At 55.7% G+C, this 54590-nt stretch carries 69 protein-coding genes (2 of these 69 only partly in view); 54 read left to right on the plus strand and 15 right to left on the minus strand.

Annotated elements, in window-relative coordinates:
• The 3 genes in view from D3F01_RS08565 to D3F01_RS08575 are tightly spaced (at most 28 nt apart) and all read left to right on the plus strand, a layout consistent with a single transcriptional unit that may run on beyond the window.
• On the plus strand, positions 1-496 hold the 3' portion of the coding sequence (locus D3F01_RS08565; protein ID WP_242887908.1) for a DUF1064 domain-containing protein. It extends 17 nt beyond the left edge of the window; 496 of the gene's 513 nt are visible here — the last part of the coding sequence; its start codon lies beyond the left edge, outside the window; its stop codon occupies positions 494-496.
• Positions 497-513: 17 nt separating this feature from the next.
• Positions 514-1125: a hypothetical protein gene (locus D3F01_RS08570; protein ID WP_242887911.1), complete on the plus strand. Its 612-nt coding sequence runs from the start codon at positions 514-516 to the stop codon at positions 1123-1125.
• A 28-nt stretch (positions 1126-1153) separates the two neighbouring features.
• Complete coding sequence (locus tag D3F01_RS08575; RefSeq protein ID WP_242887913.1) at positions 1154-1654, plus strand: hypothetical protein; 501 nt, start codon at positions 1154-1156, stop codon at positions 1652-1654.
• Positions 1655-1907: 253 nt separating this feature from the next.
• On the opposite strand, the gene D3F01_RS08580 is transcribed toward D3F01_RS08575, so the two are convergent.
• The 10 genes from D3F01_RS08580 to D3F01_RS08625 all read right to left on the minus strand — a co-directional run bounded on the left by D3F01_RS08580 (position 1908) and on the right by D3F01_RS08625 (position 8747).
• Positions 1908-2636 (minus strand): hypothetical protein, encoded by a 729-nt coding sequence (locus D3F01_RS08580; protein ID WP_242887915.1) that lies wholly within the window; start codon positions 2634-2636, stop codon positions 1908-1910.
• 208 nt (positions 2637-2844) lie between these two features.
• Positions 2845-3111, minus strand: coding sequence for a hypothetical protein (locus D3F01_RS08585; RefSeq protein ID WP_242887917.1), 267 nt, complete (start codon positions 3109-3111; stop codon positions 2845-2847).
• Positions 3108-3488 carry a hypothetical protein gene (locus D3F01_RS08590; RefSeq protein WP_242887919.1) on the minus strand — a complete coding sequence of 127 codons (381 nt, stop codon included), beginning with the start codon at positions 3486-3488 and terminating at the stop codon, positions 3108-3110. Before D3F01_RS08590 ends, D3F01_RS08585 begins: the two co-directional genes overlap by 4 nt.
• A gap of 120 nt (positions 3489-3608) precedes the next feature.
• Positions 3609-4088, minus strand: coding sequence for a hypothetical protein (locus D3F01_RS08595; RefSeq protein WP_242887921.1), 480 nt, complete (start codon positions 4086-4088; stop codon positions 3609-3611).
• Positions 4089-4172: 84 nt separating this feature from the next.
• On the minus strand, positions 4173-5795 hold the full coding sequence (locus D3F01_RS08600; RefSeq protein WP_242887923.1) for a DUF4942 domain-containing protein: 1623 nt from the start codon (positions 5793-5795) through the stop codon (positions 4173-4175).
• Between the two features lie 97 nt (positions 5796-5892).
• On the minus strand, positions 5893-6225 hold the full coding sequence (locus tag D3F01_RS08605) for a hypothetical protein (RefSeq protein ID WP_242887925.1): 333 nt from the start codon (positions 6223-6225) through the stop codon (positions 5893-5895).
• Between the two features lie 101 nt (positions 6226-6326).
• A complete protein-coding gene (locus tag D3F01_RS08610) occupies positions 6327-6851 on the minus strand; it encodes a hypothetical protein (protein WP_242887928.1) in 525 nt (174 codons plus the stop codon).
• A gap of 97 nt (positions 6852-6948) precedes the next feature.
• Positions 6949-8058: a hypothetical protein gene (locus tag D3F01_RS08615; protein WP_242887931.1), complete on the minus strand. Its 1110-nt coding sequence runs from the start codon at positions 8056-8058 to the stop codon at positions 6949-6951.
• Positions 8059-8174: 116 nt separating this feature from the next.
• Positions 8175-8525 carry a hypothetical protein gene (locus D3F01_RS08620; protein ID WP_242887934.1) on the minus strand — a complete coding sequence of 117 codons (351 nt, stop codon included), beginning with the start codon at positions 8523-8525 and terminating at the stop codon, positions 8175-8177.
• Between the two features lie 24 nt (positions 8526-8549).
• The gene (locus D3F01_RS08625; RefSeq protein WP_242887943.1) at positions 8550-8747 is read right to left on the minus strand and encodes a hypothetical protein; all 198 of its coding nucleotides are present in this window, start codon (positions 8745-8747) and stop codon (positions 8550-8552) included.
• Positions 8748-8941: 194 nt separating this feature from the next.
• On the opposite strand from D3F01_RS08625, the gene D3F01_RS08630 reads away from it, so the two are divergent.
• Complete coding sequence (locus D3F01_RS08630; protein ID WP_242887945.1) at positions 8942-9166, plus strand: hypothetical protein; 225 nt, start codon at positions 8942-8944, stop codon at positions 9164-9166.
• 591 nt (positions 9167-9757) lie between these two features.
• On the opposite strand, the gene D3F01_RS08635 is transcribed toward D3F01_RS08630, so the two are convergent.
• Complete coding sequence (locus D3F01_RS08635; protein WP_242887948.1) at positions 9758-9928, minus strand: hypothetical protein; 171 nt, start codon at positions 9926-9928, stop codon at positions 9758-9760.
• A 282-nt stretch (positions 9929-10210) separates the two neighbouring features.
• On the opposite strand from D3F01_RS08635, the gene terS reads away from it, so the two are divergent.
• The 38 genes from terS to D3F01_RS08825 all read left to right on the plus strand — a co-directional run bounded on the left by terS (position 10211) and on the right by D3F01_RS08825 (position 41374).
• Positions 10211-10999, plus strand: a complete 789-nt coding sequence (gene terS / locus D3F01_RS08640; RefSeq protein ID WP_242887950.1) for a phage terminase small subunit — start codon at positions 10211-10213, stop codon at positions 10997-10999.
• Positions 10953-11459, plus strand: coding sequence for a hypothetical protein (locus D3F01_RS08645; protein ID WP_242887952.1), 507 nt, complete (start codon positions 10953-10955; stop codon positions 11457-11459). The genes terS and D3F01_RS08645 overlap by 47 nt, the downstream gene beginning before the upstream one ends.
• Positions 11460-11557: 98 nt before the next feature.
• On the plus strand, positions 11558-13405 hold the full coding sequence (locus D3F01_RS08650) for a phage terminase large subunit family protein (RefSeq protein ID WP_242887954.1): 1848 nt from the start codon (positions 11558-11560) through the stop codon (positions 13403-13405).
• On the plus strand, positions 13406-13636 hold the full coding sequence (locus D3F01_RS08655; protein ID WP_120020080.1) for a DUF6148 family protein: 231 nt from the start codon (positions 13406-13408) through the stop codon (positions 13634-13636).
• Between the two features lie 12 nt (positions 13637-13648).
• Positions 13649-15271: a phage portal protein gene (locus tag D3F01_RS08660; protein ID WP_242887956.1), complete on the plus strand. Its 1623-nt coding sequence runs from the start codon at positions 13649-13651 to the stop codon at positions 15269-15271.
• Positions 15198-16430: a Clp protease ClpP gene (locus D3F01_RS08665; protein ID WP_242887970.1), complete on the plus strand. Its 1233-nt coding sequence runs from the start codon at positions 15198-15200 to the stop codon at positions 16428-16430. Before D3F01_RS08660 ends, D3F01_RS08665 begins: the two co-directional genes overlap by 74 nt.
• A gap of 3 nt (positions 16431-16433) precedes the next feature.
• Entirely contained in the window at positions 16434-16835 is a 402-nt protein-coding gene (locus D3F01_RS08670) for a head decoration protein (protein WP_120020083.1), read from the plus strand.
• 16 nt (positions 16836-16851) lie between these two features.
• The gene (locus D3F01_RS08675) at positions 16852-17934 is read left to right on the plus strand and encodes a major capsid protein (RefSeq protein ID WP_242887972.1); all 1083 of its coding nucleotides are present in this window, start codon (positions 16852-16854) and stop codon (positions 17932-17934) included.
• A gap of 19 nt (positions 17935-17953) precedes the next feature.
• Entirely contained in the window at positions 17954-18226 is a 273-nt protein-coding gene (locus D3F01_RS08680; protein ID WP_242887975.1) for a hypothetical protein, read from the plus strand.
• 12 nt (positions 18227-18238) lie between these two features.
• Positions 18239-18574, plus strand: a complete 336-nt coding sequence (locus D3F01_RS08685) for a hypothetical protein (RefSeq protein WP_207684050.1) — start codon at positions 18239-18241, stop codon at positions 18572-18574.
• Positions 18574-19257 carry a hypothetical protein gene (locus D3F01_RS08690; RefSeq protein ID WP_242887977.1) on the plus strand — a complete coding sequence of 228 codons (684 nt, stop codon included), beginning with the start codon at positions 18574-18576 and terminating at the stop codon, positions 19255-19257. Before D3F01_RS08685 ends, D3F01_RS08690 begins: the two co-directional genes overlap by 1 nt.
• Entirely contained in the window at positions 19254-19790 is a 537-nt protein-coding gene (locus tag D3F01_RS08695) for a hypothetical protein (RefSeq protein ID WP_242887979.1), read from the plus strand. Before D3F01_RS08690 ends, D3F01_RS08695 begins: the two co-directional genes overlap by 4 nt.
• Positions 19787-20071 (plus strand): hypothetical protein, encoded by a 285-nt coding sequence (locus D3F01_RS08700; protein WP_120020089.1) that lies wholly within the window; start codon positions 19787-19789, stop codon positions 20069-20071. Before D3F01_RS08695 ends, D3F01_RS08700 begins: the two co-directional genes overlap by 4 nt.
• A gap of 15 nt (positions 20072-20086) precedes the next feature.
• Complete coding sequence (locus D3F01_RS08705) at positions 20087-21538, plus strand: phage tail sheath family protein (RefSeq protein WP_156060152.1); 1452 nt, start codon at positions 20087-20089, stop codon at positions 21536-21538.
• Positions 21539-21560: 22 nt separating this feature from the next.
• A complete protein-coding gene (locus D3F01_RS08710) occupies positions 21561-22088 on the plus strand; it encodes a phage major tail tube protein (protein ID WP_242887981.1) in 528 nt (175 codons plus the stop codon).
• A gap of 77 nt (positions 22089-22165) precedes the next feature.
• The gene (locus D3F01_RS08715; RefSeq protein ID WP_242887983.1) at positions 22166-22831 is read left to right on the plus strand and encodes a phage tail assembly protein; all 666 of its coding nucleotides are present in this window, start codon (positions 22166-22168) and stop codon (positions 22829-22831) included.
• A 127-nt stretch (positions 22832-22958) separates the two neighbouring features.
• Positions 22959-27020, plus strand: a complete 4062-nt coding sequence (locus D3F01_RS08720; protein WP_242887985.1) for a phage tail tape measure protein — start codon at positions 22959-22961, stop codon at positions 27018-27020.
• Positions 27021-27032: 12 nt separating this feature from the next.
• The gene (locus D3F01_RS08725) at positions 27033-27236 is read left to right on the plus strand and encodes a tail protein X (RefSeq protein ID WP_242887987.1); all 204 of its coding nucleotides are present in this window, start codon (positions 27033-27035) and stop codon (positions 27234-27236) included.
• A gap of 12 nt (positions 27237-27248) precedes the next feature.
• A complete protein-coding gene (locus D3F01_RS08730) occupies positions 27249-28253 on the plus strand; it encodes a preprotein translocase subunit TatB (protein WP_242887989.1) in 1005 nt (334 codons plus the stop codon).
• Between the two features lie 4 nt (positions 28254-28257).
• A complete protein-coding gene (locus D3F01_RS08735; RefSeq protein WP_120020096.1) occupies positions 28258-28896 on the plus strand; it encodes a phage baseplate protein in 639 nt (212 codons plus the stop codon).
• A gap of 12 nt (positions 28897-28908) precedes the next feature.
• The gene (locus D3F01_RS08740; RefSeq protein ID WP_120020097.1) at positions 28909-29313 is read left to right on the plus strand and encodes a phage tail protein; all 405 of its coding nucleotides are present in this window, start codon (positions 28909-28911) and stop codon (positions 29311-29313) included.
• Positions 29310-29636, plus strand: coding sequence for a lysozyme (locus D3F01_RS08745; protein ID WP_156060157.1), 327 nt, complete (start codon positions 29310-29312; stop codon positions 29634-29636). The genes D3F01_RS08740 and D3F01_RS08745 overlap by 4 nt, the downstream gene beginning before the upstream one ends.
• On the plus strand, positions 29629-30810 hold the full coding sequence (locus tag D3F01_RS08750) for a baseplate J/gp47 family protein (RefSeq protein WP_197036967.1): 1182 nt from the start codon (positions 29629-29631) through the stop codon (positions 30808-30810). The genes D3F01_RS08745 and D3F01_RS08750 overlap by 8 nt, the downstream gene beginning before the upstream one ends.
• Positions 30803-31816 carry a phage tail protein I gene (locus D3F01_RS08755; RefSeq protein WP_156060159.1) on the plus strand — a complete coding sequence of 338 codons (1014 nt, stop codon included), beginning with the start codon at positions 30803-30805 and terminating at the stop codon, positions 31814-31816. Before D3F01_RS08750 ends, D3F01_RS08755 begins: the two co-directional genes overlap by 8 nt.
• Positions 31817-31870: 54 nt before the next feature.
• Positions 31871-32230, plus strand: coding sequence for a hypothetical protein (locus D3F01_RS08760; protein ID WP_120020101.1), 360 nt, complete (start codon positions 31871-31873; stop codon positions 32228-32230).
• Between the two features lie 20 nt (positions 32231-32250).
• A complete protein-coding gene (locus D3F01_RS08765; protein WP_120020102.1) occupies positions 32251-32874 on the plus strand; it encodes a hypothetical protein in 624 nt (207 codons plus the stop codon).
• The gene (locus D3F01_RS08770) at positions 32874-33290 is read left to right on the plus strand and encodes a hypothetical protein (protein ID WP_156060161.1); all 417 of its coding nucleotides are present in this window, start codon (positions 32874-32876) and stop codon (positions 33288-33290) included. Before D3F01_RS08765 ends, D3F01_RS08770 begins: the two co-directional genes overlap by 1 nt.
• A gap of 14 nt (positions 33291-33304) precedes the next feature.
• Positions 33305-34414 (plus strand): hypothetical protein, encoded by a 1110-nt coding sequence (locus tag D3F01_RS08775; RefSeq protein WP_242887992.1) that lies wholly within the window; start codon positions 33305-33307, stop codon positions 34412-34414.
• Between the two features lie 100 nt (positions 34415-34514).
• Entirely contained in the window at positions 34515-34919 is a 405-nt protein-coding gene (locus D3F01_RS08780; RefSeq protein ID WP_120020105.1) for a four helix bundle protein, read from the plus strand.
• Between the two features lie 229 nt (positions 34920-35148).
• Positions 35149-36417 (plus strand): reverse transcriptase/maturase family protein, encoded by a 1269-nt coding sequence (locus D3F01_RS08785; RefSeq protein WP_242887995.1) that lies wholly within the window; start codon positions 35149-35151, stop codon positions 36415-36417.
• Positions 36398-36568: a hypothetical protein gene (locus D3F01_RS08790; protein ID WP_165853658.1), complete on the plus strand. Its 171-nt coding sequence runs from the start codon at positions 36398-36400 to the stop codon at positions 36566-36568. The genes D3F01_RS08785 and D3F01_RS08790 overlap by 20 nt, the downstream gene beginning before the upstream one ends.
• Positions 36558-36971: a D-Ala-D-Ala carboxypeptidase family metallohydrolase gene (locus D3F01_RS08795; protein ID WP_156075096.1), complete on the plus strand. Its 414-nt coding sequence runs from the start codon at positions 36558-36560 to the stop codon at positions 36969-36971. Before D3F01_RS08790 ends, D3F01_RS08795 begins: the two co-directional genes overlap by 11 nt.
• Positions 36972-36989: 18 nt before the next feature.
• Positions 36990-37391 carry a hypothetical protein gene (locus D3F01_RS08800; protein ID WP_120020107.1) on the plus strand — a complete coding sequence of 134 codons (402 nt, stop codon included), beginning with the start codon at positions 36990-36992 and terminating at the stop codon, positions 37389-37391.
• A gap of 3 nt (positions 37392-37394) precedes the next feature.
• Positions 37395-37715: a hypothetical protein gene (locus D3F01_RS08805; RefSeq protein ID WP_242887997.1), complete on the plus strand. Its 321-nt coding sequence runs from the start codon at positions 37395-37397 to the stop codon at positions 37713-37715.
• A gap of 147 nt (positions 37716-37862) precedes the next feature.
• On the plus strand, positions 37863-38930 hold the full coding sequence (locus D3F01_RS08810) for an IS30 family transposase (protein WP_120020109.1): 1068 nt from the start codon (positions 37863-37865) through the stop codon (positions 38928-38930).
• A gap of 305 nt (positions 38931-39235) precedes the next feature.
• Positions 39236-40621 carry a phosphoglucosamine mutase gene (gene glmM, locus D3F01_RS08815; RefSeq protein ID WP_097770170.1) on the plus strand — a complete coding sequence of 462 codons (1386 nt, stop codon included), beginning with the start codon at positions 39236-39238 and terminating at the stop codon, positions 40619-40621.
• Positions 40622-40646: 25 nt separating this feature from the next.
• Complete coding sequence (locus tag D3F01_RS08820; RefSeq protein WP_181967142.1) at positions 40647-41081, plus strand: InlB B-repeat-containing protein; 435 nt, start codon at positions 40647-40649, stop codon at positions 41079-41081.
• A gap of 11 nt (positions 41082-41092) precedes the next feature.
• Positions 41093-41374, plus strand: coding sequence for a hypothetical protein (locus D3F01_RS08825; RefSeq protein WP_215697921.1), 282 nt, complete (start codon positions 41093-41095; stop codon positions 41372-41374).
• A 77-nt stretch (positions 41375-41451) separates the two neighbouring features.
• Here the strand turns inward: D3F01_RS08825 and lepA are convergent, their stop codons facing one another.
• From lepA to D3F01_RS08845, 4 genes are read right to left on the minus strand one after another with little or no spacing between them, the layout of a single operon-like run.
• The gene (gene lepA / locus D3F01_RS08830) at positions 41452-43263 is read right to left on the minus strand and encodes a translation elongation factor 4 (protein WP_242888007.1); all 1812 of its coding nucleotides are present in this window, start codon (positions 43261-43263) and stop codon (positions 41452-41454) included.
• Positions 43264-43285: 22 nt separating this feature from the next.
• Positions 43286-44491: an alanine racemase gene (alr, locus tag D3F01_RS08835; RefSeq protein ID WP_242888010.1), complete on the minus strand. Its 1206-nt coding sequence runs from the start codon at positions 44489-44491 to the stop codon at positions 43286-43288.
• Positions 44472-45272 (minus strand): tRNA 2-thiocytidine biosynthesis TtcA family protein, encoded by an 801-nt coding sequence (locus D3F01_RS08840; protein ID WP_242888013.1) that lies wholly within the window; start codon positions 45270-45272, stop codon positions 44472-44474. Before D3F01_RS08840 ends, alr begins: the two co-directional genes overlap by 20 nt.
• The gene (locus D3F01_RS08845; protein ID WP_097772909.1) at positions 45269-45838 is read right to left on the minus strand and encodes a hypothetical protein; all 570 of its coding nucleotides are present in this window, start codon (positions 45836-45838) and stop codon (positions 45269-45271) included. Before D3F01_RS08845 ends, D3F01_RS08840 begins: the two co-directional genes overlap by 4 nt.
• Positions 45839-46125: 287 nt before the next feature.
• Between D3F01_RS08845 and rplM the strand changes: the two genes are divergently transcribed.
• The 12 genes from rplM to D3F01_RS08905 all read left to right on the plus strand — a co-directional run.
• Complete coding sequence (gene rplM / locus D3F01_RS08850; RefSeq protein WP_242888016.1) at positions 46126-46554, plus strand: 50S ribosomal protein L13; 429 nt, start codon at positions 46126-46128, stop codon at positions 46552-46554.
• Between the two features lie 17 nt (positions 46555-46571).
• On the plus strand, positions 46572-46970 hold the full coding sequence (gene rpsI, locus D3F01_RS08855; RefSeq protein WP_005929995.1) for a 30S ribosomal protein S9: 399 nt from the start codon (positions 46572-46574) through the stop codon (positions 46968-46970).
• A 350-nt stretch (positions 46971-47320) separates the two neighbouring features.
• On the plus strand, positions 47321-48151 hold the full coding sequence (locus tag D3F01_RS08860) for a phage antirepressor KilAC domain-containing protein (RefSeq protein ID WP_117526358.1): 831 nt from the start codon (positions 47321-47323) through the stop codon (positions 48149-48151).
• On the plus strand, positions 48148-48315 hold the full coding sequence (locus tag D3F01_RS08865; protein ID WP_009532276.1) for a hypothetical protein: 168 nt from the start codon (positions 48148-48150) through the stop codon (positions 48313-48315). Before D3F01_RS08860 ends, D3F01_RS08865 begins: the two co-directional genes overlap by 4 nt.
• Positions 48296-48970, plus strand: coding sequence for a helix-turn-helix domain-containing protein (locus tag D3F01_RS08870; protein ID WP_117526359.1), 675 nt, complete (start codon positions 48296-48298; stop codon positions 48968-48970). Before D3F01_RS08865 ends, D3F01_RS08870 begins: the two co-directional genes overlap by 20 nt.
• Positions 48967-49812: an ATP-binding protein gene (locus tag D3F01_RS08875; RefSeq protein ID WP_117526360.1), complete on the plus strand. Its 846-nt coding sequence runs from the start codon at positions 48967-48969 to the stop codon at positions 49810-49812. Before D3F01_RS08870 ends, D3F01_RS08875 begins: the two co-directional genes overlap by 4 nt.
• Before the next feature lie 75 nt (positions 49813-49887).
• A complete protein-coding gene (locus D3F01_RS08880; RefSeq protein WP_117526361.1) occupies positions 49888-50799 on the plus strand; it encodes a ParB/RepB/Spo0J family partition protein in 912 nt (303 codons plus the stop codon).
• 13 nt (positions 50800-50812) lie between these two features.
• Positions 50813-51319, plus strand: a complete 507-nt coding sequence (locus tag D3F01_RS08885; RefSeq protein ID WP_098923465.1) for a hypothetical protein — start codon at positions 50813-50815, stop codon at positions 51317-51319.
• A 10-nt stretch (positions 51320-51329) separates the two neighbouring features.
• Entirely contained in the window at positions 51330-51965 is a 636-nt protein-coding gene (locus tag D3F01_RS08890) for a DUF3846 domain-containing protein (protein WP_117526362.1), read from the plus strand.
• 18 nt (positions 51966-51983) lie between these two features.
• Positions 51984-52466: a PcfB family protein gene (locus D3F01_RS08895; protein WP_117526363.1), complete on the plus strand. Its 483-nt coding sequence runs from the start codon at positions 51984-51986 to the stop codon at positions 52464-52466.
• The gene (locus D3F01_RS08900) at positions 52463-54220 is read left to right on the plus strand and encodes a VirD4-like conjugal transfer protein, CD1115 family (protein WP_117526364.1); all 1758 of its coding nucleotides are present in this window, start codon (positions 52463-52465) and stop codon (positions 54218-54220) included. The genes D3F01_RS08895 and D3F01_RS08900 overlap by 4 nt, the downstream gene beginning before the upstream one ends.
• A 206-nt stretch (positions 54221-54426) precedes the next feature.
• Positions 54427-54590, plus strand: partial view of a Maff2 family mobile element protein gene (locus D3F01_RS08905; protein WP_002576404.1) — the 5' portion only. Its footprint extends 52 nt past the window's final position; only the first 164 of its 216 coding nucleotides appear in the window; its start codon is at positions 54427-54429; its stop codon lies off the right edge, out of view.

Raw genomic sequence — 54590 nt, forward strand, 5'->3', positions numbered from 1 at the left:
GGACGACCTGCCGCCTAGATACCGGGCGCAGGCAGAAGCACAGATCGCGGCCAGAAGCGGGGGAAAGCGCGCCTTGCCGCAGTCTGTCCCCGCCGCAGTTGCCACCGCTGAAAAAATCGGCATGGACTTTGACAGCCGGGGCGAGTACGAATATTACATGGGGACGATTCTGCCCAAAGTGCAGACCGGGAAGATCGTGAAAGTGGAGCTGCACCGCACGTTCCTGCTCCTGCCAGAAAAAGAGTATGACGCGGTGAAACTCCCGGCGGTGCATTATACCCCGGATTTTGTGCTGACCTATGCAGACGGCACGGTTGAAGCCGTCGAAGTGAAATCGAAGTTTGTCCGGCGGCAGCAGCGCGATTACATACACCGTCGCCGGATGTTCATTGACCTTGTGGCCGAGCCGCGGGGATGGCATTTCATCGAGCATATCACCGCAGACACGGCGGCAGAGGTCAAAGCGTGGAAGAGTCTTGCAAAACAGAAAGGATAAAGAACATGGGAAAATCTATGCCGCCTGTTGAAGTGCGGAAGATGATGTACGAAAAGGCTGTCAACCGCTGCGTGGTCGCAAAGAGCGACACCATGAAGAACATGAAGCTCAACCGGGCCGCTGTGGGGCAGGTGGTGACGTACTGCGCCATCATTGCCGCGCAGAATCTTTTCGACCTTGATCGGGACGGGGTGGAACGCTGGCAGGCAGAGCTTATCCGGCGGAGTGAGGTGTACACGCTGGAAACCAACGTGTACGGCACACCGAAAGCACGGGAAAATCTGCGCAAGCGCACGGCCCCCAAGATGAAAGAGGACTTCACCCTGCCGGTCGAGAAGTGGCCGCGCAAAGAGTGGGAGAGGGTGCAGCTCTATGAACGCCGCGGCGCGGGTGATCTTGTGGCCCGGTTCTTTGTAGAGGTCATGGACGGTTTGGGCTACACCACAGAAGAAATCGCTGCCGCCCTGAAAGAGATACAGGGCAACTTCCGGCAGTTCCTTGAATGGTCGAAAGACGGCGAATATGTGGCCTACTACAAAATGGCCCAGTGCTATGAGCAGGCCACGGGTATAGAAGCGGCAATAGACGAAGAACCCGGCACGAAGCCGATCTTCGGGAAAGAAATCTGAGAGCTGACAGGCAGGAGGATAAACGCGGATGCAGAAAAAGGACACTGAACAGATTTTGCTCTACTATGGCAAGATCGAGAAGCAGCTTGATAGTGTCAACATGGAGCTGGCCGAGCTGCAAGACCGATACAGCCCGATCAAGGGCCTTGCGATGGACGGGATGCCACATGGCAGCACACCCGGCGACAGCACCGCGTCCCTTGCCGTCAAGCTGGCCGACAACGAAGAGTACCAGAACCGAGAAAATGAGCTGATTGTCCGGCGGGTCGTGCTGAAGTCGGATTTACAGGAAATCCGGCAGAAATTAGACCGCCTGAATGATGATTACAAAACGATCCTGAAAGGGCGGTACGTCTACGCTGACCGGTCGTTACAAAAAACGTGGGAAAGCATTGCAATTTCCATCGGCAAAAAGAAGATCACCGCGCAGAGGTGGAAAGACGCGGCTCTGGCCGTTCTGGGCGGGATGTTCGATGAAATTCCCATGATCGAAGAAATCCTCTCCCGCGCGTATGACGCGCGCGATTAAAAGGGCCGGTGTGCTGGGTATGCCGGGAAAGTGATAGAAAATCTACCAGAACCGGCAGAAACAGTCGCCCGGACAGCGGGCAAGGAAACAGCCCGGAAAGCTGTCTATAAAGGCAAGTTGGTAAAGCTCTATGCGCGTGTGCGATGAACCGCTTCCGCAAATCCTCCGAACCGCTCAGAAAAACAAACTTGCGAATACGCCAAAATAGAACGCCCTCGGCGGGTAACTCCGTCGAGGGCGTTAGTTTATATTATCACTCACCAAAACGCACTGTGAAGCCGTCCAGCGGGTCACAGTGATGCTTTTGAAGCATGGCGTTGATCTTCTTGTCCTGTTCGGTGCGATCCGGCGCGGTCACGGTGTAGGGGTGGCCGGGATCGTCCTCGTCATAGACGGCGGTGCAGCCGTGCGGAACAGAGAATGTGCCACGGTTATAGGGGTCAAAGTAAACGTCAAAGTCAAATTTCCGACGCAGGTACTTGTCTAGCATGAAAGAGCTTTTGTCCAGATCGGTGCAGAGCCGATACCCGGCGGGATCGTCAATCCACAAAAGCACGTTGCCGCCAACAAGAGCGCGGGCGGAATCCTCTGAAAGAGTGCCGCTGTACACCTTGCCATTGAACAGGCTGGACAGGATGCCGAACAGCTCTTTTTGTGCCGTGGCGGGAAGCTGCTCGATGCGGTCAACAGCAGTTTCAAAATCTACGCCGTCCAGCTTGTACTTGATTTTGCTGGGATCGTGGATGAAATCACCGGGCATAAGATTAAGCTCCATTGCAAGGCGGTACTGGTGCTTGCAAGGTCGGGTGTGGCTACCGCAAACACAGCCGTTCGGCACGTCCAGCGTGACAACGTAGTTGCCGTGTCTGCTGCTGAAATAGCCGGTCTGACCGTCAATGCAGGTCGGTGTCATGTCGGCTTTGAGGGCAGCAAGGTAGCTTTTGAGCAGCGGGCCGTCCGAAACGGTGGGAATGTGGTTCACCCATTCTGGAACCCTATTTTCGTCGGGGGGGGGTAACATTACGACACATATTTTCACCTCGTTATGTTCTTTTTTGCGTGTGGCCGGGGCGTTCCCGGCTGGCGCAAAATCTCCACTTCAATGATAGCGCAAAACGCGAATAAAAGCAACAAAACGAGAAAAGAAAATCCCCGGCGGGATGCCCGCAGGGGATGGAAGAAATTCGTGTTCAATTCGTTGGAATCGTGAACGTACTGACCGGGATTCGTTCGGTGACGGTGAATGTGTAAGTGCCGGGGCTGGTTTCGTGGCCGGAAACATCGACGTTCTCCGGCGCAAGGTGATGAACGGTGCAGAGCCGCATTTTTGCATCCGCTTCCAGCACCTTTAACCGTTCGGGGGAAGTCATGCTTTCCTGCTTGAAGTATTCTTTAGTCATTTCTTCCTGCATCTGGTTCAAGAGCTGGCGGACAAATTCGTTGGTTTCGCTGGTCATATTTCGTTGCCCTCTTTCGGCTCGTTCTTCTTGAAGATGATCTTCGGGACGCTGGGCGGCTCACCCTGCTGTTTCGTGTATTCGCTGATCTCGTTCGGCAGACCGACCGGAAAACCGTTTTCATCCAGCGGGCCGTCATAGCCGGAAAAATCTACCACATGAACCGTGGGCGGCTGGCGGAGCGTCTTGTAATACTGGCCGTCGCTGTAATTTACATCGGTTACATGATCCCACCACGCAATGTCGCCGTGTTCGTTCTGGGCGGCTTCCATAGCTGCGCGGGCTTGCTCTTCGGTGAATCCGTCAAAGGTCAGGCGGGAATCGTCGGCAAATTCGGCGACAACACGCCAAGGCGCGAAAAACTGGGCTTCGTTCACAAAAAGACCTCCTTTTTACGCATTTTGTAAAGCATAGTTCAATCTCTGGCACGAAAAATAGAAAATTCGTTGATGAAAGTATAACACAAAAAGCCCCGGCGGGGAACCGGGAGCGGAGATTCAGCGGGCCGGTCGCCGCTGAAAGGTAAAGCCGGGGTTACGTTCGGTCATTCGTGCAACAACCTTGTCCGCCTGATCTTTCGTGAACCGGGGCGCAAAAACTTTGTTCATGCCGCGCCTGCCGCCCCACGGGTCGCAGAGGGTGAAATGCTGATCTCCGGGGCCTTTGCAGTAGATGAAGTAGTAAATCGTGCTGGCCGCGGGCATATCGGGGTATCTGCGGGGCGCGGAACGTGCGGCGACATCGACAGAGAACGCGGACAGCATCGCACACCCGAAAAGGTGGGTGCAGCAGTTCGTTTTGCGGTCGAAAATCGCGGCCCCGTCCAGATCGCGCCCGTCTGCTGCATACTCCTTGACCAGATAGGCGATTCGTGTACGGGCTTCGGCAATGGTACGAAAACTCATATCTTCGTCGGTGAAATCGGCAGAAGCGCAGGTAATGACCTGATACCGATGGTTCGGATCGTATTCACGCATGGTTTGTATCTCCTTTTCGTTTTGTGGTAGCCTTGCGGCTGGGGCTGGGCTGCTTTACGGTGCAACCCGGCTAGAGTATCCGTTTTATGCGTTGAGCTGTAAAAGCGTGGCTTTCGTGGGGATCAGATGCCGTGCAAGGGTGTCTGTGTAACTCGCTTCGCCCTCGTAGCTGTCCACGATCTTCTGCTCTGCCTTGCTCATGTCGTGATAGGCTTTCTTGCCGTAGGACGGCGGCAACCATCCTTTCTTCTGGCTGGCGAACAGGTTGAACGACTTCAAAACGTCGTCATTCGTGAATGTGATGTGGCAAGTGCCTTTTTTGTAGAAAGTGGCGGTGAAGTAGCGGAACTGCACGTTCTGGCTTTGTCTGCTCTCCTCGGCGGCTTTGAGCGTTGCCCGGAGTTCGTCGCCGTTGTACTTCTTGCCGTTCGTGTCCAGATAGTGCAGGGTGCGCTCGATTCGTGACAGGCAGCTCTCAGCGTTCCAACCGGGTTCAAACCGCCCGGAGTAATCACCCCACGCCGAACACCGAAAGATCACTTTCTTGCCGACTTTGTACGCTTCGTTCGTACACCAGCCGTTGTAGTAGTGGACATTCTTCGAGTATTCGGAATTGTAGTGCAGATTCGTCCAGTCGTCGAACAGTTCCACGATCTCGCTTTCGATGCCCTGCACGATGTTGGCGGACATTTCTTCCCGGATCGTGAGGATGTTGTAAGGGCTGAAATCGTAGTCAACCAGTTCGGAAACGCGGTTGTGATATTCGTCCTGCATCGCTCTGGTTAAGTTGTCCCGGATTTGGGGCAGGTCAAAGAGCTTTTGCCAGTACAAGCCGCGCAAGCTGCGGATCGCTTCGTTATAGCTCTTGTTGAAGTTCAGCACTTCGGTTTCCTTGTCGTCTGCGGTAGCAGCAGAAAACAGGCTCTTGATTCCGTTGTACTCTTCGTAGATACGGCGGATGCCTTCGGCGGCGGCGTTGTACCGTTCCACCGCGGCGGCGATGGGATCAGCAGACACCAGCGCGGCAAGCTGCGGATCGGCTTTCATGTGGTCGGTCATTTCGTTGTTGAGTTCCAACCGGATTTTGCTTACTGGCTCCTTGTCGGGAATGTCAACGGAGATCAACGCCACCTCAACGCGGGCGGCGCGGCGGGCGTTCTTGAAAGCGTCCGGGATGTATTTGATCTGGGCGTTGAGTTCGTTTAGCTTTTGTACAAGCTCTTTCCGCTCGTTCGTGTAGGGGTTGCGGATGGTTTCGGCGTTGAGCAGACAGCAGATTTTGCCGCCGTCTTTCATGATCTCTAAAGCCTTGAGCAAGTGAGCAGCACCGGCGGAAAAAGGCGGGTTCATGATGATCGCCGCGTATTTCTTCGCGGGGCGGAACGTGAGAAAATCGTCATGCACCACGCGGAAACCGTCTTTCTTCAGTTTGGCGCGGAAGTCGCTGGACAGTTCCACACAGTCAAGATCAAACTCTTTCGCCTTGCTCGTGCTGTAACGGTCAAGTTCTCCCGTTTTGGGATCGTGCCGAATATCTGCAACGGCGTGAATCTGGCGGGCCAGTGCGCCGTCACCGGCAGAGGGTTCAAGAATGGGCTGCGGTAGGTGCTTCCAGCCGTATTTTGTGCTTTGCAGACTGTAAGCCATTTCCCACGCGAGATTGTCAGGAGTGGGGTAAAAATCCCGGCTATCGTTCGGGGTCGTCATGGTTCGTTCTCCTTTTCGTGTTGGATTCACCCCGGCGGGGTGGTGGGGCTGGGCTGCTTTGAGCGGTGCAACCCGGCTAGAGCGTCCGCGCTGGGAGTCAAGCGCAATTTTCGTTGTGAGCCTTGCCCGCATTGAGCGCGGCCTGTTCGGTGAGGAAGTGCGGCGCGTTCTGCATCGTGTCGGAAATGTCGGCCACGCTCTCCACCTTGTCGAGTGCATCGCGCATGGTGAAGAAGTGGCACTTCTGCCGGGTGCGGCCCTTGCTGATCGCTTCTTCGTAATCCATGATGCAGAGCGGGTTTGCGGTCGTAACGCTGATTTCGAGATTGCAAGAGGTGGGACGACCCGCACGGTCAAAAATCGTGGTGACGGTGTAGAGGGTGTAGGAAACGGGCATGGTAGTGGCGGCGTTGTTGTTGAGCTTATACATAATCGTTCTTCCTTTCATGGTTCGTTGTAGGCTTTCCCCGGCGGGCTGTCGGGGCGGTGGGATCGGGTCGCTTTGCGGTGCGGCCCGTCAAGGTATCCGTTTCACTGCTGGGCTAAAATCGTGCTCAACCATGTGGAAGAATCAGCGCAATCAACCATCTTCACAAAGTAGCGGCCCGTTACAAGCTGGAACGCATATTGTGTGGTGTAAGTGCCGCTGTACATTTCCCGGCTGCAAAACTCTTCGATGTTGTTCCGGGTGTGCCAGTTGCGCGGCGGCAGCACGTTCAGCGCGTCCTCATAGTCCTGTTTCGTGATCTCGACCATTTCCGGGGTGAGCAGCTTTTCCCGCTCAAAGTCCAGCCATTCGCCGTAGGTCATGACGGCATAAGAGTGGGCCTTTTCTTGCGAAAGGCGGCTTTCCCAATACCCCCGGTCGCTTTCGTAGTCGCCGGACTCGATGATCTGGGTGATCCGCTGGATGCTTTCGGCGGTGCTCTTCCGGGCGGCGTTCAACACCTCTTCGGCGGTGCGGGGCGTGGGCCAGCCGGACACAGTGAAAGCGTAGATATGGACGTTGGGAACATCCACAACAACAAGTTCGTTCTTCTCTTCGTTGGCGGTCATGGTATAATCTCCTTTTCGTTTTCGTGATTCACCCCGGCGGGGTGTGGGGCTGGGCTGCTTTGTGCGGTGCAACCCGGCTAGAGTGTCCGCGCTGGAATCATGCCAGCACACCGGCGGCGATGCTTGCAAAGTCGAGCTGTTGGACGCTGGGAACCATTTCGGGCTTGCTCTGCTCTTCTTCGAGTTCGTGCAAGGCCATCACAAAGGCGGCTGCTTCCCGGTCGCTGCTGATAAAGTCGTGCATCTTCTGCACCCACTGATCCACCAGCGCATGAAACGCGGGGTCATTCTTTGAACGGTTGTCAAACTCTTTCACCGCTTCCCGGTATTCGTGGCTTTCGTCGTCATCGTGAGAGCGGTACAGCCGGGAATAATGCTCACCAAACAGCTTTTCGAGCTTGTCCAGATCGACGACCGGGGCGGCGGGCTGCTTCTTTGCTTCCTCTACGGCGGTTCGTGCGGTGCGCCACTCAGCAAGGGCGGCGGCTTGTCCGGCGCGGTCGGTTTCGGGAACAGCAATAAAGCGGTTCATTGCATCCCGTGCGGCCTGTTCTGCCTTTTTGACGGAATCCGGGGCGGCTTTCGTGGTGCGGGGCTTCTTCGGGGCGGTTTTCGTGGGAAGCGGATCAACGTGAACCAGTTCGGGAAGTTCGTGGTGCTCTTCAACGACGACCGGCGCGGGGCGGGCGGCTTCGGCGGCTGCTTTTTCGGCGGCTTCCTTTGCGGCCTTGCGTTCTGCTGCAAGCCGCTTGTTGTATGCGATGATCTCCGCCGTGGACTTGAACCGGGCTTGCGGGGCGGGGCGGCTGCTTTCAACTTGTAAGCAACTGAAAAGATGGGACTTCGTAGGGTAGTAATGCGGATCGGGTGCGGCTTCCTTGCCCTCTGCCGCGGCCTTTTCGCGCTGCTCTTTGCTGGGCTTCGTGGTGTACTTCCACAAGTAGCATTCAAGCAATGCTTTTTCGCCTTTCTTGACACTCTTGCCCTCTTTCTTCCAGAAGTCGAACGTGTGCAGTTCGTCCGCTGCAAACATGATCTCAATGTCCGCGGCGGTGGCGGGCTTTTCGTTGCCGTCCTTGTCAACGATCTTGCAAGATGCAGCAACGGCGGCGATCTCTTCCGGGGTGTGGTGTGCGGTGGCGATCTGGTGCAGCGTGGCCGGGTTAAGACGTTCGGCGGCAGCGCGGATGATTTGTTTATTCGTCATGGTAAATACTTCCTTTCGTGTTTCGTTTTGTGGATCGTCCCGGCGGTGTGCCGGGGGAATGGGATCGGGTCGCTTTCAGCGGTGCGGCCCGTCAAGGTGTCCGGCGTTTCATCTTTTCACAGGTTGCGGGCGGATTCTGCCAACTGGTTAATGTGGACGGGGTGAATGCTGCTGTAAACGTGCATTCTGTCCAGATCGGCGGGGGTTGCGGCGGTGTCGATGGATTCGGCCCACACATGAGCGGCGGCGGATACTCGACCATCGGCGCGGTTGGTAGAGTTTACCAGATTCGCAACGGTGGCGGCGGTGGCGGCCTTGCCGATCTTCTCGACCATGCGGGCGACGGTGGCGGCGGGGCCATCGGTGCGGGCGTCGCTGTAAATGGCGGTCAAGGTGTCGAGGTTGTCGCGGATCGTCCGGCGGGCGGCGATCATTTCGGGGCGGGTCATGTTCTCAAAGTTCAGCATGGTTTGATCTCCTTTTCTTTCGGTTTATGCGGTGTAGTGGTTCGCGGCGGCGAAAGTGTCCAGATCATCGGGGCTGTCAATCGCGCCCATCGGTTCGCCGTTGCGATAAACAACGTAGTACGGGCCATAATCGGCGGCTTTCATGATCGACCCGTCGGGGGTCGTCCATGTTACGGCGTATTCGCCGGATTCAATCGCGGCGATCTTTTCAGAAAGTTTCATGCGGCTTGACCTCTTTTCTGTTTTGCGGTGTTTCGCTTGGTGTGATTGCATTATACGTCTACGTTTGTCTGTTGTCAATACGTCAACGTATAGTTTGGACGAATGCACAAACGTAGACGTAGAAAACTGTGAAAAATGTATACGTTGACGTTTGGGGCGGGGTGTGATATACTCAAAAAAAAGGGGGTGACAAAATGCCGACTTCCGCCGCCCAAAAGAGGGCAAATATTGCGTACAATCGACGACAGGACAGCATAACGATCCGACCGACAAAAGAGGACGGCGCAAAAATCCGCGCCGCCGCCGTCGATGCGGGGCAAAGTATACAGCGGTATATCATGGACGCTTGCGCCGCCCGCATGGAGCGCGACGGATTCCAGCCGCCCGACGTGGACGACAGCAGCACCGGCGGCGGGTGATTCCAGCCGCCCGAAAATTTGACGCAAAAAAGAGGTAAACGCGGCGCGGGCCGTGTCTACCTCTTTTTTTGTTGCCCGTTTTCCGCGGGGCGATTTTTCCGGGGCGTTTTCCGTGGGCGGGTCGATGCCGCCCGCCGCCGGGGGAGATCGTACCCCGCCGCCGCTGAACGCTGGACAGGCCCCGCCCCGCGCCTGGCCGATGATGCCGCGCCGGTAGGAGATCGCACCCCGCCCCGCACATCATAGCTATATAGGAGAGGACAGCAGCACCCCGCCCCGCACATCATACCAGCACCAGACAGCAGCACCGCCCGCCATACGCCCGCCGCCACGCCCCGCCGCCCTACATAGCTATATAGGACAGGACAGCCCCGCGCCGGGCCGATGATGCCGCCGATCTGCACCCCGCGCCGGGCCGATGATGCCCGCGCCGGTAGGAGATCGCCCGCCGCCGCGCCCTACATAGCTATATAGGAGAGGGCAGCAGCACCCCGCTCCGCTGGACAGATCGCCCCGGACAGGCCGCGCCGGGCCGATGATGCCCCGCCGCCGCGCCCCGCCGGATCGAATCGGTGACAGGCTGTCACCAGTTCAGCCCGCCCCGCGATACCTCAAAGGATGCCCGCCGCCGGTGTTTTGCCGCCCTTTTCCGTCATTTTGACGGCTTTTCAGCCTGTTTTGGCGGGATTTTTCCCGGATTTTTGGCGATTTTGACGGCTGAAAAAGTCCGATTTTTCGGTCTTTTCTTCCTTTTTCTACCATTTTCCGGGCCACCGGCAAGGTACTGGGGAGGAAGATTCTTCCACTCACGGGTCCGAAAGCCCGAAAATTTTCTAGGTATAGGGGCTTTTTTGCACTTCCCCGGAGGGGGGTCTGAAAAAGTTAGGGGGGATTTTTTCGGGAAAATTTTCAAAATGATACACCATGATACACTTTTCCGGGTATAATAGGTACAGTGAAAAGTAAGCGAAGCTCCACGGCAATATGTCGTGGGGCTTTTTCTTTTACGCGGATTCTGGAAACGAGGTGCAGGAGTGATGCGGGATGCCGAAGCGGAACGACAAGCGCGACACCGCCAAGGCTGAGTATGTCAAGCGGCGGCGGTCTGGCGAGAAGATCAATCTCAAAGACTTTGCCAACGAACAGGGCGTGACCTATGGCACGGTCCGCAACTGGAAGAGAATCGACCAGTGGGAAGATGCCATAGAGCGCAAGCGCGGCGGGCAACCCGGCAACAAGAACAGCCGGGGCAAGAAGAACGCCAAGGGCAACCCCGGCGGCGGTGCGCCGGACGGCAACACCAACGCCGAGAAAGACGGCGCGTACAGCACTATCCATCTTGACAAGCTGACAAAAGAGGAACGGGAGTGGCTGGATGCGATACCAACCGGGGCGAGTGCGAACAACGCCTATGAGTTGAAGCTGCTGCGGATTCAGCAACGGCACATCATGGAGAAGATCGCAGAGTACGAAAAGTGCAACCCGGAAGAACTGTTCACGGCCACCATCACCGATATGCGCAAACCCGGCCCGGATGCCGAGGGAAAAACGGCGGATAGTGCTGTGCAGAAGATGGCGATGGTCAACAAGGACAGTGCTTTTGTTCGAGTGACCCAGCTGCGGGAAGCCCTGAACAAGGTTTCTGGCAGAATCATTTCTCTTACAACGCAGATTCGACAGCAAGAAGAATTTGAAAAGCGGTACGCGCTGGAACTGGCTCGCCTTGACATTGCAAAAATGCGGGCGACCGGTGAAGTGGATATAGACCCGGAGGGGGACGAAGAGGATGAAGAAGAAGCTCCACACGACAAAGATAGTGGCGCAGTATCTTGACCTGTCCGAACGCCGGGTGCGACAGCTCCGGGACGAAGGTGTGCTGGAAGAAAAAGCCCCCGGCTTGTATGACTTGCGTTCCAGCGTCCGGCGGTACATCAACTATCTGCGGGGCGACGAGGGCGGCAAGGCTGATCTCAACGAGGAACGGGCAAAGTTGACAAAGGAAAAGAGAATCGCCGCTGAAACCGAGAACAAGGTGCGCAACGGGGAACTTTACCGCAAGTCGGATATTATGACCGGAATGACAACCATCGTCATGAACCTTCGTTCAAGACTGCTTGCCCTGCCGAACAAGCTGGCGGCGAACATTGCCAAGCTGGACGGAGACGAGGATAAAATCATGGACTTGCTGCAAAGCTCGCTCCACGAGATTATGGAAGAGTTTTCAAACTATCAGGTCGCGTTGGAGCGGCCAAAGGATGATGAAGATGGGCAAGACGGCAAAGAAAAAGGATAAGCCGAAAAACAAATGCAAGAGCTGTCCGTGGGGAAAGCGCATTCATCAGCGGCTTACTCTGTGTATGTTCCCGGAATGTGTCAGGGGTGAGCCGAAACATGAAAAAGAAGCGGATCGTAAAACTTGAACCGCAGACAGTGGAACTGTTTGCAGAGGTTTTAAGTAAGCTGCGCCCGCCGCCGCCGCTGACGGTCAGCCAGTGGGCGGACAAATACCGGGTGCTGTCCGCTGAATCAAGCGCAGAGCCGGGGCGATGGCATACAGAGAAAGCCCCATACCAGCGGGCTATCATGGATGCCATTGGTGATCCTCACGTCCGGTCGGTCGTCGTCATGTCAGCAGCGCAGATCGGCAAGACGGATGCTTTCATCCTCAACCCGTTGGGCTACTACATGGACTATGCGCCATGTCCGGTGATGTGTATGCAGCCGACCCTTGACATGGGACAAACGCTCTCGAAAGACCGCATTGCTCCAATGATCCGGGACACGCCCCGGCTTACCGGCCTTGTAGATACCAAGAGCCGGTACGCTGGCAACACCGTCATGAAGAAGAATTTTCCCGGCGGACACATCACCATTGTGGGTGCAAACAGCCCGTCCAGCCTTGCCAGCCGCCCAATCAAGGTGCTGCTGGCGGATGAAATCGACCGCTACCCAAAGAGTGCGGGAACAGAGGGTGATCCCCTCGATCTGGCAAAGAAACGCCAGACGACCTTTTGGGATTACAAGACCGTCATGGTCAGCACTCCCACCATCAAGGGAGACAGCAGAATCGAGGATGCCTACTTGCTTTCTACGCAAGAGGAATGGAACGTACCATGCCCGGAATGTGGAGCATACCAGCCGCTCCTCTGGGAGAACGTCAAGTTTGACCCGGACGATCTTGACAAGGGTGTGAGCTACGTCTGCCGGGAGTGCGGCTGCATCGCCAACGAATATAGGTGGAAAGAGCAGGGCATTCACGGCAAGTACGTTGCAGCCAACCCCGGCGCAGAAGCCAGAGGATTTCACCTGAACACGCTGGCTTCAACCTTTGTGGGTTGGAAAGAGGTCGTGCAGAAGTTCATAGAAGCCAAGATCGCCCTTGACCACGGCAACCCCGAACAGATGAAAGTTTGGGTAAACACCGAGCTGGGTGAAACGTGGGAAGAACGCGGAATCCAGTTGGAGGACACCGAGCTGTTCAACCGCCGCGAAATCTACGCCGCAGAAGTGCCGGACGATGTTCTGTATCTTACTGCCGGTGTTGACGTGCAGGACGACCGCTTTGAAGTTGAGGTGGTCGGCTGGGGCGAGGGTGTGGAGAGCTGGGGCATCCGCTACCAGAAAATCTACGGCGATATGCTGTCGGATCAGGTGTGGGACGACCTTGATGACTTCCTGCTCCAAACGTGGCGCAAGGCGGATGGCACGGCCTACCCACTGTTGGCTACCTGCATCGACTCCGGCGGACACCACACCGACGCGGTGTACCGGTTCGCCAAGGAACGGCTCAACCGCCGCATCTTTGCGATCAAGGGCATGGGCGGCAGCGGAGTCCCGTTCATCCGCAACCCGTCCAAGAACAACCGCGTCAAGGCGGAGCTGTTCATTCTAGGCGTTGACGCTGGCAAGACGACCATCTACCAGCGGTTGGAGGTCAAGACCCCCGGACCGAACTACTGCCATTTCCCGTCCAACCCGGAAGCGGGTTACACGGAGGAATACTTCAAGGGCTTAACGGCTGAGAAGAAAGTGGTGCGGTTTGTGAAAGGCCGCTTGAAAGAATACTGGGAAATCAAAGACAAAGAGCATAAACGAAACGAGCCGTTGGACTTGCGCAATTACGCAACCGCGGCTCTTGCCATTTCTCGCCCTGTGCTGAAAAAGACGGACGCAGACGGAACCACCGTCCAGCCGGTCAAGAAAGCGCGGGGCCGTCGTCAACTTTCGGGAGGTATCTAAATGGCAGGAATTACGCTGGAAACAGCACAACGGATGCTGGACGTTTGGGTAGCCGCCGAAGAGAGCGTATCGCACGGCCAGAGCTACCAGATCGGCAACCGGTCGCTGACCAAAGCCGACCTGACGCAGATCGGTAAACGAATCGAATACTGGTCGAACAAGGTGACGGAACTTTCCCGTCAGCGGAACGGCAGGAACCGGATGGGGCATTTTGTACCCCGTGACCTGTAAGGGAGGGCTGACATGGGAATGTTTGATAGCCTGCTCACGGCGATTGCCCCGGAGCGGGCGGTGAAACGTGCTGCCGCACAGTCGGCAATACGGGCAATCAATTCGGGCTACTCCAACTATGGAGCCAGTCTGCACAAGAAATCCATGCGGGGCTGGACATGGCACGGAGGAAGCCCGAAAGAGGACATCGAGGATAATCTTCGAGTCCTGCGGGAAAGAAGCCGCGATGCCTTTATGGGCGTTCCGCTGGCGACCGGTGCAATCAAGACGATGCGCACCAACGTGGTGTGCGGCGGCTTGACCCCGACACCCCAGATCGACAACGCCTTTCTGGGTATCTCCGATGAAGAAGCCCAGAAGATCAACGCCCAGATCGCACGGGAGTTTGGCCTGTGGGCGAACAAACCGACCTGCGATGCAGACCGGCTCGATAACTTCTATATGCTCCAACAGCTAGTGTTCACGGGTTTCCTGCTGAACGGTGACGCTGTGGCAGTGCTGCAAAACAAGAAGTCGCCCGGTGTGCCGTATGATCTGCGGCTGCGGATCATCGAAGCCGACCGGTTATGTTCGCCCGGCTTTATGGATGTGCTTTCGCCTTGCGAGATCAACGGTCGCCATGTTGAAAAGATCGTGCAAGGTGTTGAAACCGATGCAGCGGGAATGGTCGTTGCCTACTGGATTTGCGACCGTCACCCGCTGGCAAGCACGGCGGCGGCTGGCCTTGCAGCATCACACTGGACAAGGGTGGAAGCCTACGGCGCAAAGACCGGGCGGCAAAACATCCTGTGCCTGATGCAGCGTGACCGCGCCGGTCAGGTACGGGGAGTGCCGCTGCTGGCTCCGGTGCTGGAAAGTTTGAAGCAGCTGGGCCGCTTCACGGACGCAGAACTGACCGCAGCGGTCGTCAGTGCCATGTTCACGGTTTTCATCAAGAAAACGGATCAGTCTGACGAGATACCGTTTGGCGAGATGCTTCCGCCGGAGGTGCAAGTGGATGCCCCGGACAAAACCAGTGTAGAGCTGGCTCCCGGCGCGTTTATCGACCTGAATCCCGGCGAAGATGTACAGTTTGCAGACCCCAAACATCCGACCACGGGATTTGAAGCGTTCATGAACGCCATTGTGAAGCAGATGGCCGCAGCGTTGGAAATTCCGTCCGAGGTGCTTTACAAACAGTTCAGCACAAGTTACTCAGCGGCGCGGGGCGCACTGAACGAGTTCTGGCGAACAACCGGGATGCACCGTGACTGGTTTGCAGACTATTTCTGCCAGCCGGTCTACGAAGCATGGTTCCGGGAAGCTGTGTGCAAGGGCAGGATCAAAGCCCCCGGTTTTCTGGTTGACCCGGCTGTGGCCGCGGCATACATGAACTGCACATGGAACGGCCCAGCACGGACAAACCTCAACCCCAAGGACGAAGCCGCAGCCGCCCAGATGCGGGTGAACAGCGGCTTCTCTACGGCAGCACAGGAAACCGCCCAAATGACCGGCGGAAGTTACGAAGCAAATATGCGGCAACGGAAATCCGAAGCCGCACTGAAACGGGAGGTGGACGAAATTGCAGGAGCACAAGCACAACAGCAAACCGCTGTTCCTGAACGGAACGGCGGCGACCCCGGCAAAGACGAATAATAAGAAATTTTGGGAGTTCCGCAATGCAGCCGACACCGGCGGCACGGCGGAACTTCTGCTTTATGGCTACATCAGCGAAACGAGCTGGATGGGCGATGAAGTGACCCCGAAAGAGTTCGCCGCTGATCTTGCGACGATCCCGGCAACGGAGGATTTGACGGTGCGCATTTGCAGCGGCGGCGGCGACGTTTGGGCTGCACAGGCAATCGGTGCGCTGCTGGAAAACCGGATCGGCACAGTCACGGCACAGATCGAGGGCATTTGCGCCAGTGCCGCAACCATCGTGGCAAGCCATTGCAAGGTGGTCAAGGCGGCGGAAGATGCAACCTACATGATCCATCCCATCCGGGTGAACCCGAACGGGTTTGTGGACATGGCGGGCTTGCAGCAGCTTATGGATGCGCTGACCGTGATGCGTACCAACGTGCTGAACCAGTACGCCAAAAAGACCGGCCACACCGTCGAGGAAGTGGCGGCGTGGATGGATGCTACATCGTGGTGGTCTGCAAACGAAGCCAAAGAACACGGCTTTGTGGATGAAGTCACGACCGGCAACCAAACCAAGGCACAGGTCGAAAACCGCAACGGTGCGCTGTTCATCAACAGCGTTGCCGTGCCGGGTGCTTTCGACGATGCCCCTGAATTTGTACGAAACCGCGCTGTGGTGGCCCCTGCCGCAGAGGACGGTTTTGTAAATACCACCGACAACAGCAACCCGGCGGAAGAGCCGGACAACGACAACGGAGGAACCGAAATGGAGTTCAAGAACAAAGAAGAGCTTCGGGCGGGCTGTCCTGATCTGGTCAATGAGATCGTGAACGATGCCCGTGCAGAAGCACAGAAGCAGGAACGTGACCGTCTTGCCGCCATTGACGAGATCGCAGACACCATCCCGTCCGAGCTGGTGGCAGAAGCCAAGTATGGCGCAAAGGCTTGCACCGCACAGGAGCTTACCTACCGCGCCGCTCTGGATGCCAAGAAGAAAGGCCATAAGCTGCTGGACGATGTGCAGGACGACGCACAGGCCAGCGGCGCAAATGCCGTGGGCGGTGCAACCGCTGGCGGTGTGGGCGGTACTGGCGTGACCAACACCAAGCCGACCGATGCCGAGAAGCGGGCCGCTTTCAAGAACCTGCTGCACCCCAAAAAGGAGGACTGACCTATGGCAACTAAGATGCTGAGTGAAAAGCTGGGCGAGGTCGAGTACGACAACCTGATCGTGGGTCTGACCCCGCCAAAGCGCGTCGGTGCTGGCAAGATCGCAAGCACCGGCAGTAAAGAAGCGACCTATACCCGCGGTACTGTGTTCGCCAAGAGCGCAAAGGACGGCAAGCTGTACATTCTGGGCAGCACCGCAGCTTCCGGCGACACGCTGACCGCTGACTGCATCCTGACCGACGACGTGACCGTCCCGGCCACCGGCGATGCGACCACCACCGTTTATCTGGCTGGCTGTTTCAACCCGGACAAGCTGGTGGTCAAGGACGAGTACACCATGACCGAAGCGGACAAGAGCGCACTGCGCATGAACGGCATTGCAGTCCTGCCCGTGACTGAGATGTGAAAGGAGGATACATACAATGGCTGAGATTCTTCTGAATTTCTTCGACAACATCATTCTGGCAGCAGCCGTTGAAGAGGTCGTCCCGGCGGTCGGCTTCTTCAAAGATCGCTATTTCCCGACCGGTGCAGGTGACATTTTCAAGGCCGACAAGGTTATTACCGAGTACCGCGATGGCGACCGCAAACTGGCCGCGTTTGTTGCTCCCCGTGTTGGCGACATTCCCATGACCCGCAGCGGCTATGAGATCACCAGCATCAAGCCCGCCTATATCGCACCGTCCCGTCTGCTGACGCTGGACGAGCTGACCAAGCGCGGCTTTGGCGAAGCAATCTATCCCGGCATGGACGAGCAGCAGAGAGCCGCCCGCCTGCTGGTGGATGATATGGCCGACATGGATGCCCGCATTACCCGCCGCGAAGAGTGGATGGCTGCGCAGACCATGATTAACAACGGCTGCGATATGGTGGAGTACATCGACGATGTGACGCAGGGCGACACCAAGCAGGTGCGCTTCTTCACCGGCGAAAAGAGTAACCACCTGTATACCGTGGCAAAGAAGTGGAACGAGACTGGCGGCGATTACCGCAGCGATGTGCGTAATATGTGCCGTATGCTGTCCTCCCGCGGCCTGCCCGCTGCCGATCTGGTTCTCGGTACGGATGCTGCTGACTACATCCTGACCGATGAAGCAACCCAGCGGCTTCTGGACAAGAACAGTGGTATCATCACCGGCGAGATTCGCCAGCAGCTTTCCAAGTACGACGGTGTTGTGCTCATGGGCACTCTGAACTTCGGCGGCTTCATGCTCACCGTGTTCAGCGTCGATGAAACCTACTCCGACGACCACGGCCTGACGAAGAAGTATTTCCCCGCCGATGCTGCTATGGTGACTGCTCCCAACTGCGGCCACATGATGTACGGCTCCATCACCCAGATGGATTACGGTCAGGTGAACTACTCGACCTATGCTGCAAAGCGTGTTCCGAAGTTCGTCGTGGATCAGGACAAGGACACCCGCAAGCTCCGTCTGGGCTGTCGTCCTCTGGCCGCTCCCAAGAACAAGAACCCGTACATCTTCGCCGCAAACGTGGTGGGCTAAACCGGAAAGGAGCAGCTACATGAAAATCGTTCAGATCATCGCCGGTGGTTACGGCCACCGTCCCAAGGCAAACGCCCCCGCCAAGCTGATTCTGGCGGGGGAATTTGTTTGCCTTGATGATGCCGAAGCTGACCGCCTTGTGCAGCAGGGCGTGGCAGTCTATGGCGAACCGGACGAGGAAACCCGCGAGATTGTGGAACAGGCAGATGCCGACGGCAACGAGCCTGAACCGCACCCCGCCGCGGCGGACAAAACGCCCCGCAGGAAGGCCCGCAAGACCTCTGCGGAGTAAACGGGTGCGACCATGACCGACTTTCTGGAAATGGCAATGGCTGACATTGACGAGGTTTTCTTTCAAGAGTTTGTCGAAAAGCACACCATCGACGGAGAAGAGTTCGATGTTGTGCCGTATGAGGTAGACCTGAGAGAGCGCAAGTCGCACTGGGAAGCCGGAGCCAAACAAAACTTCGACCAAGGACTGTATATTTCTCAAAAGCAGTTTTTTGTTCGCGTTGCTGATTATGGCCCTGCTCCTAAAATCGGGAAACCGATGGAGTACGACAAGATCACCTACTCGGTGAAGAGCTGCCAGACAGAACATGGTCTGTATTTGGTCACGTTGGAGAGGGTGCGGCAGTAATGGCAAAAGCAATCTATGACGTGCAAGTGCCAAACATCGGTGAGGTGGAACGTGCGCTCGGCGATCTGCATGACAAGGCTCCCAGAGCCATGAAGAATGCAGTCAACCAGACCGCCACGAGAGCCAAGAACATGATGGTTCGGCAGGCACGGCTTCGGTACGCCGTCAATTCCGTCGGTCGCCGTCACCTGAATGCGTTGAAAATCCGCAACAGGGCGACGACGCAGAACCCCACGGCGGAGATTTTTATTTCCAGCCGCCGAAACGATCTGGGCGATTTTCAGTCAAACCCGGCTGTTCCTCACATGGGAACAAGCTGGGTTTTGTCGCCTGAGTTCCACACCTCCCGTGTCTTGAAGAAAAATCCGATGGCCCCGCTGACCGGCGGACAGACCGATTACGGTCAGGCGAGTAAGGGCTTTCTGGTGAAGTTCGACAGTGGACACGTTGGCATGGTGCAGAGGATTCTCGGTCGTCCGGCGACAAACCCGAAATCGACAAGATGGAGGAACAGGAACGGCATCGTAGAAAAACTCTACACCATGTCCAGCCCGTCGGCCAGTGCTATGCACAGTACGGTATGGCGGGAAGAGGTGGAGCCGGACAGCGAGATCATCTTGCAGGAGCGGTTACAGCATGAGGTGTCCAAGATTCTGCTGCAAGCCGGGAGGAAAGCAAAGTGAGAGAAAGAAACTATACGCCGGTTGACGCTGTGAAGTGTCTGCACGAAGAGCTTGAAAAACTCTTTGAGGGCAAGACGTTCAGCGGTCAGGGCGAAGATAAGCCGCTCAACATCTTCGACTTTGAATTTCCGACCGACTTCGGCAACGACGAAGATGTGGACACAGTAGCCGCCGCCGCCCCGTTTATTCTGGTCAAGGCCGCAGGTTGGAGCATCGACAAGATGGAAGAACCGGAACTGGTGGACATGAGCCTGATTATTTGTACATACCAGACACCCAGCCGCAATAAGGCGGAGGGAGCGCGGGACATGAAAGCCCCGGCGGTGCTGGATTTGTACAACATCATGCAGGATTTGGCCCAGCATTTCCGCGTCTACAACGTCTTTGGCGATTACTTCAACGTGCTGCTCCCCATTGATTGTGCGATCCAGCAGGATAACACAAGTCCGTACTACTTCGCTACCGTGCAGATGGACGTGACCTGCCCCAGCATGAGCAGCGAGAACAACCCGGAAATTGAGGTGTTAATATGAGCGAGAGAAAGCAGACCGCCGCAGAGAATACCGCAGCGGTGGAAAAGACCGGCCCTGTTGTGTACTGTGGCCCGTCCGTAAAGAACACTGTGAAGCAGTTTACCGTGTACAGCGACGGCGACGCGCTGCCGGATGCGGTGACTGACTTCCTGAACAGAATCCCGGCGGCACGGGGCCTGATGGTTCCCATCGCCGACTTCGCAAATACTCGCGCAGCTCTGGAAAACCCCAAGAGCGGCGCGGGTATTATTTTTGCCGCGGTTAAGGCGGCACTGAACTAAAGGAGGGAGTAACGCATGGCAGTTTATAAGCATGGCGTTTACGTCACTGAGCAGCCGACCGGTGTTGTTGCACCGGTACAGTCTACCGCTGGTTTGCAGGTGGTGATCGGTACTGCGCCGATCAACCGCGCCAGCGACCCCTATCACTGCACCAACACCCCGATGCTGGCAAACACCCTGAAAGGTGCGACCGCAGCGGTCGGTTATAGCAACGACTACGACAAGTACACCATCTGTCAGAGCATGGGGGCCTGTTTCAAGGTGATGGGCGTTGCGCCGGTGATCCTGATTAACGTCCTCGACCCCAACAAGCACAAGAAGGACATGGCAGAAACCACCGTGCAGGTCAACAGTGGCGTTGCAACTGTGGAGCAGAAAGACATTCTGCTGGACAAGCTGGTTGTCAAGTCCGCATCTACGACCCTGACCGCTGGCACGGACTACACCGCAGCCTTTGACGATGACGGTTATGTGACCATTGCCATCATCCCCGGCGGAAAGGCCGCGAGCGCAACCAGCCTGACCGTGAGTGGTGTGCAGATCGACCCCGATGCCGTTACCGCCGCCGACATTGTGGGCGGTGTGAATGCCAAGGGCGTAGAAACCGGCATGGAGGTAATCCGTCAGATTTACCCCGCGCTGAACATGACCCCCGGTATTCTGCTGGCTCCCGGTTGGTCGGAGAATGCTACCGTTGCCGCTGGCTTGCAGGCGAAAACCGGCAACATCAACGGCGTGTTCCGAGCTGTTTGTATCGTGGATATTGACAGCTCTGCCACAGGCGCAACCACATACACCGAGGTAAAGCAGCAGAAAGAGAAGCAGGCGGTCACTAGCCCGAACTGCTACCCTGTCTGGCTGTATGCCAAGGTGGGTGATACGCGCTATGCTGGCTCCGCTATGGCGGCGGCGCTGACTGTGGCGACCGATGCGGCCAACGGCGACATTCCTCATGTCAGCCCGTCCAACAAGACGCTGGCAATCTCTGCCGCCTGCCTGAAAGACGGTACGGAGGTGCTGCTGGATCAGGAACAGGCGAACGTCGTCAACTCGTTCGGCGTGGCAACGTGGCTGAACATGAACGGCTTCCGTCTGTGGGGCAACAATACGGCCTGCTACCCCGGCAACACCGACCCCAAGGATCGCTGGTTCAGCGTCCGCCGCTTTATGAGCTGGGACGATAACACGTTCATTCAGACCTACTTCCAGAAAGTCGATGATCCGCTGAACAAAAGGCTTATCGAAGCTCTGGTGGACAGCGAGAACGTGCGCGGCAACAGCTTTGTTTCCCGCGGCATTTGCGCCCGTCATGAGATTCAGTACATTGAGAGCGAGAACCCGACCACCTCGCTGCTGAATGGCTGCATCACGTTCCACAAGTACCTGTCCCCGTTCAACCCGGCGGAGGACATCGAAGAGCTGGTGGAGTTCGACCCCAACGCGATCTCTGACGCGCTGGGCGGCTAAACGAGAAAGGAGGATATGAGTTATGGCACTGGATACTAACCTGAACCCGGAAATTGTCAACAGTTTCAACGTCTACATTGACGGCGTGAAAGCCATCGGCACGGCCCCGGAGATCACCCTGCCGCAGATCACCTCGGAAACTATTGATGTTTCCGGTTCTGGCATCCTCGGCAAGATCAGCGCACCGAACATCGGCCAGTTTGAGAGCATCGAGCAGGAGGTTTCTTTCAACCTCGTGTATTCGAGCTTTGTCAACGTGCTGTCCCCGAAGCGTCAGGTCAATCTGACTTTCCGTGTGGCGCAGCAGGCGGTCGATAAGAGCCTTGGCTATGCCTACAAGGGCCTGCGAATCGTCGAGATCGGTCGTGTCAAAGAGTTCACTCCCGGCAAGATCAAGGCGGGCGAGGGCATGGAAGCAAAGGTCAAGCTCGAACTGACCTACCTGATGATTGAGAACGACGGCGAAGAGATTATCGCCATCGACAAACTGAACGGTATCTACCGTGTGCAGGGTGAGGATATGCTGGCGGATGTTGCCGCTCTGATCTGATCCCAAAGGAAACGAATGACCGCCCCGAAAGACCGGGGCGGTCAATTTTTTGTATCTGACAGAAAGGAAACTTCATCATGGAGAAGAACATTTCTACCGCCGCAGAGCAGACCGAAACCGCAGAGGTCAAGAAGAACCCGAAGATCATCGAGCTGGCCCGTCCCTATAAGTTCGACGACAAGGAGTATACCGAGATCGACCTGTCCGGTCTGGACGGCCTGACCATCAAGGACGCGGTGCTTATCATCAAGAAGCTGTACAACGAGGGTGAGCTGGCCGCGATGATTACCCCCGAAACTGCCACCGCATACACCGACGCTCTGGCCGCAGCAGCAACGAAGCTCCCCATTGAGTTCTTCCAGTTGCTTCCCATCGGCGCAAGCAAAAAGGTACGCCAGACCGTACAGGCATCCCTCCGCAGCGCGACGGCAGAGGACGGCGACGACAAGGACGATCATAGCCACGTCATGAAGTTCGGCAAGCCCTATACCTACAAGGGCGAAACCTACACTTCCGTTGATCTGTCCGGTGTCGCCAACATGACCGGCATGAATGTCCGTCAGGCGGAGAACCGCATGGAGGAAGAGGACATTCGCGCAGCAGAAAAGACCCTGAACTACTACTACTGCTGCCTGATCGCTTCTATGGCGACCGGCAAGGATGTTGCGTTCTTCCTCGGCCTGCCCCTGTCGGAAGCTGTGCAGCTCCGCGCAGGTGTCAACCACAAGGATTTTTTCGCTTAAAGGGCGGCTACAAAACAATCAGAAAGGCGGCGATAGCTCTCGCCACAGTCACGCACACAAGCGCAGATTTTTACCTGAACTTGCCTGTGCGTGAGCTGGTGGAGATTCACGGGGAGGTTGCGGAGGAATGGCAAAAAATCAAGAACTAGAGCTTTCCATCCTGATCGGCGGTCACGTTGACAATTCGCTTGCACAAGCGGTTAAGCTGGCGAACACGCAGATCGGGAGCGTTGCAAACGGAGCATCGAAGTTCGCGGCGAATATTGCCAAAGGCGCAGTAGCCGCCGCCGGTGGCGTAGCCGCGGGAGTGGTGAACACCACGAAAGAAGCGGTGGCGTTTGAAAGCGAAATGCTGGATGTGACAAAGTACGTTAGCGGCCTGACGGACGACAACGGAAAAGTCGTCAAGGAAAACTACGATGAAATGTCGAAAGGCATTCTTGATTTAAGCACCCAGATTCCGTACACCGCCGAAGAGCTGACCCGCCTTGCGGCTGCTGCTGGTCAGTCCGGCAAGAACATGGACGACTTGCTTGGCAAGGAGCAGTTCTTGAAAGACGTTGCCGAAATGGGAACGGCTATGGACATTTCCGCAGATCAGGCGGGCGACTGGGCCGCAAAGTGGGAAGTTGCGTTTGATACGGATCATGAGGGTGTCATGAAGCTGGCCGACCAGATCAACTATCTGGGTGCGCATTATGCGACGACCGCCGCAGAAATTGCACAGACGGTGAACGATACCGGCTCCCTTGGCATGATCGCCGGTATGGACACGGATCAAACGGCGGCACTGTCCACCGCTCTGCTGGCGATGGGCGTAAACTCAAACACAGTCGCAACGTCCATTCGCCGTATGTACACCAACTTGACGATGGGTTCCAAAGCAACAAAGGCACAGCATGAAGCCTTTGAAGAGTTGGGGTTCAGCGCGACACAGTTTGCAAAAGATATGCAAAAGGTCGATGCAAACGGAAAGTCCCTTGCACCGGAAGCATTGAAACGGCTCTTCACAGCAATAGGCCAGCAGGACGAGGATAAACAGGTTGGCTATCTGAAAACGCTGCTCGGCCAATGGGCCATTGAGAGCGGCGCAAAGCTGACCGGGAACCTCAAACTGTTCGTGGACACGCTGGACGATGTAAGCGATGCTTCTAAATACACTGGCAGTATGTACAAGGAGTTTATGCTGAAATGCGAAACCTCCGAATCCGTACTGGAAATGTTGAGCAACGCATGGCGGGCTGTCCGTATCGAGGTTGGAAACAATTTCCTGCCAATTCTGAAAGACGTTGCGGGGTTTGGGCTTGATAAGCTGAACGACTTCCGCGCAGCCCTGCCGGATATAACGGCACGGGTAAAGGAAGTAATCGAGTACCTGCTGAATAACGGCGACAAGGTAGCCGCCACAATCGGCGGCATCGGTGCGGCGTGGGCTGGTATGAGGTTCGCACCGCAGATTCTTCAAGTCGTCAGCGGGGTCACAAAGGGAGTGAGTGGAACCGCTACCGGCGGCGGGAAGATTTTCAACGGTATCCGCACCATTGCCAGCGGCATGAGCTACGGCGCACAGATGGCGGGCATCGGCCCGCAGCCGCAAAACTCGTTCCTGAAAAATATTGCGACTAAGGCGAACGGTGCGGGTGTTGGCCTGTGGGCTACACTGAAAAACTTTACCGGCCTGACAAAGAACGATGGAAAAACAAAAATCGACTTTGTTCGAGACGTTATGGGCGCATCGGAACGCGGGCAGACCATCCGGCAGAGCTTCCCTTATATCAACGGCGTTATGTCTGCCGCGTCTGACTTCGGAAAGACGAAAATCGCATCCGGCATCGGTGGCGTTACCAAGCAGATTTTCACGGGAATCATCGGCCCGAACGGTATCGACGTGGCGAAACTTGCAGGAGGACTAAAAAACTTCGGTGGAGCTACGGCTGCTGTATTTGGAGCGATGCCCGGAAATGCTGCAAAAGCTGGCGTGAATTTCCTCTCAAAGATGAACTTTGCAAACGGTACTGGTTTGGGAAGAACCATCTACCGAATGGCAAACAGCACGCAGGGATTGAGCGGAAAGGCTGCTCTTGCGCAGATGGGGTACATCTTCAACCAGACGCGCCCCGGACAAGTGCTGTCTGGCGCAACCGGATTTGTTAAAAATGCAGCTCCGGCGGTGGCAGACTTCGGCGGCAAGGCGTTCGGGCTGGGCAAGGCCGTGGCATCGCCCGTCCTGAAAGGCGGCTTCAACATCTTCGCGGGCCTTATGTCCACATTCGGCCCGGTGATCGCCGGTCTTGGTTCTGTGATCGCGGTGGTCAGCCTGCTGGGAGATCACTTCGAGGACATTCGCCAAATCATCGGACAGGTGTTTGGCGAAAAGGGCCTGACGCTCTTTGATGGATTCACCGGGAAAGTGCAGGGTATCGCAGGGAACATCCACGACACATTGGCCGGTGCGTTCTCACTGGAAAACCTGCAAAATATCCAGCAGAGTTTGAGCGGGAAAAGCATCTTCGGCATCGACGATCTGGGAACTACGTTCGGCGCGGTGATCCCGATTATCGAGTCGGTAAAGGGTTTGATCGGCCAGATCGTAGACCTCGGAGTGAACCACATTAAGCCGCTGTTGGCAGATGTGTTGAGCTTCGCGGTAAACGATTTGTTCCCGGCGGTGTCGCCGCTGATAAGCATGATTATCAGTCTGGTCGGCACGACCCTGATAAATGCGATCAAGCTGGTGGTCGATGTAATCCACGGCCTGCTGCCGGTGATCGAGCCTGTGATTCAGTCTATCGTTGGGCTGATAAAGGGCATCGTATCGGTGACGATTACGGTCGTCAACGGTATCATTCGCGCCCTGAATAGTTTCTCGTTCACGGTTCCCCAGTGGCTTGAAAATGTCCCGGTGGCGAAGAACTTCGCCGGTAAGACATTCGGCTTCAACCTGTCGGAAGTGGCAATGCCCGCTTTCGCCAACGGCGGCTTTACCCGCGGGGTGAGTATCGCCGGTGAAGCTGGCACAGAAGCCGTCATTTCTTTCAAGCCCAGTGTCCATGACAGCAACGTGGAAAACTGGGTGCGGGCTGGCCGTATGTTGGGCGTGTCCGGTGAGGATGCGACCCGCGCAGCCGGTGTGCAGAACGTCCAGTATTTTGCGAACGGCGGTTTCACCGACGGAAGCAAGGAAAAGCTGGACAAGTTGATCGACTTCTCCAACGCATACGGAGAATATGCACTCCGTTCCAACGGCATCAAGTCCACCGGTGATGTGGTGTCGATGATGTGGACGGTGGCAAACAACGCCATGTCCGGGGACGGCTCCTTGGAGCTGGTGGCGACCAGCATCGCCGCCGACGTTGCTCCCATCATCCTGAACAAGTATCTGGGAAGTGACAGCACGATAACAAAGGCCGTGACCGAAGCGGCCAAGACCTATAATGGCGGCACGGTGCTGTCGAGCTGGGAAAACGGTGTTCTGACCGACACCGGAACACCGCTCTATATGCTGTCGCAGCAGGATGCGGCACAGCTGCCCGCCACGGAAGCACCCGATGTTCCGGCTGAAACGTACCAGACCGCGAAAGAATCTGCGGAGAACAGCGCAAGTGCAACGGGCAACGAGAAGTTGGACAACCTGATCGACTTCTCCAAAGCCTATGCCGACTACGCTCTGCGCTCCAACGGCATCCGCACGGCGGGGGACGCAGCATCTATGCTGTGGACGGTCGCCAACAACTCGCTGGCCGGTGACGGCTCTCTGGCTCTGGCAGCTACCAGCATTGCCGCTGATGTTGCCCCGCTGGTACTGAACAAGTATTTTGGCGGAAACAGCACGATCACCTCTATGTTGACCGAAGCGGCCAAGACCTATAATGGCGGCACGGTGCTGTCGAGCTGGGAAAACGGTGTTCTGACCGACACCGGAACACCGCTCTATATGCTGCCGCAGAGGGACACCGAGAAAACCCTGCCGGATATGCCGTCCAGTGCCTACCGCGCCGCGGGCGGCGGTGACGGCGGAAGTTCCAGCAGCATCAAGGATTCCCAGTTTGTCTTTTCGCCGCACATCACTGTCGGCAGCGGGACAAACATGGAAGAGCTTGAACGTGAAATGCGGAAGCTGTTTGAAGAGTTCAAACAGGAAATACGTGAAGAAGAGCGTGAACAGGGCCGCGTCAAATATGCTTCGTAAGGGGGTGGCCTGATGGCGTACACGACAAAGAGCGGCGACACTTGGGACGGCATTGCGAAAACCGTCTACGGTGACGAGCTGAAAGCCGATGTGCTGATGGCCGCAAACCGGGAGTACATCGAGATTTACAGATTCGATTCCGGCGTTGAGCTAGTCACGCCGGACATTGAAGAAGAGGTGGCGGCAAACGATAACCTGCCGCCGTGGAAAAGGTAGGTGGTGATATATATGATTGCGATTCAGCCCAGAAAAACGATCCTGAAATTGGAGTACAACGACACCGATATTTCCGGGGACATTTCCGGGGATGTGGAGAGCTTCACCTATAACGACCGGGGGGCAGATTCGAGCGACAGCATTTCCATCAAGGTAAACGCGGTGGATAATAAGTGGATCAACTCGTGGTTGCCGGATAAGGAAGCTGTGCTACACCCGACACTCTGCACGAAAAACTGGATCGTGCAGGGTGACAGCACCCCGCTTGACTGCGGGACGCTGGTGGTGGACGATCTCAGCTATTCCGCTGGGCCGTGTGTGCTGACCATCGGCGCGGTGGCCCGTCCGAACGGAACGAGCTTTCACGAAAAAAAACAAGAGTGCGTCTGGAAAAAGACCTCCATCAAGCGCATCGCTCAGACCATTGCCGACCGGTACGGGCTGGGGTGCAGCATGGATGCAGAGGACGTGGACATTGCGTTGAAAGAGCAGGACGACACGGATAGTTCGTTCCTGCAAAAACTTTGCAGCACCTATGGCCTGATCCTCAAAACCTACCGGAGCAAAATCTGGATTTTTGATCGTGAGCAGTACAAGAAAAAGGATGCAGTAGCAACCTTTACCCCGGCGGACATTGTGCCTAACTCTTTGAGCTGGAACACAACGCTTTCCGGGACGTACACCGGCGGAGAGTTCACCTACTCGAACCAAAAAAAGAAAGTCAACATCAAGGTCACAATCGGTACTGCCGACAGGATGCTGAAACTGAACCAGTATGCGTCCAGCGAAGCGGACGCAAAAAGGCAGCTTCAAGCGGCCATCGACAACAAGAACCATTCGGCCACGACCATTTCTTTTTCGACGATGGGAAACCTGAGTCTGTGTTCGACCATGTGCATCAATATAAAGGGACTAGGAAAACTGAACGGGAAGTATTACATGGACACCGTGAGCCACACGCTGAACAAATCTTCCGGTCTGGTGACGAAAGTTTCTGCAAGCAGAGTGGGAGGGTAACAGCATGAGCAGCGTTATCCGAATTGGATCTGTGTCCAAGGTGAACTACGAGGACGGAACCATTGAGGTTACATACGAGGATCGCGCCGATTCGGTCACGGATGAAATCTGCATGGTTTCCAATGCCATGTACCGGATGCCGGTCGTAGGCAAGCTGGTCTGCGTCCTCCACAACTCCGACAGTCAGGAAATGGGAACGTGCATCGGCACGATCTGGAATGAGGACAACAAGCCCGTCGAGGGCAAGAAAGGCCGCTACCGGCACGACTACAACGACGAGCAGGGAAAAGCATTTGAGCAGTACGACGGCGACACCGGCGACTACACGGAAACCATCGACGGCAATGTGAAAGAAACCGTTGGGAAGAACGTGGAGTACACCGTCAAGGGTGACATGACTTTCAAGGTGGGAAGTTCCACCGTAAAGGTGTGTCAGAACGGAACGGTTGAGATCAAGGGCGTTACGCTGAACTTCAACGGAACGACGGTGAACATCAAGGGATCGACCGTGAATATCTCTGGTGGCTCCGGCGATTGCAAGATCAACGGCATTTCTCTGGTAAACCACAAGCACACTCATTCTGGTGCGGCCACGGCTGGCCCGTATGTTGTTGCTGGCGAAACCGGAACTCCGACACCGTAAGGGGGTGATCCTATGGCATGGGGAAGCATTGGATGCTATGCGGGACTGATATTTACGGTATCAAGTTGGCGCGTCTTGACACCTGACAATATCACCGGGAGTACATCAAGCAACTGGGCCACGCACAGTGTAATCGGCGGCAAAGACAAGAGCGAGTACACGGGGCCGGGTTTGAAGTCGTACCAGTTTGAAATCCAGTTGGTTTCAAAGCTGGGCGTGAACCCGCGCAAAATCTTTGACGCACTCATGAAGCACTGTGAAGCTGGAACGATTGACTACTTCATCCTGAACAACAAACCTATGTCGCAGAATCCGTTCAAGTTGACAAAGGTGACGACGGGATGGGGTGCGGTGCATCGTTTCTGGGGACTGAAAGACGGTAAGGTTACTTTGACGTTGGAGGAATACGCACCGTGAGCGACGATATGGAAACTATGACGCTTGGCGGCTTCGACGTTGAGATTGAGCCGTCTGGCAAAACCGAAGAACTGGATATTTACAACTGTCTGCTGACACTCTATGGCAGCAAAGAGGGAGAACAAGCCCTTGACCGGGAGTTTGGCTTGAACATGGAATGTTTGAGTTTGCCCGCCGAAGCTGCACAGGCGATGCTCACGGCAGAGATCATTCGCAAAACAAAGAAGTACGAGCCGCGGGCGGAAGTGCTGGAAGTGGAGTATGAAACGAGCCACAGCCAGCAAGGACGCATCCGGCCAAAGGTGGTGGTACAGATTGTCTAACATTGCCGAGTTTGCCGATATACCGGAGTACAGCGTTACCGGAAACCTTACGTTGCAGGATGTAAGCAATCTGGTGACGGAAATCTATACCCGGAACTATAAGGCCGTGAACGGTACGGCCCCGCCCCTGAACAAAGCAGACCCGATTATGCTTACCCTGAAAAGCATGACGGAGCTGTACTACATGATGATTCAGATTGCGGAGAAGCGCACCCGCTGTGCGCTGCTGAAAACAGCGACCGGCGCAGAGCTGGACAACATGGGCTTGCCGTTTGGCGTGAAGCGCACCCCGGCAACCTATGCAACGGTGACGGTTCGCTTTACGCTGTCTGCCGTTCAGAAAACCGTTGCCATGATCCCGCAAGGAACCCGCGTCAGAACTGCCGCGGGGGTTTATTTTGCCACAATGGACTATGCACAGATCGACATTGGCAAGACCTATGTGGATGTGCTGGCACAGGCCGAAGTGGTAGGCGCGGGCGGCAACGACATTCCGCCCGGTGTTGTTGATACACTGGTTGATGCCATTCCGTATGTGGCGGCGGTGGAGAACACCGACACCAGCAGCGGCGGCGCAGACGTGGAGAGCGACGACAGCCTGACCCGTAGAATCTGGCTTTCTCCCACGACCTACTCCTGCGCTGGCCCAAAGGACGCTTACGAGTTCTGGGCTATGTCGTTTCGGTCGGACGTAGAGAGCGCAATCGCTGTCAGCCCGCGGGACGTGGCCTGCACGGTGTACATTTTCTTCATGCTGACCGGCGGCAAGATGCCGAGCGAAAAGGATATGAGCGAAATGCAAACGTATCTGATGAACGAAGCCCGCCGCCCTATGACAGACCGCGTAATCTGCAAAGCACCGGAAGAGGTGGAATATTCCATCGACTTCACCTATTACATCGGCTCTGGAAATTCCAAAGGCGCAAGCATTGTTCAGGAGAGCGTGGCAAAAGCGGTGGAGGAATTTCAGGAGTGGCAGCGTTCCATTGGTCGTGACATTAACCCGATGGAGCTGATCGCCCGCCTGCGGGCCGCTGGCGTGAAGCGAGTGGAGCTGCGCCAGCCGGTCGATAAGGTGATCGAGAACGGCATGGATTCGGGAAAAGCCGTTGTGCAGATTCCGAAACTGAGCGGAACGCCGACGATCATCTACGGAGGTATCGAGGATGATTAACCTGCGGGACGCAAGGATCACGGACGGCCTGCCGCGGATTGTTGCAGAACAGCCGTGGGCGCAAGTCCTGTCCGCTGTCTACGGAGAATTGCAAGACCGGATGTTTGAATATCTCGACACCGGCATGACGTTCTCCGAAGTGGACACCTGCGACGAGGGCGTGCTGGATCAGATGGCCGTTTACCTCAAAATCGAGTGGTACGACTCCACCGCCGACGTGGAAACGAAGCGGAGAATCGTCCGAACGGCGATTGAGATTCAGCGGTACGCCGGTACGGTCAAGGCCGTCCGGGAACAGGCAAGTGCCGTGTACCCTGATTCCGAGGTAGAAGAGTGGTTCGACTACGGCGGCACTCCGGGCTTCTGGCGGCTGAACGTCAACATTACGGAAGCGGCGGCGCAGTATCACACCATCCGGGAAATGGAGGACTTGCTGGGCTACACCAAACGCCTGTCTGCTCACCTTGAACAGATCAGCTACATGGTGCGGCACAGCATCGGCGTTGGCGTGACGGTGGAGTGCATGGCTTACAAAGTGCCGGAGTGCGGTATTCCGTACTGCGGAACATACTGGAAACCCGCCCAACTGGGCTACTCGACCGGCGCAGAGCTGGACGCAGCGGCGAACACCGGAGTGTTCCTTGCGTTCCCGAAAATCACCGGCACAATCCCGGAGGTGGCGACGAAAGGTTGGAGCGCAGGACAAGAGCTGCAAACCACCCCGGCGGTGGATGGCTACTCCATCACCCCGGCGGAAACCGGTAGCGGCGTGACCGGCGACCTGCCCGTTACCAGCACAAAGGGCTACACCGCCAATATGCCGCTTTACTCTGAAACCAGAGTGGAAGCATTCACCGGAAGTCCGGGAGAAGCGGGCGATTCGACCACCGGCACAAAGCCGAGCGCGGCAACGCTGGGAACCAGCGCAGCGGCCACGGCGGGCGGTCAGGTGAAAGTCGAAGCGTTCAAGATCACGCCGCGTGTCTGCGGCAAGACCTACCTGTAACAAGCTGCAACAGCCCGCAAGGGCTTTTTCTTTTGCAGAGAAAGGAGAAAGAGGATGGCTTTTTTTACGGATAATTTTCTGAATAACCGCCGTGCTGAACTGCTGCGGGCGGTCACTCGCTTCCAGTACCAGCTCAACAAGAGCACTTGGGTTGACGGCGAGATCAACAGCAAGGAGATTGCCGGGACTGCCGTGGTGGTCTATGTCAATGCACCGAGTTCCGGTGCAAAGGACACAATCACCGGTGTGCGCGTCTACGACAACAACGGTGTGCTGGCCGGGAGCCAGAGCGTGAGCCTGTCCCGCGACAGCATCAATGCCGGTCTGCTGCGGTTTACGTTCCCGCTGATCGAGGTCGAACCCGAAGTGCTGCGGCTGGCGGAAGCAAACGCAGAACTGGAAAAGACTTTCTGAGCAAGGAGGGATAGAAGAAAATGCTGATGTTTAAGAGAACCTTTTGGCGCAACCATGTTGAGGATCAGGACGGCAAGGTTATCCAGCAGGGTACATTGCTGGAACAGGATCAGTTCAACCGTATGGAGGTTGGTATCTCTGATTCCAACATGGCGGCGAACATCATCCACATTATGCTGCTCTGGTTCGGTCGTCGTCTGGGTGTGCTGGAAACGTCCAGCAACAGCCACGACACCGACATTGCCAGCATCAAGACCCTGAACGGCCAGCAGGACACCCGGCTGGCCGCACTGGAAAAGACCACCGGCAGTCACACTACGGACATTGCCAGCATGAAGAACACCGACACGCAGCAGAACAGCCGCTTGTCTGCGCTGGAACCGGAGGTGGCGGCAGAAGTCAAAGAGGTGACGCTGAAAAACGGCAGCAAGTGGCCGTTCGGGATCAACGAGGTCAGCGTGGGACTGGCAAAGACCCGAAAGAATGCCAACTATGGCGTGGACGTGTACGTTAAGAGCTACACCGGCGGGCGGCTGGGGGACATTACCGTGTCCGGTAAGCTGACCAACGGTTTCAAGCTGAAACATGACGGCTCTGCTCAGACCGTCGTGGTCGTTGTGAGAGTAACGGGAGGTATGAACTGATGAATGTTATCGAACTGAACGAGGGCAGAAAGGTTGAGTATGAGCTGCGCGGCACGAAGCTGGACTTCGCAGACGGCACTCTGACCATGAACCTTGCCAAGTACCAGCGTGACTACCCTGTGACCAAGACCATCACCGGCGATGCCGAGGGCAATCTGCTGATCGACGGCAGCGACAGCCGCTTCTATGTCGCAGAGGTAGAAATCCCCGCAATCGAGTATGAGGACGTGGAGGTTGAGGGCGAAGCCGAAAACGCTACCATGACCGAAGCTGTGGAGGGTGAAACCGAAGCAGCAGAGGACACCACGGCGGAAGATACCGCCCACAAGACCCACATCGAGCGCAAGGCCAAGCCGCTGAACACCGACGACGTGACCCTGCGCCTGTGGTCTATCGAAGATTTTGACATTCTGTAAGGGAGGAAAAAACTATGGCAACTAACTTTGATGCTACCCGCCTTGCGGTGCAGACTGCATTCCCCACCAATGACCTGCTCTTTGACGACAAGGAAATGCCGTCCATCCATGTGTTTATCCCGAAGTTCCGCCTGTGCGATGTGCTGTCCACCCAGAGCACCGAAACTCACCCGGCGTTCATCGTGAACGGCAAGGAGATTGACGGCTTCTGGTTTGGCAAGTATCAGAGCACCTGCACCGACACTGGCCGCGCATACAGCCTGCCCGCAGAAGATCCCACCGTGTCCCATCCGCTTGACTGGTTTGTGACCCAGACCAACGCCAAGGGCGCGGGCTGGCACGAGATCAGCAATGCAGAGTGGGCGGCGGTCGCGCTGTGGTGTCACAAGCACGGCTGTGAGCCGAAAGGCAACAACAACTACGGCAAGGATAGCTCCGAAACCTACTACGAAGCAATCCCTGTCCCCGGTGTGCAGGACAACGGCAAGACCGCCCGCGTCCGTACCGGCACTGGCCCGCTGACGTGGAGCCACAACGGGCGCATGGACGGCATCTGGGACATGAACGGTAATATTTGGGAGTGGTGCATCGGTCTGCGTCTGGTCAAGGGCGAGTTGCAGATCATCCCCAACAACAACGCCGCCGACAACAGCGTGAGCAACAGTGCATCCAGCAGCGCATGGCGGGCAATCAAGGCCAGTGACGGCTCTCTGGTTGCACCGGACGGCAACGGAACGACTACCGGAACCGTAAAGCTGAACTACACCGGCGGTCACTGGGAGTGGGACACCACGATCAGCGATTCCAAGGACGAGAGCCGTGGTGCGCTGTTCAAGAACACTACCGCCGCATCCAGCGTGGGCGATGCCGCGAAGCTGATCCTTATGTCCCTTGCCCTGATGCCGGACACCGCCCTGACCGGCGATGGTATTGATACAACCTATGGCAACGATAACTTCTGGGCGAACAATGCCGCTGACGAGCGGTGTCCGTTCCGCGGCGGCGACTGGGACGATGGCGAGGGTGCAGGCGTGTTCAGCTTGAGCCTCAGCGATCCGCGCTCTAATTCGTGGGCGGACGGCGGGGGCCGTTCCGCTTTTGTAAAGCTGCCCGCTGAAGCCTGATAAGCTGACGGGCTGCGCGGTAGCGCAGACCAAAGCAAAAATAGAACATAAGGCGCGGTGGGCCAGCGGCCCGCCGCGCTGATTTTTGGAGGTGTTGACTGTGCCGAACGCAGAAGCCGAAGTACCGCCCCAGCAGGGCGACAAAAAGAAAAAGCCTGAACCGTTCCATTTGGCGGAGAAAATCGGAGAAATGGTTGACTATGGCTACCCGCTCACAATGAGCTTTCCTCGGAAAGACCGTGAGCTGGCTGATGAACTTCGCAGAAGTATGTTGGCAATTCTCCGGTACAGCGTTGAGATAGACCGGCGATATTTCAAAAAGACCACCACGCAAAATATGGACGTGGAGCTGGCCGTATTGAGAAAGTTTGTCCGGCTGGCGGCGAGTAAGGATTTACACGGGGGCAAGTACCCGCCGCCCTTGACGATGCACCAGTATGAAACGTGGGCGAAATTCAACGATGAAATAGGCAGGCTGTTGGGCGGCTACATTGCTTCGCTCTAAAGCCTGCCGTTTTCATACGGGAACGGGTTATTTACGGCGTGTCCGATCCGCGGCGGCAACTGGAACAATGGCGAGAGTGCAGGCGTGTTCAACTTGAACCTCAACAATCCGCGCTCTAATTCGTGGACGAACAACGGGGGCCGTTCCGCTTTACACCACAAGAACATTTTTGTTCGGCGGGATTCCACGCCGGATATGGGGGCTGTGATCTACGGGTCGCAGTCGGTGTGTGGGTCTAAAGGAATCCGTTTCCGTTCCGGTCAGCACGACCGGAAAAAATATGTATTGCCGCGAAAACGGAAACGCTACGCGCGGCGCGGTGGAATTGAGGGCAGAAATGCCAAACGAAATAAACACGATTCAAAATGCGTGGAATGTGATCTGCGAGTTTGAATACCTCGTAGAAGCTGACCACTCAGCCCGCAAGGACAAACGATACCGGGCGGAAGTGCTGGCGTTTACTGCAAATCTGGAACACAATCTGTTTCAGATTCAAGAGCAGATGATCGCCGTGGACTGTCCGCTCGGCCCATACCGGAAACTGTGGGTGTCCGTGCCGAAGAAGCGGTTAGTGATGGCCTTGCCATACCCTGACCGGATCGTGCAATGGTCACTGTACCAATACCTCAATCCGATTTACGACCGGCTATTTATTGAGGACTCCTATGCCTGTCGCAAAGGCAAGGGAAGCCACAAGGCCGCAGCACGGTTACAATACTGGATGCGGCAAGTAGACCGGAAACCGGGGCCGGGATGGTACTACCTGAAACTGGATATAAGCAAGTTCTTTTACCGTGTGAACCATGCGAAGCTACTGAAAATTTTGGCAAAGCGTATCAAAGACCCGGAGTTGATGAAGTTCCTCGGAAGCGTGGTAAACAGCAGAGCAGAGCCGTTCGGGTTGCCCCGCGGCAAAGCCCCGCAAGATACCCCGCCGGAGGAATGGTTGTACGATGTGGGGATGCCGATAGGCAATCTCACTTCTCAACTCTTCGCCAATATTTACATGAACGAACTTGACCAGTATTGCAAGCACGTTCTGAAAATCCACTACTACATCCGGTACATGGACGACATTGTAATCCTTGGGGAGAACAAGGAAACCTTGCACGAGTGGAAAGAGAAGATCGAAACATTCCTGCATGAAGAGTTGGAGCTTGACCTGAACAATAAAACCTGCATCCGACCGGTGCGGATGGGCGTGGAGTTTGTTGGTGTGCGCATTTGGCCCACCTACATGAAGCTGCGCAAAAGCACGGTTGGCCGGTTGAAACGGGAGGTCAAGAAAATATCAGAGCTTTACGCTTCCGGGCAGATGGATGAAGAAGCGTTCAAACGCCGTGTTGCCAGTATTAAGGGGCTGCTGGAACACACGGAGAGTGAGAGTCTACGGTGGCGGCTGAACCAGATTTATCTTGATGCTGTACGGAAGTACGGAAAGACAGACCCAGAGGAAACGCTCTGGAAAGGAAAGAACGATGGAAAGAAAGTGGCCTGATCTGTGCGAAACGCTGCTCGGTAAGCTGGAAGCGGCGGGAGTAGACACGACCGCAGAACGCGGAGAGTTTGCCGTGCTGTACGCTGAGTGCTGCGCGGGCGGCTGTGGTAAGGCATTGAGCCGGAAAGGAAAAAAAGAAAATGGCAATTAACGCATATTCGCTGGCAAAGGATGGGGGCAAGAAACTGTCTGCAAACTTTACCGTGAAAGAGTTCCGTTGTAAGGATGGGACTGATCCCATCTTTATTGATGATGCTCTTGTGAAGCTGTTGCAGAATATCCGGGATCACTTCGGAAAAGCCGTGACGATCACAAGCGCATATCGCACTGCCGCCCACAACAAGGCGGTCAAGGGCGCAACGTATAGCCAGCATTGCTACGGCATGGCGGCAGATATTCGAGTGCAGGGCGTGGCCGTAGAAACGGTTGCGGCCTACGCCGAAACTCTGCTGAAAGATACCGGCGGCATTGGACGTTATCCCGTGAAGAACGGTCGCCCTGCTGGTTGGGTACATATCGACACCCGTGCGGTAAAGAGCCGTTGGGTTGGTTAAGAGTAGGAGGAAAACAGTATGGAGAACATTCTGAAAGTTTTTCTGATGGCATTCCCTGAATGGCTGGCTGTCATCTTTATGGTGGTCGGCCTTGTGGTCACGGCACTGGCAGCGGTACGTCTGGGCTATGGCCTTGTTGTCGCAAAGACCGTGTACAAGTGGATCGTCAATGCAGAAGAAAAGTTCGGTAGCGGCGCGGGCGCAGAAAAGAAAGCTCACGTCATTGCCGTACTGCGTGGGTATACCCCCGACTGGCTGGACTGGGCGATCAATGAGCGGACGCTGGACTGGATCGTGCAGATCGTGTTCAACTTCACCAAGAAGAAGCTCGAAGATTACATGGAAAAGAAATCCGCAGAAACCACTACTGTGGCCCACTTCGGTAACGTGGGGGAGGACAACAAGAATCGCAAGGAGTAAACGATGCTGGAATTTATCGTCAAATACTGGGCGCAATGGCTTTTCGGCATCGTGGCGGCAGGTCTGACCGCTGCATACCGTAATCTCTCCAAGAAGATCAAGGCGCAGAAAGAGGAAAACAAGGCAATCAAAAACGGTCTGCTGGCAATTCTCCACGACCGGCTATATCAGGCGTGTACCCATTACATCGAGAAAGGGTACATCGACCTGCCCGGTTTGAAGAACATTGAATACCTCTATAAGAGTTATCACGCTCTGGGAGGTAACGGAACCGGAACTGAATTGTATATGAGAGCAAAGGCACTCCCCATCCGGGACGACTGAGCTAAACTACATCCCCGCTGGTGATCCTACCCGGATCGCTGGCGGGGATTTTTTTTGTTGCCCTGCGGTGGCACCGTTGACAAAACGCCAAAAGTCGGTTACATTTGAAATGCGAAACAAAGCGACAAAGAAAGGAGGAAAAATAACGTGCGAAGATTCAAACATCTAACATGGACAGACCGGCTTCGGATCGAGAAGTGGCTGAACGAGGGCATGAAACCAAAGGACATTGCCAGCAAATTGCGGGTGCATATCTCCACGGTGTACAATGAGCTACACCGCGGGGAGTATCAGCGGCTGGTGGGCGATACATGGGAGTTTGTGAGCGCGTACAGCCCGGACATTGCGGAGCAGAAATACCAAGCGCACCTGCGGGACAAAGGCCCAGCCCTGAAAATCGGCAAGGATCACGAGCTTGCAAACTACATCGAAACCACGATCCTGAACAAAGAGTGCAGCCCGGCGGCGGTGTTCGGATATGCGCAGCAGGAGGGCAAGCAGTTCAAGACGAGCGTTTCTGTGCAGACGGTATACCACTATATAAAGAAAGGCTTGTTCCTGAATCTCACTCAAGAAGAACTGCCCCGGCACGGGAAACACAAGCAGGCATATAAGAAAGTCTGCAAGAAAGAAGCTGCTCGCGCCCCGGCGGGGGAGAGCATCGAACAGCGGCCCCCGGAAGTGAAAGAACGGCAGGAGTTCGGACACTGGGAGGGCGACACGGTGTATAGCGGCAAGGGAAAAGTAAAGACGACCTGTGCACTGTTCACCATGACGGAGCGCAAGACGCGCAACGAGATTATAATAGGAGTTCCGAACCGCAAGGCAGAAACCATTGTGAAAGCGGTTGACGCGCTGGAAAGGAAGCTGGGCGCAAGGAAGTTCCGGCTGATCTTCAAGAGCATCACGTTTGACAATGGCACAGAATTTGCGGCGGCGGATATGCTGGAACGGTCGTGCATCAACAAGACGATCCCGCGGACAAAGGTTTACTTCTGCCATCCCTATTCTTCATGGGAGCGCGGCAGCAATGAACACGTCAACGGCATGATTCGCAGGAAGCACCCGAAAGGTACGGACTTTTCAAAGGTTTCCAAAGAGCAGTTGGCGGAGACAGAGAAGTGGATCAATGAGTACCCGCGAAAAATCTTCGGGTACAAGAGCAGCGCGATCATGTTCCAACAGTGTTTGAATGAACTTGGCATAGCCATGTAAGAAAAGTGCAACACCACACCCCAAAAGAAAGCGTGGTAATAAAGAAAATACGGCGAACAGAATAGATCAAAGGTTGGCTGCAAGAAAAGTGAAACCTTGACGGCCTATTTGTATTGTTTCAAAATGAACAGAAATCTTTCTGAATTTTTGTAGAATTTAATGGTTGACTTCCGATGGGCTGCACAGAATGCCCAAACCCATGGATTCTTTTCCGATTTTATGCTATTATAAAGAGTAAGAGCAAGGAGAGAGCGCTCTCAGGGATAAGAGAAAACGTAACGTTGCAATAGAAGGAGAAGAGGATCATGGGAAAATATTTTGGTACCGACGGCTTCCGTGGCGAGGCCGGTGTGAACCTGACTGCCGACCACGCCTACAAGGTGGGCCGTTTTCTGGGCTGGTATTATAATGCACTGCGGGAGCGCAACGGCAACAATGAGCCTGCCCGCATCGTCATTGGCAAGGACACCCGCCGCAGCTCGTACATGTTCGAGTACAGCCTGGTGGCGGGCCTGACCGCTTCCGGCGCGGATGCCTACCTGCTCCACGTCACCACCACCCCCAGCGTGGCCTACATTGCCCGCGTGGATGATTTTGACTGCGGCATTATGATCTCCGCCAGCCATAACCCGTTCTACGACAACGGCATCAAGCTGATCGACTGCTACGGCGAAAAGATGCCCGAGGAGACCCTGCTGCTGGTGGAGGACTACATCGACGGCAAGCTCCATGTCTTTGATCAGGACTGGCCGGAGCTGCCCTTTGCCCACCGGGAGCACATCGGCTGCACCGTGGACTATGTGGCAGGCCGCAACCGCTACATGGGCTACCTCATCAGTCTGGGCATCTACTCCTTCAAGGGCATCAAGGTGGGTCTGGACTGCGCCAACGGTGCCAGCTGGAACATTGCCAAGAGCGTGTTCGATGCGCTGGGCGCAGACACCTACGTCATCAACAACCAGCCCAACGGCCTGAACATCAATCTGAACGCAGGTTCCACCCACATCGAGGGCCTGCAGAAGTTTGTGGTGGAAAAGGGTCTGGACGTGGGCTTTGCCTATGACGGCGATGCAGACCGCTGCCTCTGCGTGGACGAAAAGGGCAATGTGATCACCGGTGACCACATCCTGTACATCTACGGCTGCTACATGAAGGAGCGCGGCAAACTGCTGACCAATACCGTCGTTACCACGGTCATGTCCAACTTTGGCCTGTACAAGGCCTTTGACGAGCAGGGCATCGGCTACGCCAAGACTGCCGTGGGCGACAAGTATGTCTACGAGTATATGGCCAAGAACGGCTGCCGCATCGGCGGTGAGCAGAGCGGCCACATCATCTTCTCCAAGTACGCCAGCACCGGTGACGGCATCCTGACCAGCCTGAAGATGATGGAGGTCATGCTGGCCAAGAAGAAGCCTCTGAGTGCGCTGGCCGCCCCGCTGAAGATCTACCCGCAGGTGCTGGAAAATGTCCGTGTGACCGATAAGAAGGCCGCACAGGACGATGCCGCTGTGCAGGCCGCTGTCAAGGCGGTGGCCGAGGCACTGGGCGATACCGGCCGCATCCTTGTCCGGGAGTCCGGCACTGAGCCGGTAGTCCGCGTGATGGTGGAGGCCCCTGACCATGATACCTGCCAGAAGTACGTTTCTCAGGTGGTGGATGTCATCAAGGCACAGGGCTACAGCGTCTGACGCTGAGCCGGAAAGAGAGCGCAGGATGAAGAAGTTCAAACGGATGCTGGCGGGGCTGGCCTGTGTGCTGGCGGTCTGCCTGTGTACCCCCACCGCCTTTGCGGCAAAGGTCATTATCTATTTTGATGCCAACGGCGGCACCTGTACCTCTGCCGCAGAGCGCACCAATGACGAGGGCAAACTGGGCAGCCTGCCCGGTGCCAGCATGGAGGGCTACACCTTTGATGGCTGGTACACCTCTGGTACGGATGATGTCACCGGTTTTCCCATTGATGTGCAGGTCAAAGCCAACGATACGGCGTTTGGTGCGGATACCACCGTCTATGCCCATTGGTCTGCCAACGGCGGCAGCGCGGAAGTGGTGGAGGAAAAAGAGGTAGACCCGGACACCCTTCTTACAACGATGGGGCTGGCGGCCGGAAGCGTTGTTCTGGTGCTGCTGGCAAGCCTGGCACTTTGAGAGGAGCGGACATGCAGCAGAACTTAAAATTTCCGGCGCAGTGCACCGTCATTCCCGCTGAGGAGCTGGAGCAGGTCTCCGGCGGCGCTCCTGCCTGGGTGGGGGAGCTGAAGGATCAGATCCGCCCCTACTGGCAGAAGGCAAAGCCCTATCTGGCCTTTGGCATCGAGTGCGGCAAGGCCTTTGTGCAGGTCGTTGCGGCGGCATACAGCATCTACATCTATGGCCGGATCATTCAGGACTCCATGCACGGCATCAAGGACAGCCTGAACTGGTTCAAGGGCCTGAACTGAAAATATCGGGATATGAAACGTCCCCCTGCGCCGTTTGCGGTTTGAACGGTGCAGGGGGACGTTTGACATCTTTTTATTTAATCATCCGTGCTGTCCAGCTTCAGCACAGCGGTAAAGGCTTCGCTGGGCAGGGAGACGCTGCCCAGCTGGCGCATCTTCTTTTTGCCTTCCTTCTGCTTTTCCAGCAGTTTCTTCTTGCGGGAGATATCGCCGCCGTAGCACTTAGCCAGCACGTCCTTGCGCATGGCCTTGACGGTCTCACGGGCGATGATCTTGCCGCCGATGGCGGCCTGCACCGGGATCTCGAACAGGGTGCGGGGAATGTTGTCCCGCAGCTTTTCGCAGATGCGGCGGCCCTTGGCGTAGGCGTTGTCCCGGAACACGATCATGGAGAGTGCGTCTACGGGGTCGCCATTCAGCAGGAAGTCCAGCTTGACCAGATCGCTCTCGCGGTACTCCTTGAACTCGTAGTCGTAGCTGGCGTAACCGCGGCTGCGGCTCTTGATGGCATCGAAGAAGTCGTAGACGATCTCGCCCAGAGGCAGGGCGTAGTGCAGGTCCACGCGGACATCGTCCAGATACTTCATGTCGATGAGCACGCCGCGCTTCTGCTGGCACAGATCCATCAGGGCACCCACGTAATCGTTGGGGGTGTAAAGGTGGACATCCACAAAAGGCTCCTCCTGCTTGACGATGTTGGAGGGGTCCGGGTAGCTGGACGGGTTGTCGATCATCTCCACGGTGCCGTCCGTCATGGTCAGGCGGTAGCGGACGCTGGGGGTGGTGGTGATGATATCCAGGTCAAACTCCCGCTCGAGACGCTCGGTGATGATCTCCATGTGGAGCAGGCCCAGGAAGCCGCAGCGGAAGCCAAAGCCCAGCGCGGCACTGGTCTCAAGCTCAAAGGTCAGGGAAGCGTCGTTCAGCTGCAGCTTTTCCAGCGCGTCCTTCAGGTCGGGGTACTTGGCACCGTCGGCGGGGTAGATGCCGCAGAACACCATGGGCTTGACCTGACGGTAGCCGGGCAGGGCCTCCGGGGTGGGGCGGTCTGCCAGCGTGACGGTATCGCCCACGCGGGTGTCCTGCACGGTTTTGATGCTGGCGGTCAGGTAGCCGACCTCACCGGCCTGCAGCTGGCTGCAGGGGGTCAGGCTGGTGGCACCCATGTGGCCCACCTCCACCAGCGTGAACTCGGCCCCGGTGGCCATCATCTTGATGGTGTCGCCGGGCTTGACGGTGCCCTCGAACACGCGGATGTAGACGATAACGCCCTTGTAGCTGTCGTAGATGCTGTCAAAGATCAGGGCCTTGAGGGGAGCGTCCGGGTCGCCGGTGGGTGCGGGGATATCGCTGACCACCCGCTCCAGCACCTGATCGACATTCAGGCCGGTCTTGGCAGAGACGCGGGGCGCATCCATGCAGGGCAGGCCGATCACATCCTCCACCTCCTGGGCCACCTCGTCCGGGTGGGCGCTGGGCAGGTCGATCTTGTTCAGGATGGGCACCAGCTCCAGATCATGCTCCAGCGCCATGTAGGTGTTGGCCAGCGTCTGGGCCTCCACACCCTGGGTGGCATCCACCACCAGAATGGCACCCTCACAGGCGGCCAGACTGCGGCTGACCTCGTAGGCAAAGTCCACATGGCCCGGGGTGTCGATGAGGTTGAACTCGTAGGTGTTGCCGTCCTTGGCAGTGTAGTTCAGGGTAACGGCGCGGGCTTTGATGGTGATGCCGCGCTCCCGCTCGATGTCCATGTTATCGAGGATCTGATCCTCCATGATGCGCTCGTCCACGCTCTTGGTCAGCTCCAGGATGCGGTCCGACAGGGTGGACTTGCCGTGGTCGATGTGTGCAATGATGCAGAAATTTCGGATGTTGTCTCTTGCCATGTAATTCCTCCGGGAGAGTGTGTTAGTCGTTCAGGATCCAGTCCTCCACGGCAGCGGTGGTGCCGTGTTCCAGATAAACACGGGGCACCCGGCGGGAAACGCCGCAGAGCACCTCGTAGGTGATGGTATCGGTCTTGCGGGCAATGTCCTCCGCACTGTCGCTGACAGTGCCGCCCCACAGGATGGCTTCGTCCCCCTCCTGCACCGTGCCCGGCACAGCGGAGACATCCACCATCATCTGATCCATACAGACCCGGCCCAGCACCGGGCAGGGTGTGCCGTGGATCTCCACGATGCCCTTGCCGCAGCTGAGCTGGCGGGGGTAGCCATCGGCGTAGCCGGTGCAGAGGGTGGCCACCGGTGTGGGCCGCTCTGCTGTGAACCGGCGGCCATAGCTGGTGGACTGGCCCGGCTGCAGCACCTTGACCATGCTGACCACGGTCTTGAGCTTCATCACCGGGCGGAACAGCCCGAAGCGGACTTCATCGCTGGGGTCAAAGCCGTACAGGATGATGCCGGGGCGGGCCATGCAGTGTGCCCGGGGCAGGCCCTCGGGCCAGTCCGGGTGGAGCATCACACCGGCCGAGTTGTCGCAGTGGACGATGCCGGGCTCGTGCCCGGCTGCCGTCAGGGCGCTGCAGGCCTGCACAAAGAGCCGGTGCTGCTCGGCGGTGTAGGCAATGTTTTCCTCGGCGGTGTCATCGGCCACCGAGAAGTGCTGGAACAGGCCGGTCATTTCCAGGCCGGGCAGGGTGCAGGCGGCAATGGCCTCGGCAATGGCAGCATCAAAATCGGTGCGCAGAGCAAAGCCGATGCGGCCCATGCCGGTATCCACAGCCAGATGCACTTTGACCCGGCCCCCGGCGGCCTGCGCGGCCTCGCTCAGGGCTTGGGCCTGGGGCAGGGAATAGCAGGCCGCGGTGATATCGTCCCGGATGAGGGCGGCAGCATATGTGGGCTGCACATGGCCCAGAATGAGGATGGGCAGGGTCTGGCCGCTCCTGCGCAGCTGCAGGGCCTCAGCCAGGCAGCTGACAGCCAGCCAGGAAGCGCCCTCCTGCGCAAAGACCCGGGCGCACTGGACGGCACCGTGGCCGTAGCTGTCGGCTTTGACCACGGCACACAGGGGCAGGCTGCCTGCCCGCTGCTTTACGGTGCGGAAGTTGGCCCGCAGGGCATCGAGGTCGATCTCAGCCCAGACGTGTTTTTCAAAGTTCTGCATCTGCATGATGCATTCCCTCCTTTGGGGATGGATTGGATGTGCGTCCTGTATGGACCGGCCGCCAACCGTCGATGCCGCTCTCCTGCAGAGCATGGAGCGTTTTCTGCCGGAAGGCGTGGTCGGTGCGGCAGCGTTCCCGGACAAAATCCTTGGTCTGCTCCCGCACGGTCACACCGTCGGCGGGACAGCGGCTTTTGACAACAGGGAACTCCTCCTCCTTTACCGCACAGCGCACCTCGTGTTCGGTGGCCAGCAGCATGGGGCGGATCAGGGTCAGGCCCCGGCGGTCCAGCTGGGTGACCGGGGAGAAGCAGCCAATGCGGCCCTCCCGCCAGAGATTCATGTAAAAGGTCTCGACAGCATCATCGAGGTGGTGGCCCAGTGCCACTTTATTGCAGCCCAGCTCCTGCGCCGCCGTGTGCAGCGCGCCCCGGCGCAGCCTGGCGCAGAGGGAACAGGGGTTCTTTTCCTTTCGGTATTCAAACACGATGGGGCCGATCTCGGTGCGGCGCACCTCGTAGGGGACCCCATACCGGGCAAACAACGCCGCCAGCGGGCTGTAATCCACAGCCTGGTGGTCAAACTGCGGGTCAAGGGTGACGGCCACGACCTCATAATCAAAGCCGAGGTAACGGCGCAGCTGGGCCAACCCGATGGTCAGGGCCACGCTGTCCTTGCCGCCCGAAACGCCTACCATGATCTTATCACCGGGGGAGATCATCTCGTAATCCTGTACGGCCTTACGCATCAGGCCGCAGAGCCGCTGCATGGCGTGTGGATCGCTCATGTCAGGCTCACGCTTTCCACCAGATTGACGATATCGCTGATGGAGGCCAGTTTGGTCAGGCCGGAGACATAGACCACATCGCCGCTGTCATATTCGATGGTGGCCAGCACGGCGTAGTAGGCCTGGATATCACAGCGCACGGCAGTGACCGTGGCACCCTCCACCTGCAGCTTGACCTTGCGGGGGCTGATGACACCGTAGGCTGCTTTCAGGTCGGCTTCCGACTGGCCGATGAAATCTTCGTAAGTGGCTTTGTCACCCCGCTGGAACAGCACCACCTGATAGTTGGCGTTGGCGCTGTCCTCACCGGAAGCCAGCTGCAGCGCATGGCCCAGCGCGGCATCCTCGGTCATCTGACAGACGGGCCAGACGGCACTTTCGTAATCCACCGAGATGCCGTTCTCCGCATCAAAGTGGGTGTCGGGGTTGGCGGGAGTGCGGCGGTTGACGGCCAGTGTCAGCCCAAAGTAGGCCAGCGCACCCAAAAGCACGATCACGCCCATGGCGAGCAGCAGCCTGGAGGCCCGCTGCTGGGAGGAATCCTGCGTGTGAATGTCTTTCGGCATGGGAAAAATCTCCTTTTTACAATATCTTATATAGTATAACACACTTGGCGGCAAAATTGTAGCGCCGCCGGGGCAAATTTGCCGCCCGGAGACTGAAAAACTTTTTGAAAATGAGATTTTAGAAAACACGAGATTTTGAGAGGATTCAAGAGATTTTGAGAGGTATAAAAATTTCCACTGAAAAAATCGCAAAAAGATGTTGACAGGCGCTTTTTTGTGTTGTATACTGACACTCGCGCCCCAAAGGTGCCTGAATCGTACCAAACACTTATCAGGAGGAAATAGATATGAGCACTACTCTCGTAAAGCCCGCTGAAGTCGAGCGCAAGTGGTATCTGCTCGACGCAACCGGCAAGAGCCTGGGTCACGTCGCTGCTGAGGCCGCTGTTCTGCTGCGCGGCAAGCAGAAGGTCAACTACACCCCCAATGTCGATTGCGGCGATTACGTCGTTGTCGTCAACTGCGACAAGGCAGTTCTGACCGGCAAGAAGGCTGAGCAGAAGTTCCACATCACCCACAGCAAGTACATTGGCGGCCTGAAGAAGGTCCAGTACAGCAAGCTGATGGCTGAGAACAGCGACCTGGCTATGACCTACGCTATCAAGTGCATGATCCCTTCCAACACCATCGGTGCTAAGGCTCTGACCCGTCTGCACTGCTACCAGGGTGCCGAGCACGCTCACGCAGCTCAGAAGCCCGAGAAGATCGAGTTCTAAGAAGGAGGCAATCGAACATGTACGAAACCAAACCTTATTTCTACGGCACTGGTCGTCGTAAGGATTCCGTTGCCCGCGTTCGCGTTTACACCGGCACCGGCAAGATCACCATCAACGATCGTGATATCGACAACTACTTCGGTCTGGAGACCCTGAAGCTGATCGTCCGTTCTCCGCTGGTCCTGCTGGGCCTGGAGGGCAAGTACGATGTCGTCGTCCGCGTTTCCGGCGGCGGTGTTTCCGGCCAGGCTGGCGCTATCCGCCACGGCCTGTCCCGCGCCCTGCTGCAGCAGAGCGATGAGAATCGTTCTGTTCTGAAGAAGGCTGGCTTCCTGACCCGCGATCCTCGTATGAAGGAGCGTAAGAAGTACGGCCTCAAAGCCGCTCGTCGCGCACCGCAGTTCAGCAAGCGATAATCGACAACTTCAAAATGCTAAAAAAGCCCGGAAATGCGCTATTTTCCGGGCTTTTTCTATACCCAAAATTCTGCCTGGACTGTTCGGTTTTGATGGAATTTGAACGGAAATTTATGGGTTTATAGTGGTCAAATTACTGGTGGACAAGCCCATTTTGACCTCTTATGGGTTAAATTACTGGTGGACAATAGGAGCAAATGAAGTCCAATTTTGCCATCGACGGACGAACACATACTTGACTGATTTACATAGAGCCTTGGCTCATTCTTTGAAAACGAGAATGGGTCAAGGCTCTATTTTTTTTTTCGCCTGAAATCCGGCGAGACAAATTTGAGTAGGAGGTAACAGGTATGACGGATTTCAATCAGAAGACCCATGACACCGATGTGGGCAGTTATGGCGGACAGTCGAGGCAGATGACGGAGGTGTTCGAGAACCAAGAGTTTGGTTCGATCCGGTTGTTTCAGGAGGCAGGCAAGACATTCTTCTGTGCAAGCGACGTGGCGAAAGCGTTGGGGTATGTGAATCCCTACGCTGCAGTGAGACGCCATTGCAGAGGCCCCCTAACGAAACGTGAGGGGGTCGTTCAGAAGGTGAATCAGTATGGGGATGCTGGAGAGCAGGTCGTTGAAATCGCCTTTATCACAGAAGGTGATGTTTACCGGCTGATCGTTCACAGCAAGCTGCCATCGGCAGAACGATTTGAACACTGGGTGTTTGATGAAGTTCTCCCTTCTATCCGCAAGCATGGTGTGTATATGAGCGATTCCATTTTGGATCAGGTGATTCAGCATCCGGAGGTCATCTACACCCTGGCACAGGAGCTTGTAGCCGAGAGGGAGCAGCTTGAGGGTATCCGCAAACAGCTGGATGCGGCACAGCCCAAGGCAGACTACTTCGACACCTTTGTGAACTCGGAGGATTGTACCTGCATCCGGAATTTCTGTAAGGAAATCGGAATCCCGGAGAAGACGGCAGTGGCTCTCTTACTGGATCATCGCTATCTGTACCGCAGTCCGAGTGGCTGGCTGATGCCTTTTGCAGACAAATCTGCAAGGGGCTATTTTATTGTCCGGGATTGCTACGGCAGAAGCGGAAAACTGGTGCAGCAGACGAGAGTGACCTGCAAGGGAAAGAATCATCTCTTCAAGTTGTTTAAGAAATGGGGTGTGGTCGAATGACGCTTTTTACAGAGGGACGCCTTCAGGCGTTTGAACGCATGATGCAGGATACCGGCAAATACCATCGCCGGGAGGACAGCGAAGATCGTCCGCGCAAATGTCCGAAGAAAAAAGCGGAGCCTGCGAAAAAGGATGGTGAGCACCATGCCGGTATTCAGGGTTGAGAAGAACAGCAATTACACAACGATGTGCAATTACCACCTGCGCGATCAGGGTCTCAGCCTGAAAGGGAAAGGACTTCTCTCTATGCTGCTCAGTTTGCCGGACACATGGAACTATTCGGTACGGGGGTTATCTTCGATTACGCCGGATGGCGTAGATGGGGTGCTTACGGCTCTAAAAGAGCTGGAGCGTCTTGGGTATCTGGAAAGGAACCAGCAGCGTGAGAGTAACGGTCGGATGGGCAGAGCGGAGTATGTGATTTATGAGATGCCAAGGAAAAAGCCGTGTTCGGAATCACCGTGTACGGAAAAGCCGTATACGGTAAATCCGGATACGGACACACCGGTTACGGAAAATCCCGCGCAATTAAGTACTAATAGAACAAGTACTGAAACAATCAATAAAAGAGAGAAGAAGGAAATCCAGCACCGGTATGGCTCATACGAAAATGTCCTTCTTTCTGACACGGAATACAGTAAGCTCCGGCAGGAGTTCCCAAGAGATTATCAGATGCGGGTTGAACGGCTCTCTGAGTATATGGCCTCCACCGGCAGGAGCTACAAAAATCACCTTGCCACAATCCGGAGCTGGGCAAAGAGAGAAAAGCCGAAGTATAACCCGGCAGACTACACATTTGAGGAAGGAGACAGCCTATGAGCGACATGGTGCCTGAAATTTTGAATGCGGCGTTGGATTCGCTCTTTACGCCGAAAGAACCCGGAGAGCGGGAATACCAGGGCGAGGACGGACTGCTGTATTGCCGGAATTGCCACACGCCGGTGCAGTGCAGGGTAAAGCTCTGGGGCAGAGACAGGATTGTTCCCTGCCTTTGCAGATGCCAGCAGGAGGCAATGGCGGAAAAGAAACGCCAGGATGAGCTGGTGGAGCGGCAGCGTAAAATCAGACAGCTGAAAGCAACGGGGATTCAGGAAAAGCATCTTCTGGAATGGAATTTTGCCGTTGCAGAAGACAACAAGGATATCCAGATGGCAAAACGCTATGTGGAGCAGTGGAAAAAGGTCAAGGCTGAAAACCTTGGCCTTTTGTTATGGGGAGATGTCGGAACTGGAAAGTCCTTTGTGGCGGCATGTATAGCAAATGCTCTGTTGGAACAGGGCATTCCGGTTTTGATGACGAACTTCTCCAAAATCCTGAATCAGATGGGAGCCATGTATTCGGAAGAGCGATACCGGTATATCGCTTCGTTTTCCAACTATTCTTTGCTGATTCTGGATGATCTGGGAATTGAGCGCAGCACCGAATATGCGCTGGAGCAGGTCTACGCCGTTATCGATGAGCGGTACAAGTCCGGACTTCCGGTCATTATCACAACCAATCTGAAGATTGCTGAAATCCGCAATCCGGAGGATGTGGCATACGCCCGGATTTACAGCAGGATTTTGGAAATGTGTACGCCGGTGCGAATCAGCGGAGAGGACCGCAGGAAGAGCATTGGAAAAGAAAAACAGCAGGTCGTTAAGGAGGTACTTGATTTATGAAGTGCAAGGCAAAAAAGGCGTTTTTCGCAGGTAAGAATGACATCTATCACCGCTGGAAGGAGGTTAAGAAGCTGAATGGCAAAAGCAAAAACCAGTATTACAACAGAAAACCGCAGTGGCTCAGCTGCCGACGCTGCGGCTAAGGAGAAGCGGACGGAGATGCCGCTTTCTGACCTGCATCCCTTTGAAGGTCATCCCTTTAAGGTGCTGGACGATGAGCTGATGGAACAGACCGTGGAGAGCATCAAGCAGATCGGTGTGGTATCACCGCTGATTGTACGGCCTGACCCGGAAGGCGGATTTGAAATCCTTTCGGGACACCGCAGGCTTCATGCAGCGCAGTTGGCAGGTTTGGAGACGGTGCCGGTCATCGTCAAGGAAATGGACGATGATGCAGCAATCATCTTTATGGTGGACAGCAACTTGCAGCGGGAAAATATCCTTCCCAGCGAGAGAGCGTTTTCCTACAAGATGAAGTTGGAAGCGATGAAGCATCAGGGACAACGCGGAGATTTAACTTCTGACCAAGTTGGTCAGAAGTCGTGGGCTGTGAACCAGTTAGCTGATGATGCGAACGAAAGTAAAACGCAAGTTCAGCGTTTTATCCGCCTTACCAACCTGATTCCAGAAATTCTGGACATGGTGGATGAGAAGAAAATCGCCTTTAATCCGGCGGTAGAGCTGTCTTACCTGAAACCGTCCGAACAGAAAGAATTTCTGGAGGCAATGGACTATGCACAGGCATCCCCATCCCTGTCGCAGGCACAGCGATTGAAAAAGCTCTCGCAGGAGGGCGACTGCACCTTGGATGCCATGTGTGAAGTGATGAATGAAATCAAAAAGGATGAGCTTGACCATGTGACGATTAAAAACGAGGTTCTTCGGAAGTATTTCCCGAAATCCTATACGCCGAAGCAGATGCAGGACACGATTATCCGGCTGCTGGAAAAGTGGCAGCGAAGTAAACAACGAGATATGGAACGATGAGAAGGAGATTTTTATGATGATGAACTTTAAGAAGAATCAGAACAACGCAGTGTGCAGCATGGATTGCAAGAACTGCCCGAATGGTGCATCGCAGCCGAATCCGATGGATGATTCCATGTTTGAGAAGTCCATTGCGATGCTTCATAACTGGGTGATGTTGGAGGCAATCCGTGAAGATCACCCGAAGGAACGCATTGTGATGGTGATCCTGCCGGGGGCTGGCGGCGAACTTCTGACCGAGGCTGGCAGTCGAGACATCTTTGAGGATGTTTACGATGAGATGGAGGCTGATCTGGTGGCAGATGGGGAACTGCTTCTCCATTATGATAAGAGCGATGTGATCGAGACTGACAGAACCCGCTATCTGTTGGGAGCTGCGGAGGTTTCGGAAATCGACCAGAACGGCAACGAATGCAGCATCAATCTGTTTACGCTGGAACGCACCATCGACTATGTGAACGAGAACCTGACGGTGGTTTCCATTGGCGGCGAGTTGGTTCCGGCACTGCGCCTGATCTAAGGAGGTGCCTATGAAGAAATTTGATGTGGAGATTACAGAGACTCTCCAGAGAAAGGTTTCCGTGGAAGCTGCCTCACAGGAAGATGCGGAACGCATGGTGACGCAGGCGTGGAACAATCAGGACTATGTTCTGGATTCCGGCGATTTCACCGATGTGGATTTCAAGACCGTGGGAGAACATGAATTGGCAGAGACCAGGACAATGGATGTGCTGCTGGTGCAGCCCAACGCCTACCCGAAGAAAATCAGCGTTGGCACGGAGCTGGAAGATTTGCAGGCAATGGTCGGCGGCGATATTGAAGTAACCTATCCATTTGAGGATGAAGTGGCCATTATTCTGAATGAATCCGGTAAAATCAATGGCTTGCCGCTGAACCGTGCGATTTACACCGAAGACGGGGATATGCAGGACATTTATGCCGGTGATTTTCTGGTGGTAGGGCTGACAGAGGATGACTTTGGTTCTCTGACTTCGGAGCAGATGCAGAAATTTGAGGAACAGTTCCATCAGCCCCAGATGTTCGTTCGTATGGGTCACAGCATCATGGCGATTCCGGTTCCGGATGACATGCTGAAGAAGATGGAGGAAAAGGCTGCAAAGCCCCAAGAAAAGAGCAAACCTGCACCGGACCGGGACAGTTTGTAAGGAAGGAGGCGGAGATTCATGCAGGAAGAAGTTGAAAATCGTACCGTCAATCTGGCAATCAGCACCACGAAATTGACCTTTCGCACCATCGTGAATGGCTATAATGCGTGGAAACGGCACCATCAGGCAAAGGTGGCTCAGAAAACAGCGCAGCTGCCGGTTGGAAAGCAGAGCATCAAAGAACTGATCGGTCAGAATCAGGGAGTCAGCAGTATCCCCATTGAGAAAACGGATTTGAAAGGCTTTGAACAGGTGGCACGGAAATATGGTGTGGATTATGCCATTACGAAAGACCAAAATGTAATGCCACCCAAGTACACGGTGTTCTTTAAGGCGAAGGATGCGGATGCACTGACTTCCGCTTTTGAGGAATTCACCAACCGAAAGCTGAAAACAAAGGAAAAACCGAGTGCTCTGGAGCAGCTTAACAAGCTCAAAGAGCTGGTTGCTGCAATTCTTCCGGATAAGGTTCGCCACAAAAGTCAGGAGCGTGATCTATGAGTAATAAGACAAAGAAGCAGCTGCTCCTGAACCTGCCGTACTTCATTGCCGGTCTTGTATGTACCAATCTGGGAGAAGCGTGGAGAATTGCCGAGGGCGCAGACATGTCTGAAAAGCTCCTCGGCTTTCTTTCTGCCCTGGGTGCAGCCTTTTCCAATCCGATGCCAAGTCTGCATCCGATGGATTTGCTGATTGGTGTGTGCTGCGGAGCGGGTTTGCGGATTGCTGTGTACCTGAAAGGCAAAAATGCCAAGAAATATCGCCATGGCATGGAGTATGGCTCTGCTCGTTGGGGTACGCAGAAAGACATTGAACCGTTTGAAGATCCAGTGTTTGCAAACAATGTGATTCTGACCCGGACGGAGCGGCTGATGATGGGCAACCGCCCGAAGAATCCGGCAAATGCCCGAAACAAAAACGTGCTGGTGGTGGGCGGCTCCGGCAGCGGCAAGACCCGGTTTTGGCTTAAACCCAACCTTTTACAATGTCACAGTTCCTATGTGGTCACTGACCCGAAAGGCGATATCGTAATCGACTGCGGCCAAGCCCTTTTGAAGAACGGATACAGTATCCGGATCTTTAACACCATCAATTTCAGAAAGTCGATGCATTATAATCCCTTCGCCTATATTCACAGCGAAAAGGATATTTTGAAGCTGACCACAACCCTCATTGCCAACACCAAAGGGGACGGCAAGGCCGGTGACGAATTCTGGACGAAGGCAGAGACCTTGCTGTATTGTGCTTTGATTGGTTATATCCACTATGAGGCACCGCTGGAAGAGCAGAACTTTGCAACGCTGATTGAATTCCTGAATGCGATGGAAGTACGCGAGGATGATGAAACCTTTCAAAATCCAGTGGATCAGATGTTTGAAGCTCTGAAAAAGAAAAAACCGAACCACTTTGCTGTCCGCCAATATGCCAAGTTCAAGCTGGCGGCGGGCAAGACCTTAAAGTCGATTCTGGTGAGCTGCGGCGCACGTCTTGCTCCCTTCGATATTGAGGAAGTCCGTGATATCACTATGTACGATGAGCTGTCGCTGGATACGGTGGGAGATAAGAAAACGGCTCTGTTCCTCATTATGAGCGATACAGACCCGACTTTTAATTTCCTGATTTCCATGATCTATACACAGCTGTTTAACCTGCTGTGCGAGAAAGCGGATGATGTCTACGGCGGCAGATTGCCGGTGCATGTGCGCTGCCTGATTGATGAGTGTGCGAACATTGGTCAGATTCCGAATCTGGAAAAGCTGGTAGCCACCATCCGATCAAGAGAAATCTCGGCGTGTCTGGTGCTTCAGGCACAGAGCCAGTTGAAGGCAATCTACAAGGACAATGCCGATACCATCATCGGCAATATGGATTCCCGTATTTTTCTTGGCGGTTCGGAGCCGACTACGCTGAAAGAGCTGAATCAGGCACTGGGGAAAGAAACGATTGATCTGTACAACACTTCCGATACCAGAGGTAATAGCCCATCCTACGGCACCAATTACCAAAAAGTTGGGCATGACCTGGCCTCGGTGGATGAACTGGCTGTGTTGGATGGCGGTAAGTGCATTTTGCAGCTGCGCGGTGTGAGACCGTTCAAGTCAGATAAATATGATCTGACCCAGCATCCGAACTACAAGCTCACTGCCGGTGCTGATAAGAAAAACACGTTCAGCATCGAGGCGTTTCTTGACCATCGGCTGAAACTCAAGCCCGGTGATAAGTACGAAGTGGTTGATGCAGATCATGCCAAGTAAGTTCGTTCCGGTGACGAAGATGTCATAGGTGTGCTGTTGGCAACAGAATAAGAAGGGGCGGCGAGCTGCCGCCTCTTTACATAGCCAGGTTTCTGATTGGGATTGGAAATCTGGCTATATGTTTGCCCATTTGCAGGTGCACATGCAGATGGAAAATCACTATTCATCAGCCCATAAGGGCGCAACGTACAAGGAGGTACACATTTATGGCATTTTTCAACAGCGCAGTAACCGTTCTTCAGACCCTCGTTATCGCACTGGGTGCCGGCCTCGGCATCTGGGGAGCGATCAACCTGCTGGAAGGCTACGGCAACGACAACCCCGGTGCCAAGTCTCAGGGCATGAAGCAGCTGATGGCCGGTGGCGGCGT

Origin of the sequence: Faecalibacterium sp. BCRC 81149 (assembly GCF_022750605.1) — a bacterium.
GTDB lineage: Bacteria > Bacillota > Clostridia > Oscillospirales > Ruminococcaceae > Faecalibacterium > Faecalibacterium duncaniae.

Excerpts from the sequence above, each read along its gene's own strand:
- glmM (WP_097770170.1), top strand. The coding sequence starts at position 39,236 with ATGGGAAAATATTTTGGTACCGACGGCTTCCGTGGCGAGGCCGGTGTG.
- D3F01_RS08760 (WP_120020101.1), top strand. The coding sequence starts at position 31,871 with ATGGCTTTTTTTACGGATAATTTTCTGAATAACCGCCGTGCTGAACTG.
- D3F01_RS08700 (WP_120020089.1), top strand. The coding sequence starts at position 19,787 with ATGAGCGAGAGAAAGCAGACCGCCGCAGAGAATACCGCAGCGGTGGAA.
- D3F01_RS08730 (WP_242887989.1), top strand. The coding sequence starts at position 27,249 with ATGATTGCGATTCAGCCCAGAAAAACGATCCTGAAATTGGAGTACAAC.
- D3F01_RS08825 (WP_215697921.1), top strand. The coding sequence starts at position 41,093 with ATGCAGCAGAACTTAAAATTTCCGGCGCAGTGCACCGTCATTCCCGCT.
- D3F01_RS08630 (WP_242887945.1), top strand. The coding sequence starts at position 8,942 with ATGCCGACTTCCGCCGCCCAAAAGAGGGCAAATATTGCGTACAATCGA.
- rplM (WP_242888016.1), top strand. The coding sequence starts at position 46,126 with ATGAGCACTACTCTCGTAAAGCCCGCTGAAGTCGAGCGCAAGTGGTAT.
- D3F01_RS08650 (WP_242887954.1), top strand. The coding sequence starts at position 11,558 with ATGAAAAAGAAGCGGATCGTAAAACTTGAACCGCAGACAGTGGAACTG.
- D3F01_RS08660 (WP_242887956.1), top strand. The coding sequence starts at position 13,649 with ATGGGAATGTTTGATAGCCTGCTCACGGCGATTGCCCCGGAGCGGGCG.
- D3F01_RS08880 (WP_117526361.1), top strand. The coding sequence starts at position 49,888 with ATGGCAAAAGCAAAAACCAGTATTACAACAGAAAACCGCAGTGGCTCA.
- D3F01_RS08605 (WP_242887925.1), bottom strand. The coding sequence starts at position 6,225 with ATGTATAAGCTCAACAACAACGCCGCCACTACCATGCCCGTTTCCTAC.
- D3F01_RS08715 (WP_242887983.1), top strand. The coding sequence starts at position 22,166 with ATGGAGAAGAACATTTCTACCGCCGCAGAGCAGACCGAAACCGCAGAG.
- D3F01_RS08725 (WP_242887987.1), top strand. The coding sequence starts at position 27,033 with ATGGCGTACACGACAAAGAGCGGCGACACTTGGGACGGCATTGCGAAA.
- D3F01_RS08685 (WP_207684050.1), top strand. The coding sequence starts at position 18,239 with ATGACCGACTTTCTGGAAATGGCAATGGCTGACATTGACGAGGTTTTC.
- D3F01_RS08755 (WP_156060159.1), top strand. The coding sequence starts at position 30,803 with ATGATTAACCTGCGGGACGCAAGGATCACGGACGGCCTGCCGCGGATT.
- D3F01_RS08890 (WP_117526362.1), top strand. The coding sequence starts at position 51,330 with ATGAAGAAATTTGATGTGGAGATTACAGAGACTCTCCAGAGAAAGGTT.
- D3F01_RS08710 (WP_242887981.1), top strand. The coding sequence starts at position 21,561 with ATGGCACTGGATACTAACCTGAACCCGGAAATTGTCAACAGTTTCAAC.
- D3F01_RS08705 (WP_156060152.1), top strand. The coding sequence starts at position 20,087 with ATGGCAGTTTATAAGCATGGCGTTTACGTCACTGAGCAGCCGACCGGT.
- D3F01_RS08790 (WP_165853658.1), top strand. The coding sequence starts at position 36,398 with ATGGAAAGAAAGTGGCCTGATCTGTGCGAAACGCTGCTCGGTAAGCTG.
- lepA (WP_242888007.1), bottom strand. The coding sequence starts at position 43,263 with ATGGCAAGAGACAACATCCGAAATTTCTGCATCATTGCACACATCGAC.
- D3F01_RS08875 (WP_117526360.1), top strand. The coding sequence starts at position 48,967 with ATGAGCGACATGGTGCCTGAAATTTTGAATGCGGCGTTGGATTCGCTC.
- D3F01_RS08735 (WP_120020096.1), top strand. The coding sequence starts at position 28,258 with ATGAGCAGCGTTATCCGAATTGGATCTGTGTCCAAGGTGAACTACGAG.
- D3F01_RS08610 (WP_242887928.1), bottom strand. The coding sequence starts at position 6,851 with ATGACCGCCAACGAAGAGAAGAACGAACTTGTTGTTGTGGATGTTCCC.
- D3F01_RS08870 (WP_117526359.1), top strand. The coding sequence starts at position 48,296 with ATGCCGGTATTCAGGGTTGAGAAGAACAGCAATTACACAACGATGTGC.
- D3F01_RS08860 (WP_117526358.1), top strand. The coding sequence starts at position 47,321 with ATGACGGATTTCAATCAGAAGACCCATGACACCGATGTGGGCAGTTAT.
- D3F01_RS08770 (WP_156060161.1), top strand. The coding sequence starts at position 32,874 with ATGAATGTTATCGAACTGAACGAGGGCAGAAAGGTTGAGTATGAGCTG.
- D3F01_RS08585 (WP_242887917.1), bottom strand. The coding sequence starts at position 3,111 with ATGACCAGCGAAACCAACGAATTTGTCCGCCAGCTCTTGAACCAGATG.
- D3F01_RS08690 (WP_242887977.1), top strand. The coding sequence starts at position 18,574 with ATGGCAAAAGCAATCTATGACGTGCAAGTGCCAAACATCGGTGAGGTG.
- D3F01_RS08675 (WP_242887972.1), top strand. The coding sequence starts at position 16,852 with ATGGCTGAGATTCTTCTGAATTTCTTCGACAACATCATTCTGGCAGCA.
- D3F01_RS08765 (WP_120020102.1), top strand. The coding sequence starts at position 32,251 with ATGCTGATGTTTAAGAGAACCTTTTGGCGCAACCATGTTGAGGATCAG.
- D3F01_RS08805 (WP_242887997.1), top strand. The coding sequence starts at position 37,395 with ATGCTGGAATTTATCGTCAAATACTGGGCGCAATGGCTTTTCGGCATC.
- D3F01_RS08575 (WP_242887913.1), top strand. The coding sequence starts at position 1,154 with ATGCAGAAAAAGGACACTGAACAGATTTTGCTCTACTATGGCAAGATC.
- D3F01_RS08600 (WP_242887923.1), bottom strand. The coding sequence starts at position 5,795 with ATGACGACCCCGAACGATAGCCGGGATTTTTACCCCACTCCTGACAAT.
- D3F01_RS08680 (WP_242887975.1), top strand. The coding sequence starts at position 17,954 with ATGAAAATCGTTCAGATCATCGCCGGTGGTTACGGCCACCGTCCCAAG.
- D3F01_RS08840 (WP_242888013.1), bottom strand. The coding sequence starts at position 45,272 with ATGAGCGATCCACACGCCATGCAGCGGCTCTGCGGCCTGATGCGTAAG.
- D3F01_RS08655 (WP_120020080.1), top strand. The coding sequence starts at position 13,406 with ATGGCAGGAATTACGCTGGAAACAGCACAACGGATGCTGGACGTTTGG.
- D3F01_RS08775 (WP_242887992.1), top strand. The coding sequence starts at position 33,305 with ATGGCAACTAACTTTGATGCTACCCGCCTTGCGGTGCAGACTGCATTC.
- D3F01_RS08570 (WP_242887911.1), top strand. The coding sequence starts at position 514 with ATGCCGCCTGTTGAAGTGCGGAAGATGATGTACGAAAAGGCTGTCAAC.
- D3F01_RS08625 (WP_242887943.1), bottom strand. The coding sequence starts at position 8,747 with ATGAAACTTTCTGAAAAGATCGCCGCGATTGAATCCGGCGAATACGCC.
- D3F01_RS08720 (WP_242887985.1), top strand. The coding sequence starts at position 22,959 with ATGGCAAAAAATCAAGAACTAGAGCTTTCCATCCTGATCGGCGGTCAC.
- alr (WP_242888010.1), bottom strand. The coding sequence starts at position 44,491 with ATGCAGATGCAGAACTTTGAAAAACACGTCTGGGCTGAGATCGACCTC.
- D3F01_RS08635 (WP_242887948.1), bottom strand. The coding sequence starts at position 9,928 with ATGGTAGAAAAAGGAAGAAAAGACCGAAAAATCGGACTTTTTCAGCCG.
- D3F01_RS08865 (WP_009532276.1), top strand. The coding sequence starts at position 48,148 with ATGACGCTTTTTACAGAGGGACGCCTTCAGGCGTTTGAACGCATGATG.
- D3F01_RS08885 (WP_098923465.1), top strand. The coding sequence starts at position 50,813 with ATGATGATGAACTTTAAGAAGAATCAGAACAACGCAGTGTGCAGCATG.
- D3F01_RS08800 (WP_120020107.1), top strand. The coding sequence starts at position 36,990 with ATGGAGAACATTCTGAAAGTTTTTCTGATGGCATTCCCTGAATGGCTG.
- D3F01_RS08615 (WP_242887931.1), bottom strand. The coding sequence starts at position 8,058 with ATGACGAATAAACAAATCATCCGCGCTGCCGCCGAACGTCTTAACCCG.
- D3F01_RS08845 (WP_097772909.1), bottom strand. The coding sequence starts at position 45,838 with ATGCCGAAAGACATTCACACGCAGGATTCCTCCCAGCAGCGGGCCTCC.
- rpsI (WP_005929995.1), top strand. The coding sequence starts at position 46,572 with ATGTACGAAACCAAACCTTATTTCTACGGCACTGGTCGTCGTAAGGAT.
- D3F01_RS08595 (WP_242887921.1), bottom strand. The coding sequence starts at position 4,088 with ATGCGTGAATACGATCCGAACCATCGGTATCAGGTCATTACCTGCGCT.
- D3F01_RS08820 (WP_181967142.1), top strand. The coding sequence starts at position 40,647 with ATGAAGAAGTTCAAACGGATGCTGGCGGGGCTGGCCTGTGTGCTGGCG.
- D3F01_RS08900 (WP_117526364.1), top strand. The coding sequence starts at position 52,463 with ATGAGTAATAAGACAAAGAAGCAGCTGCTCCTGAACCTGCCGTACTTC.
- D3F01_RS08795 (WP_156075096.1), top strand. The coding sequence starts at position 36,558 with ATGGCAATTAACGCATATTCGCTGGCAAAGGATGGGGGCAAGAAACTG.
- D3F01_RS08645 (WP_242887952.1), top strand. The coding sequence starts at position 10,953 with ATGAAGAAGAAGCTCCACACGACAAAGATAGTGGCGCAGTATCTTGAC.
- terS (WP_242887950.1), top strand. The coding sequence starts at position 10,211 with ATGCCGAAGCGGAACGACAAGCGCGACACCGCCAAGGCTGAGTATGTC.
- D3F01_RS08620 (WP_242887934.1), bottom strand. The coding sequence starts at position 8,525 with ATGCTGAACTTTGAGAACATGACCCGCCCCGAAATGATCGCCGCCCGC.
- D3F01_RS08740 (WP_120020097.1), top strand. The coding sequence starts at position 28,909 with ATGGCATGGGGAAGCATTGGATGCTATGCGGGACTGATATTTACGGTA.
- D3F01_RS08895 (WP_117526363.1), top strand. The coding sequence starts at position 51,984 with ATGCAGGAAGAAGTTGAAAATCGTACCGTCAATCTGGCAATCAGCACC.
- D3F01_RS08670 (WP_120020083.1), top strand. The coding sequence starts at position 16,434 with ATGGCAACTAAGATGCTGAGTGAAAAGCTGGGCGAGGTCGAGTACGAC.